General features: G+C 45.6%; 53 protein-coding genes (1 of these 53 running past the window's edge). 30 read left to right on the plus strand and 23 right to left on the minus strand.

From position 1 onward, the window contains the following. The first annotated feature begins 179 nt into the window (after positions 1-179). From VXQ11_RS13640 to VXQ11_RS13650, 3 genes are all read left to right on the plus strand, one after another. Positions 180-1,394, plus strand: a complete 1,215-nt coding sequence (locus tag VXQ11_RS13640) for an MFS transporter (RefSeq protein WP_416706277.1) — start codon at positions 180-182, stop codon at positions 1,392-1,394. A gap of 143 nt (positions 1,395-1,537) precedes the next feature. Beyond that, the gene (locus VXQ11_RS13645; RefSeq protein ID WP_416706278.1) at positions 1,538-3,946 is read left to right on the plus strand and encodes a YgiQ family radical SAM protein; all 2,409 of its coding nucleotides are present in this window, start codon (positions 1,538-1,540) and stop codon (positions 3,944-3,946) included. Between the two features lie 398 nt (positions 3,947-4,344). Continuing rightward, positions 4,345-4,893, plus strand: coding sequence for a hypothetical protein (locus VXQ11_RS13650; protein ID WP_064102331.1), 549 nt, complete (start codon positions 4,345-4,347; stop codon positions 4,891-4,893). A 51-nt stretch (positions 4,894-4,944) separates the two neighbouring features. On the opposite strand, the gene VXQ11_RS13655 is transcribed toward VXQ11_RS13650, so the two are convergent. The 6 genes from VXQ11_RS13655 to mdtD form a co-directional block, all read right to left on the minus strand. After that, positions 4,945-5,301, minus strand: coding sequence for a RidA family protein (locus VXQ11_RS13655; protein WP_064094693.1), 357 nt, complete (start codon positions 5,299-5,301; stop codon positions 4,945-4,947). Continuing rightward, a complete protein-coding gene (gene shiA / locus VXQ11_RS13660) occupies positions 5,291-6,601 on the minus strand; it encodes a shikimate transporter (RefSeq protein ID WP_416681713.1) in 1,311 nt (436 codons plus the stop codon). The genes VXQ11_RS13655 and shiA overlap by 11 nt, the downstream gene beginning before the upstream one ends. Before the next feature lie 222 nt (positions 6,602-6,823). Beyond that, on the minus strand, positions 6,824-7,879 hold the full coding sequence (gene dinB / locus VXQ11_RS13665) for a DNA polymerase IV (protein WP_064102333.1): 1,056 nt from the start codon (positions 7,877-7,879) through the stop codon (positions 6,824-6,826). 20 nt (positions 7,880-7,899) lie between these two features. Beyond that, positions 7,900-8,916 carry an MBL fold metallo-hydrolase gene (locus VXQ11_RS13670; RefSeq protein ID WP_191730898.1) on the minus strand — a complete coding sequence of 339 codons (1,017 nt, stop codon included), beginning with the start codon at positions 8,914-8,916 and terminating at the stop codon, positions 7,900-7,902. Between the two features lie 53 nt (positions 8,917-8,969). Next, on the minus strand, positions 8,970-9,749 hold the full coding sequence (locus VXQ11_RS13675) for a GH25 family lysozyme (RefSeq protein ID WP_416706279.1): 780 nt from the start codon (positions 9,747-9,749) through the stop codon (positions 8,970-8,972). Positions 9,750-9,813: 64 nt separating this feature from the next. After that, on the minus strand, positions 9,814-11,205 hold the full coding sequence (gene mdtD, locus VXQ11_RS13680; RefSeq protein ID WP_064094688.1) for a multidrug transporter subunit MdtD: 1,392 nt from the start codon (positions 11,203-11,205) through the stop codon (positions 9,814-9,816). Between the two features lie 348 nt (positions 11,206-11,553). Between mdtD and VXQ11_RS13685 the strand changes: the two genes are divergently transcribed. Beyond that, entirely contained in the window at positions 11,554-12,528 is a 975-nt protein-coding gene (locus VXQ11_RS13685; RefSeq protein WP_064094687.1) for a hypothetical protein, read from the plus strand. 66 nt (positions 12,529-12,594) lie between these two features. On the opposite strand, the gene VXQ11_RS13690 is transcribed toward VXQ11_RS13685, so the two are convergent. Continuing rightward, positions 12,595-13,215 (minus strand): TIGR00730 family Rossman fold protein, encoded by a 621-nt coding sequence (locus VXQ11_RS13690; protein WP_064094686.1) that lies wholly within the window; start codon positions 13,213-13,215, stop codon positions 12,595-12,597. A gap of 332 nt (positions 13,216-13,547) precedes the next feature. Here VXQ11_RS13690 and VXQ11_RS13695 point away from each other — a divergent pair, with 332 nt between their 5' ends. The 6 genes from VXQ11_RS13695 (at position 13,548) to VXQ11_RS13720 (ending at position 22,027) form a co-directional block, all read left to right on the plus strand. Further along, positions 13,548-15,122, plus strand: a complete 1,575-nt coding sequence (locus tag VXQ11_RS13695; protein WP_144723664.1) for a TerC family protein — start codon at positions 13,548-13,550, stop codon at positions 15,120-15,122. A 73-nt stretch (positions 15,123-15,195) separates the two neighbouring features. Then, entirely contained in the window at positions 15,196-15,660 is a 465-nt protein-coding gene (locus tag VXQ11_RS13700; protein WP_144723534.1) for a YchJ family protein, read from the plus strand. A gap of 61 nt (positions 15,661-15,721) precedes the next feature. Then, positions 15,722-16,366: a trimeric intracellular cation channel family protein gene (locus tag VXQ11_RS13705; protein ID WP_064094683.1), complete on the plus strand. Its 645-nt coding sequence runs from the start codon at positions 15,722-15,724 to the stop codon at positions 16,364-16,366. 129 nt (positions 16,367-16,495) lie between these two features. Further along, the gene (locus VXQ11_RS13710; RefSeq protein ID WP_416706280.1) at positions 16,496-17,815 is read left to right on the plus strand and encodes an MFS transporter; all 1,320 of its coding nucleotides are present in this window, start codon (positions 16,496-16,498) and stop codon (positions 17,813-17,815) included. A gap of 165 nt (positions 17,816-17,980) precedes the next feature. Beyond that, the gene (gene parC, locus VXQ11_RS13715) at positions 17,981-20,200 is read left to right on the plus strand and encodes a DNA topoisomerase IV subunit A (RefSeq protein ID WP_416681696.1); all 2,220 of its coding nucleotides are present in this window, start codon (positions 17,981-17,983) and stop codon (positions 20,198-20,200) included. Between the two features lie 150 nt (positions 20,201-20,350). Then, positions 20,351-22,027, plus strand: a complete 1,677-nt coding sequence (locus VXQ11_RS13720; RefSeq protein ID WP_064095170.1) for an AMP-binding protein — start codon at positions 20,351-20,353, stop codon at positions 22,025-22,027. 49 nt (positions 22,028-22,076) lie between these two features. On the opposite strand, the gene VXQ11_RS13725 is transcribed toward VXQ11_RS13720, so the two are convergent. Continuing rightward, positions 22,077-22,457 carry a hypothetical protein gene (locus VXQ11_RS13725; protein WP_064102341.1) on the minus strand — a complete coding sequence of 127 codons (381 nt, stop codon included), beginning with the start codon at positions 22,455-22,457 and terminating at the stop codon, positions 22,077-22,079. Positions 22,458-22,556: 99 nt separating this feature from the next. Between VXQ11_RS13725 and VXQ11_RS13730 the strand changes: the two genes are divergently transcribed. Both VXQ11_RS13730 and ppa read left to right on the plus strand, forming a co-directional pair. Then, entirely contained in the window at positions 22,557-22,955 is a 399-nt protein-coding gene (locus VXQ11_RS13730) for an MAPEG family protein (protein WP_191730902.1), read from the plus strand. Between the two features lie 116 nt (positions 22,956-23,071). Further along, positions 23,072-23,608: an inorganic diphosphatase gene (gene ppa, locus VXQ11_RS13735; protein ID WP_064094678.1), complete on the plus strand. Its 537-nt coding sequence runs from the start codon at positions 23,072-23,074 to the stop codon at positions 23,606-23,608. A gap of 95 nt (positions 23,609-23,703) precedes the next feature. On the opposite strand, the gene VXQ11_RS13740 is transcribed toward ppa, so the two are convergent. Beyond that, positions 23,704-25,020, minus strand: coding sequence for an OprD family outer membrane porin (locus VXQ11_RS13740; protein ID WP_416681693.1), 1,317 nt, complete (start codon positions 25,018-25,020; stop codon positions 23,704-23,706). A 598-nt stretch (positions 25,021-25,618) separates the two neighbouring features. Between VXQ11_RS13740 and VXQ11_RS13745 the strand changes: the two genes are divergently transcribed. Next, entirely contained in the window at positions 25,619-26,347 is a 729-nt protein-coding gene (locus tag VXQ11_RS13745; RefSeq protein WP_144723540.1) for a TorF family putative porin, read from the plus strand. 47 nt (positions 26,348-26,394) lie between these two features. On the opposite strand, the gene VXQ11_RS13750 is transcribed toward VXQ11_RS13745, so the two are convergent. Both VXQ11_RS13750 and VXQ11_RS13755 read right to left on the minus strand, forming a co-directional pair. After that, positions 26,395-27,885, minus strand: coding sequence for a YifB family Mg chelatase-like AAA ATPase (locus VXQ11_RS13750; RefSeq protein ID WP_144723542.1), 1,491 nt, complete (start codon positions 27,883-27,885; stop codon positions 26,395-26,397). Between the two features lie 66 nt (positions 27,886-27,951). After that, positions 27,952-28,179 (minus strand): accessory factor UbiK family protein, encoded by a 228-nt coding sequence (locus VXQ11_RS13755; protein WP_416706281.1) that lies wholly within the window; start codon positions 28,177-28,179, stop codon positions 27,952-27,954. Positions 28,180-28,456: 277 nt separating this feature from the next. Between VXQ11_RS13755 and glnK the strand changes: the two genes are divergently transcribed. The 7 genes from glnK (at position 28,457) to VXQ11_RS13790 (ending at position 34,588) form a co-directional block, all read left to right on the plus strand. Next, positions 28,457-28,795, plus strand: a complete 339-nt coding sequence (glnK, locus tag VXQ11_RS13760) for a P-II family nitrogen regulator (RefSeq protein ID WP_005094485.1) — start codon at positions 28,457-28,459, stop codon at positions 28,793-28,795. Positions 28,796-28,853: 58 nt separating this feature from the next. Then, the gene (locus VXQ11_RS13765) at positions 28,854-30,266 is read left to right on the plus strand and encodes an ammonium transporter (RefSeq protein ID WP_416706282.1); all 1,413 of its coding nucleotides are present in this window, start codon (positions 28,854-28,856) and stop codon (positions 30,264-30,266) included. Between the two features lie 140 nt (positions 30,267-30,406). Then, on the plus strand, positions 30,407-30,871 hold the full coding sequence (gene nrdR, locus VXQ11_RS13770; RefSeq protein WP_064094673.1) for a transcriptional regulator NrdR: 465 nt from the start codon (positions 30,407-30,409) through the stop codon (positions 30,869-30,871). Between the two features lie 2 nt (positions 30,872-30,873). Continuing rightward, positions 30,874-31,962 (plus strand): bifunctional diaminohydroxyphosphoribosylaminopyrimidine deaminase/5-amino-6-(5-phosphoribosylamino)uracil reductase RibD, encoded by a 1,089-nt coding sequence (gene ribD, locus VXQ11_RS13775; RefSeq protein WP_416706283.1) that lies wholly within the window; start codon positions 30,874-30,876, stop codon positions 31,960-31,962. Further along, positions 31,959-33,251 carry a DNA adenine methylase gene (locus tag VXQ11_RS13780; protein WP_144723546.1) on the plus strand — a complete coding sequence of 431 codons (1,293 nt, stop codon included), beginning with the start codon at positions 31,959-31,961 and terminating at the stop codon, positions 33,249-33,251. Before ribD ends, VXQ11_RS13780 begins: the two co-directional genes overlap by 4 nt. A 22-nt stretch (positions 33,252-33,273) precedes the next feature. Then, positions 33,274-33,933, plus strand: coding sequence for a riboflavin synthase (locus VXQ11_RS13785; protein ID WP_416681684.1), 660 nt, complete (start codon positions 33,274-33,276; stop codon positions 33,931-33,933). A gap of 109 nt (positions 33,934-34,042) precedes the next feature. Next, positions 34,043-34,588, plus strand: coding sequence for a VTT domain-containing protein (locus VXQ11_RS13790; RefSeq protein WP_064094669.1), 546 nt, complete (start codon positions 34,043-34,045; stop codon positions 34,586-34,588). Between the two features lie 51 nt (positions 34,589-34,639). On the opposite strand, the gene VXQ11_RS13795 is transcribed toward VXQ11_RS13790, so the two are convergent. Genes VXQ11_RS13795 through VXQ11_RS13805 form a run of 3 tightly spaced genes read right to left on the minus strand, consistent with a single transcriptional unit; the run spans position 34,640 to position 37,144 of the window. Then, positions 34,640-35,269: a hypothetical protein gene (locus VXQ11_RS13795; RefSeq protein ID WP_416681682.1), complete on the minus strand. Its 630-nt coding sequence runs from the start codon at positions 35,267-35,269 to the stop codon at positions 34,640-34,642. A gap of 26 nt (positions 35,270-35,295) precedes the next feature. Continuing rightward, positions 35,296-35,703: a DNA polymerase III subunit chi gene (locus VXQ11_RS13800; RefSeq protein ID WP_064094667.1), complete on the minus strand. Its 408-nt coding sequence runs from the start codon at positions 35,701-35,703 to the stop codon at positions 35,296-35,298. Then, on the minus strand, positions 35,696-37,144 hold the full coding sequence (locus VXQ11_RS13805) for a leucyl aminopeptidase (RefSeq protein ID WP_416681679.1): 1,449 nt from the start codon (positions 37,142-37,144) through the stop codon (positions 35,696-35,698). Before VXQ11_RS13805 ends, VXQ11_RS13800 begins: the two co-directional genes overlap by 8 nt. 156 nt (positions 37,145-37,300) lie before the next feature. Between VXQ11_RS13805 and lptF the strand changes: the two genes are divergently transcribed. From lptF to VXQ11_RS13825, 4 genes are all read left to right on the plus strand, one after another. Continuing rightward, on the plus strand, positions 37,301-38,401 hold the full coding sequence (gene lptF, locus VXQ11_RS13810; RefSeq protein ID WP_064094665.1) for an LPS export ABC transporter permease LptF: 1,101 nt from the start codon (positions 37,301-37,303) through the stop codon (positions 38,399-38,401). Positions 38,402-38,403: 2 nt separating this feature from the next. Further along, on the plus strand, positions 38,404-39,474 hold the full coding sequence (gene lptG, locus VXQ11_RS13815; RefSeq protein ID WP_064094664.1) for an LPS export ABC transporter permease LptG: 1,071 nt from the start codon (positions 38,404-38,406) through the stop codon (positions 39,472-39,474). A 124-nt stretch (positions 39,475-39,598) separates the two neighbouring features. Further along, positions 39,599-41,146 carry a 2,3-bisphosphoglycerate-independent phosphoglycerate mutase gene (gpmI, locus tag VXQ11_RS13820; protein ID WP_416681676.1) on the plus strand — a complete coding sequence of 516 codons (1,548 nt, stop codon included), beginning with the start codon at positions 39,599-39,601 and terminating at the stop codon, positions 41,144-41,146. 30 nt (positions 41,147-41,176) lie between these two features. After that, a complete protein-coding gene (locus tag VXQ11_RS13825) occupies positions 41,177-42,349 on the plus strand; it encodes a S41 family peptidase (RefSeq protein WP_416706284.1) in 1,173 nt (390 codons plus the stop codon). Here VXQ11_RS13825 and VXQ11_RS13830 read toward each other — a convergent pair whose 3' ends face one another. Genes VXQ11_RS13830 through VXQ11_RS13840 form a run of 3 tightly spaced genes read right to left on the minus strand, consistent with a single transcriptional unit; the run spans position 42,350 to position 46,012 of the window. Further along, positions 42,350-43,774, minus strand: a complete 1,425-nt coding sequence (locus tag VXQ11_RS13830) for a sigma-54-dependent transcriptional regulator (protein WP_416706285.1) — start codon at positions 43,772-43,774, stop codon at positions 42,350-42,352. 14 nt (positions 43,775-43,788) lie between these two features. Beyond that, positions 43,789-45,354 carry a sensor histidine kinase gene (locus VXQ11_RS13835; RefSeq protein WP_416706286.1) on the minus strand — a complete coding sequence of 522 codons (1,566 nt, stop codon included), beginning with the start codon at positions 45,352-45,354 and terminating at the stop codon, positions 43,789-43,791. Positions 45,355-45,376: 22 nt separating this feature from the next. Beyond that, a complete protein-coding gene (locus VXQ11_RS13840; protein WP_064094660.1) occupies positions 45,377-46,012 on the minus strand; it encodes a response regulator in 636 nt (211 codons plus the stop codon). Positions 46,013-46,231: 219 nt separating this feature from the next. Here VXQ11_RS13840 and VXQ11_RS13845 point away from each other — a divergent pair, with 219 nt between their 5' ends. Next, complete coding sequence (locus VXQ11_RS13845) at positions 46,232-47,293, plus strand: serine hydrolase (RefSeq protein ID WP_064094659.1); 1,062 nt, start codon at positions 46,232-46,234, stop codon at positions 47,291-47,293. A 56-nt stretch (positions 47,294-47,349) separates the two neighbouring features. Here the strand turns inward: VXQ11_RS13845 and thrC are convergent, their stop codons facing one another. The 4 genes from thrC to xerD form a co-directional block, all read right to left on the minus strand. Next, the gene (gene thrC, locus VXQ11_RS13850; RefSeq protein ID WP_416681665.1) at positions 47,350-48,489 is read right to left on the minus strand and encodes a threonine synthase; all 1,140 of its coding nucleotides are present in this window, start codon (positions 48,487-48,489) and stop codon (positions 47,350-47,352) included. Positions 48,490-48,546: 57 nt separating this feature from the next. Then, entirely contained in the window at positions 48,547-49,851 is a 1,305-nt protein-coding gene (locus VXQ11_RS13855) for a homoserine dehydrogenase (RefSeq protein WP_416706287.1), read from the minus strand. 126 nt (positions 49,852-49,977) lie between these two features. Next, a complete protein-coding gene (locus VXQ11_RS13860) occupies positions 49,978-50,790 on the minus strand; it encodes a DsbC family protein (RefSeq protein WP_144723558.1) in 813 nt (270 codons plus the stop codon). Between the two features lie 99 nt (positions 50,791-50,889). Beyond that, entirely contained in the window at positions 50,890-51,807 is a 918-nt protein-coding gene (xerD, locus tag VXQ11_RS13865; protein ID WP_416706288.1) for a site-specific tyrosine recombinase XerD, read from the minus strand. 175 nt (positions 51,808-51,982) lie between these two features. Between xerD and VXQ11_RS13870 the strand changes: the two genes are divergently transcribed. The 5 genes from VXQ11_RS13870 (at position 51,983) to ftsW (ending at position 57,133) form a co-directional block, all read left to right on the plus strand. Next, the gene (locus tag VXQ11_RS13870) at positions 51,983-52,243 is read left to right on the plus strand and encodes a FeoA family protein (RefSeq protein ID WP_064094654.1); all 261 of its coding nucleotides are present in this window, start codon (positions 51,983-51,985) and stop codon (positions 52,241-52,243) included. Then, positions 52,240-54,096 carry a ferrous iron transporter B gene (feoB, locus tag VXQ11_RS13875; protein WP_416706289.1) on the plus strand — a complete coding sequence of 619 codons (1,857 nt, stop codon included), beginning with the start codon at positions 52,240-52,242 and terminating at the stop codon, positions 54,094-54,096. The genes VXQ11_RS13870 and feoB overlap by 4 nt, the downstream gene beginning before the upstream one ends. 59 nt (positions 54,097-54,155) lie before the next feature. Beyond that, positions 54,156-54,407 carry a DUF6587 family protein gene (locus VXQ11_RS13880; RefSeq protein ID WP_416706290.1) on the plus strand — a complete coding sequence of 84 codons (252 nt, stop codon included), beginning with the start codon at positions 54,156-54,158 and terminating at the stop codon, positions 54,405-54,407. Positions 54,408-54,569: 162 nt separating this feature from the next. Next, entirely contained in the window at positions 54,570-55,916 is a 1,347-nt protein-coding gene (murD, locus tag VXQ11_RS13885; protein ID WP_416706291.1) for a UDP-N-acetylmuramoyl-L-alanine--D-glutamate ligase, read from the plus strand. Positions 55,917-55,936: 20 nt separating this feature from the next. Beyond that, entirely contained in the window at positions 55,937-57,133 is a 1,197-nt protein-coding gene (gene ftsW / locus VXQ11_RS13890) for a putative lipid II flippase FtsW (protein WP_064102355.1), read from the plus strand. Here ftsW and VXQ11_RS13895 read toward each other — a convergent pair. Together VXQ11_RS13895 and gluQRS are read right to left on the minus strand one after the other, a co-directional pair. After that, a complete protein-coding gene (locus VXQ11_RS13895; RefSeq protein WP_416706292.1) occupies positions 57,122-57,382 on the minus strand; it encodes a zinc ribbon domain-containing protein in 261 nt (86 codons plus the stop codon). The two genes, ftsW and VXQ11_RS13895, sit on opposite strands and share 12 nt — an antisense overlap. Positions 57,383-57,436: 54 nt before the next feature. Continuing rightward, positions 57,437-57,671, minus strand: the 3' end of a protein-coding gene (gene gluQRS / locus VXQ11_RS13900) for a tRNA glutamyl-Q(34) synthetase GluQRS (protein WP_416706301.1). The gene runs 686 nt beyond the window's last position; only the last 235 of its 921 coding nucleotides appear in the window; its start codon lies off the right edge, out of view; the stop codon is at positions 57,437-57,439.

Below are 57,671 nucleotides of genomic sequence, written 5' to 3' on the forward strand. Positions count from 1 at the left end.
ACCCATGTGAGAGTAAGTCATCGCCAGCTCATTATTCGAAACACCCCCGGTCTAAAGGCCGGGGGTGTTTTTTTATGCGGGGAATTTAGTCGAAAGCTTATAAATATTATTTTTCACATAAAACCACAGCAGAAAATCCGCAGGGTAGGCGTATACTGGAACAGGTTTCTGGAGCGGATATGTCCTCAAATTTATCTTCAAGCCATATTGAATATGGGTCCTCTGCCTTTAAAGCGGTTTTGTTTTCCTTGTTTCTGGCTGGATTTGCAATTTTTTCTTCATTGTATTGTGTTCAGCCGATGATGCCGATTCTGGCAGACTATTTTCATATCTCTCCTACGCAAAGCAGTTTTCCACTTTCATTTTCTACCATTGCATTAGCTGTTGGTCTTATTTTTACTGGACTAATCTCGGACCGTTTTGGCCGCAAGCCGATTATGGTCTGGTCTTTATTTTCAGTTTCAGTATTGTTGTTACTGAGTGCTGTATTGCCAGTTTGGTCAGTATTTCTGGCTACCCGAATATTAATTGGTTTAACCGTGAGTGGCGTGGCCGCAGTGGCGATGACCTATATTGGGGAAGAGGTGGCCGCGAAAGATATCGGTTTGGCCATGGGACTCTATATTTCTGGAACTGCGATTGGTGGTATGAGTGGCCGTTTGATTGCTGGGGTATTGGTAGACTTTATTTCCTGGCAATCAGCGACTTTAATCATTGGACTAATTAACCTCTGTATTGCGACAATCTTCTATTTTTTGTTGCCTAAATCCAGGAATTTTCAAGCTTATCCTATTAAATTAAGCCGCTTCCTTACTGCATTTCAGCATAATCTGAGTGATCCCAAACTGCGAATCTTGTTCTTGCAAGGTTTCATCCTGATGGGCTGTTTTGTTTCAGTCTTTAATTATCTCAGCTATCGCCTGATTCAGTCACCTTTTGAGCTGTCGCATGTCTGGATTGGCGTGATTTCTATTACCTATCTGGCAGGAATTTATAGTTCGCCTCGTGCGGCGGCATGGAGCCAGAAATTTGGACGTTTCCAGGTATTGGTGGCCATGCTTGCCAGCATGCTGCTAGGATTAGTGTTGATGCTAGTCAACAGCTTGGTGCTTGTTTTTATTGGTCTGCTCATTTTTACCTTTGCATTTTTTGCTGCACATTCCACGGCCAGTAGTTGGGTGTCTGTGCAATCTTTACAGTATCGTGCTGTAGGATCATCACTTTATTTATTCTGCTACTATCTTGGATCCAGTGTGCTTGGCAGCTCGAGTGGTCTGGTCTGGGAAAATACCGGATGGCGCGGCCTCAGTTTATTCATCGGCATTATTTTGATAGTCGGTTTATTGGTAGCTCAACAGTTAAAACCTAAAATAAGCAGACTAGAAACAGAATAAGCATATATTCCTGATTAAGGTCTTAAAGCCAGTATTGTATAAATTATAATCAAGCAACCTCAGCTGAATTCATGCTAAAATGCTCGGCTTTCATCTTTGATCTATTTTTTGATCTTCCATCTGCCAGCCGAGAATTGCTAGCCATGTCTACTGCTTATACCATGCAGACAGCGCCTACAGCGTTGTTTGATTACGACAAATATTGGGCGTCGTGTTTTGAACCTGCGCCATTTTTGCCGATGTCACGCGAGGAGATGGATCAACTCGGCTGGGACAGTTGTGACTTTATTTTAGTCTGTGGCGATGCCTATATTGATCATCCTTCATTCTGTTCAGGCATTATTGGGCGTACCCTAGAAGCGCAAGGCTTTCGTGTCGGGATTATTGCGCAGCCAGACTGGACCAATGTTGAAGCCTTCCGTGTATTGGGTAAACCCAATATTGCATGGGGTGTAACTGCGGGCAACATGGACTCAATGATCAACCGTTATACGGCAGATCGCAAAATCCGTTCCGACGATGCCTATTCACCAGACAACCAGCCAAACAAACGTCCTGACCGTGCAGCAACCGTGTATTGCCAGCGTGTACGCGAAGCCTATCCAGATGTGCCCGTATTGTTAGGTGGGATCGAAGCCTCACTACGTCGTATTGCGCATTATGATTACTGGTCAGATAAAGTGCGTCGTTCAGTATTGATGGACTCTAAAGCTGATCTGTTGATGTACGGTAATGGTGAGCGTTCCATTACTGAAATCATGCATCGCTTGGCGCGTGGTGAAAAAATCCAAGATATTACCGATGTTCGTGGTACAGCGTTTATTGTCAATAAACACAACCGCCCATCGAAAGCCAAATTTGTTGAAATCGCATCGAATGATGTCGATACCATTGGTCGTGTCGATCCAATTATTAACCCTTATGTCATGACTGAAGATATTGAAGGTTGTGAAATTGAGCAGGGGAAGGACTCGAGTCAGTACCAGGGTTTCCAAAAAGAACATGTAGCCAATCCAATTGTCCGTGAAGGCGATAATTTGGACGAAAATACGCAAATCGTGCAGCTACAACCGGCATCTAAAGCAATTAAACATAAATTACCGCCGCGTGAATTGGCCGTAATCCGTTTGCCTGCTTTTGAAGAAGTTGCTGCTGATCCAGTGCTTTATGCACATGCCAATCGTATTTTGCATCTTGAAACCAATCCAGGTAATGCACGTGCATTAGTTCAAAAGCATGGTGAGCGTGACGTATGGTTAAATCCACCGCCAATTCCATTAACCACGGAAGAAATGGATTATGTGTTTGATCTGCCTTATGCACGTCTGCCACATCCATCTTATGGTAAAGCACGTTTCCCAGCTTTTGACATGATTAAGTTCTCTGTAAACATCATGCGTGGTTGTTTCGGTGGTTGTACTTTCTGTTCAATCACAGAGCATGAAGGTCGTATCATTCAGAACCGTTCTGAAGAATCGATTTTGCGTGAAGTAGAAAAGATTCGTGATACAGCACCTGGCTTCACAGGCATTATTTCGGACTTAGGCGGCCCAACCGCCAACATGTACCGCTTGGCATGTAAAGATCCTGAGATTGAAAAGAACTGTCGTAAGCCATCGTGTGTATTCCCAGGCGTATGTCAAAACTTGCATACTGACCATGCACCGTTGACACAGCTTTATCGTAAAGCACGTAGCTTACCGGGTATTAAAAAAATTCTGATCGGTTCGGGTCTGCGTTATGATCTGGCGGTCTTAAACCCAGAATATGTCAAAGAATTGGTCACTCACCACGTAGGTGGTTACTTAAAAATTGCGCCTGAACATACCGAAAAAGGCCCGCTCAATAAAATGATGAAGCCGGGTATTGGTACGTATGACCGCTTCAAGCAAATGTTTGATCGTTACAGTAAAGAGGCCGGTAAGGAACAATACTTGATTCCTTATTTCATCGCGGCGCATCCGGGCACCACCGATTACGACATGATGAACTTGGCGATTTGGTTGAAGAAGAATGGCTTCCGTGCCGATCAGGTACAGACCTTCTATCCATCACCCATGGCGACTGCAACCACCATGTACTACACCGGTAAAAACCCATTGGCGAAAGTAGCGCGTTACACTGAAAATGTCGACATTGTGAAAGGTGAGAAGCGTCGTCGTCTGCACAAAGCTTTCTTACGTTATCATGATTCAAACAACTGGCCTTTACTGCGTGAAGCCCTGAAAGAAATGGGTCGTCAGGATTTAATTGGTAACTCGAAACAGCATTTGATTCCGACTTATCAGCCTGCAGGCAGCGCAGACGGTCAGTATCAATCGGCGCGTAAGAAAAATTCGACGGTTGCTGGTGATTCGCAAAAACGTACCGGCGAGCAGGGGAACCGTAGCAAGGCTGCACAAGCTCAGCCCCGTCCTTCAAATACCAAGAAGCGTCCTGAGCGTGGTCAAATTCTGACCCAGCACACGGGTTTACCACCACGTGAAACGGACGATACCAAAAAACCCTTTGGTGGGCAAAAGCCTAAAGCGAAGTCCAAATCACGTGCATAATTAAGTTAATAAAAAGACACTTCGGTGTCTTTTTTTAGCGCTGAGGTAAAGTAACGTAGCTAAGGACTATGATTAAAAAATGTAAAGGGATGTATTATTTGCATTATGTATTGCTAAAAAGTGGTATAAAAATAACACTTTGTCGGAATTGTCCTACAGTTAAGCAGATTTGTATTGCGATCAATTCTATGGATGTTTTAGAGTGCGTTATCAGTACTTTAAATCCACTTTCATTGGCATTCAAAAAGATGTCATTTTAGGTAACACAAAATCGAGTTTTGATACCGGTTGTATGGGTATTTAAGCAGATTGGTTGTTAGCTCTATTTAAAATAAAGCGTGGGTTTATACTGCACAACAATAAAACAAAAATGATTATAAGAATGCAAGGATTTAGGCATGACCACCTATATTATGATTGGGAGTTTCCTGCTCTTCTGTGTCGTGCTCATGGCATGGAAAAAGCTCGGAAATAATTCCAAACCACAAGACAGCGCGTTGAAGCAGCGTGCGATTTTCAATCTGAATGAGCAATTGACCTTCACTCGACTGAGAGAAGTTTTACCAGAATGCATCATTCTGGCTCATGTTTCCTATGATGCCTTAATGACCACCAAATTTAACCGGACTCGACACAAGTACCGTAACCTGACTGCCGATTTTGTAATTCTGGATCAGCAATATCAGATTCTGGCAGTTGTAGCGGTAGATGACCCTTTAATCCTTAAGCGTCCACAACAGACAGGGTTCCAGGATGCATTACTGACCATGGCTGGTTATCGGGTGATCCGTTACGACGATGTGCCGGAATATTATCAGTTGCGCCAAGACTTTTTGCAGGAGCAAGCGCAAATGCAGAAAATGCCCAAATATACAGTTAGCAATGATCTGAAAAAATACTATCTATATTCAGATTTAGAGCGCAGTAAAATTAAAGCAGTCGGTTAAAACAAAAAAGCATGCCAGAAGCATGCTTTTTTATGAATCGATCTAGGAAAATTATTCCGGTTTAACCGCCACGACGGTCAGTTCGACCAATACCCGTGGATCATACAGTTTTGCTTCGACACAGGTACGAGGCAGCGCTTCGATATCCGCCACCCAGGCATCCCAGACTTCATTAAAAGCCGCATAGTCATGCTCAATATCCTTGAGATAAATTGTGACTGACATGATGTGACTTTTATCAGTACCGGCATCTGCCAGAAACTGGTCAATAATATCTAAAGTCTGTTGGGTTTGCCCTTTAATATCCAGTTCGACATCTGTAGCCAGCTGGCCTGCAAGATGTACCAGATTACCGGCAATGGCAATTTCCGAAAAGCGTTTCGATACGTGTAAACGTTCAACTGTCATGTTGTTCATCCTGAGTTTTGGGCATCAGGGCTGCGACCAGTGCAGTCAGCAGACAACCCACCGCCAGATAGATCGCTACATAATGCCATGAACCGTCTGCCCAAATCACCAGTGCAGCTGCAATAAATGGGGTAAATCCACCACCAATGATACTCGCCACCTGATAGCCAACTCCGGCACCGCTGTAGCGGTATTCGGTGCCAAACAGTGAGGTGAAAATCGGTTGATGGACACTGACCACCATATCATGGGCAACGTTTGCCAGTAAAATTGCCCCGATGATAATCATCCAGGTATTTTGTGCATCGAGCGCCATAAAAAATGGAAAGGCTGAGAGTGCACCAATCAAACCACCCCAGACACACATTTTCTGATGATTGAATCTATCTGCCAGCCAGGCAAAGAAGGGAATACTGAAGCAGCTAATGGCCCCGACCATCAAGGTAATATTCAGGAAGAACTGTTTGTCCATGCCCAGATTACTGGTGGAATAGTTCAGGGCGAAATTGGTGACCAGATACATGGTCAGCAATTCGGTCAAACGTAAAGCAATGATATAGAAAAAAGCTTTAGGATGTTTACTGATGGCCTGCAAGATTGGCAGCTTTTCTGGCTGATGGTCTGCTTTTACCACCTTTTCTACAAATTCCTGAGATTCATCCTGATCACGGCGAATCCACATGGCAATGCCGATCAACACGATACTGGCTAAAAAGGGAATACGCCATGCCCACTCAGCAAAGGCGTCTTCACCCAGTGTCGCGAGTATAAGCGATACTGCACCGGTGGCCAGAACCAGACCGACGCCGTAACCGACCTGAACACCACTGCTATAAAAGGCCTTTTTTCCTTTTGGTGCATTTTCTACGGCCATGAGGGCTGCACCGCCCCATTCACCACCGACGGCAAAGCCTTGCAAGGCACGACAAAACACCAGTAGTACCGGTGCCCACCAGCCAATTGCCTCGAAATTTGGCAGCAGGCCAATCCCTACCGTGGAAATTCCCATCAGGATTACCGTAAGTACCAGCATTTTTTTACGGCCGAGTTTGTCACCAAAGTGACCAAATACTACACCACCTAAAGGACGAAACAGGAAGCCGACCCCAAAGGTGGCCAGAGCTGCCAGGGTACCCATGTTCTCGCCAATACTGGGAAAAAACTGATCTTTAAAAATTAAGGCTGCAACAATGCCGTAAAGGAGAAAATCATACCAATCGACAACAGCACCAACAAAACTAGATAGCGCAGCTTTACGTGCGCGTTGTTCTTGAATAACAGAAGAATTTACAGAAGACATGCAGGAGGGAATTCCATGAGTTACATCAGAGTTGCCCTGTAATATTCGGATTTGATCGTCACGCCAATTACAGGACAGCATGCTGAAAGTAAAGGTGATTTTCAGCATCTCAGCACATACATGGATAATGCATTGCGCAGATAGATTACTCTAAAAAATCAAAATGTAAAAACAAAGTTGCCGTCTTTTTAAACCGATGCTTAAAACATGAACAGAAACTGCTTAGAGCAGTGACAATTGGGTTTCAATCTCGGGGACGCTGAGCTGATATACGCCTACACCGATCAGCCGGAATTGCATCTGCGGGGCAATATGCAGATCGTCGAGCAGTAAGTCCAAGGCTTGGGCTAATTCCTGTGGACTACGCAGTATCTGTTTAAAACTTTTACTGTGTTGCATCACCTGAAAGTTCTTGAGTTTTAATTTGACCGTAACGCCGCGAGCCGAAAGCTGTTTCTTTTGCAGACTTTGCCAAACCTGTACCAGTAAGGGCTCCCAGTAGGGACGACATTCACTCAGATACAGGTCATCATCAAAAGTAGTTTCTTTAGAGATTTGCTGGCGTTCTCGTTCCACTTCGACCGGTCGTTCATCAATACCTTGAGCATATAAAAACAGCCGTCGTCCATATTTGCCAAAATGCTGAATCAGTAAGGCTTCATCAATCTGCTGTAAATCTCCCAAGGTGTTCAGGTTCAGGCTGCTCAGTTTTTCCTGGGTAACTTTTCCCACACCGGGAATTTTTTTTAGGGGCAGATTCTGGATAAATCCCTGAACTTGTGATGGCTTAATCACACAGATGCCATTCGGTTTGTGCCAGTCCGAAGCAATTTTAGCGAGAAACTTGTTGGGCGCTACACCAGCAGACGCGGTTAATCCGGTGGCTTGAAAAATATCCTCGCGAATCCGCATGGCGACTTCGGTAGCACTTGGAATTTGTTTTAGATTCTCTGTGACATCCAGAAAGGCTTCATCCAGAGACAGTGGCTCAATCAGGGAAGTATATTGCTGGAAGATGTGATGAATCTGTGCCGATACCTGCCGGTATTTGGCAAAATCCGGCTCAATCACGATGACCTGAGGACACAGTTTGCGCGCCTGCCCCATGGACATGGCAGAACGCAGGCCATAAACCCGTGCCGGGTATGAGGCAGCCGCGACCACCGCCCGAGGATGATGCGAAGCAATCACCATAGGTAAGTTTTTCAGTTCTGGACGTTCACGCAGCTCTACCGAGGCATAAAACGCATCCATATCGATATGAATAATTTTGCGCATGTTCGCTATCTTAAGGGGCTTTAATCGGATTGGGAAGCGACGGCTGCGTTGAGTAAATAGGGCTGTGGTCCGCTTAGCAGGACAACTTTGGTCCCTTGTCTCTCGGCAGCCTGAATCAGAAGTTGTAAACTTTTTGGGGAGTCATCGGCAAGACGGGGTAAAAATTGCAGCGGCTGGTTTAAAGGCTGAAAAAAATCATCCCAATGTACCGGGATCACCACTTTGGGCTTGAGCAGGTTCAGGGTTTCAGCCAGATATTGCTGCTGATAGGCAGCAGATTGTCTGGAGAGCTGGGCAATGCCTAAAAACAGGGTGTCGACTTCCAGATGTTGTAATTGCTCTGGAATAAATCCGGTACTGGCCTTGACCAGAATTTTATATCCCACATGCTCAATCAGGTAATCGAAACTGCCACCTTCTTTAAATTCGGAAAATTTGGCCGGAAGGGTAAAAGGCTGCAGCAACTCTTCGCCTAAATCATCATTTACCGCTGTGGGCGGGGTATGTTGTGAGGGAATGGCAGTGATCTGGAAGTTTCCCCATTGCTGTACTTGCCCAAGCTTAACCGGCTGTAATTGCTGTGGAATAACTTTAGGGTTTGCCCGGGCGATATTCAGGGTGCTAGGTGAACCGACGACAGCAGTTCCGGGAAGCATTTCCAGTAAGGCCGGTACATCCAGAACATGATCATAATGTGAGTGAGTGACCAGAATGGTTTGGGTTCGACTCAATTCATGGCGTTGCACCAGTTGTTCGAGGAGTAGCCTGTCACTTTGAATCGGGCGGCTAAGTACTTGCCACAAAGATGGCCGGCTAAAGAAACCATCGATCAGGATCTGATCGTGACCATCATCGAGTAACAGGGTGGACACACCAAAAAATTTAACGGTGAGACCGTGAACGGATGTACCGGTTTTCGGCTGCCACGCTTGAAAGTCCCTGAGTTTTCCTGAAGCTTGCAACAGATAAGCCAGTGTACCCGCGATGAGCAGGAGAAGAATTAGCAGACCGAGTAAAACGCCTTTTATCCATTTCAATCTTTGTATTTCCTTGTTGTTTTTATAAAGAACCTATTTTCAGGCGATGAACTTTATTTCGCCTGCTCTTCATATGAAGGTACTGCAATCGCATTCTTTTTGAGAAAATCCAGCCATTGCTGTTCTGAGCCATAAAAAACATTCAGGTCTACCGGTGTGGTAATACCGGGAATTTTCCCCTGACTGGTATGTTGCCAAAATAGCCACGCTGGCTGATCTTTTAAATCAGGCAGACCCTTGTATTCACGTACCCAGAGCGGTACGTCGGGAAAATTTCCTACCAGTACAATATTATAAAAAGCTTTAGAAATATAGAAAATCGGCTGCTTGCCGTAATGCTTTTTCAGGGCATCGTGCATCACCTGAATTTCGTTTAAAAGCTGCTCTTTAGAATAGGTATTGATGCATTTGCTGTCATATTCCAGATCAATCACTGGCGGTAAGGCATCCGGTTTATTGGGTACGGAGTCAATAAAATTCTGGGCTTGAATGCTGCCATCGCGGCAGAGCCGGTAAAAATGATAGGCGCCGACCAGAAAGCCGCGCTCCCGGGCCTTGAGCCAGTTTTCCTGAAAACGGGTGTCTTTAAAGTCGCCGCCTTCAGTGGCTTTCAGATAAACAAAACGATACTTTTCAGGCGGAATCTGCTGCCACTGGATCTCTTTTTGATGATGCGATACATCAAATCCTTGAATTGGATAATCGGCAGCATGGGAAGACGGGGTTTTCATCAGATAGAGATAAACCATGGCGATCGTAACCAATATGACCAGAAAGCCAAACCCTACTAAAAGCGGCTTGCTATATCTGCTCCAAATCTGATGTTTTTGCATCTTCAGTCCTTACCTGTATCTGAGCTGGTCTAAAGACCGCCTCAGTCTGAATTTTATTATCGCATTAGACAGGGGTGTTTTTCGGAATATGCCAGAAAATATAGGCCGCAATAATATTGATGCAGCCCAAACAGATCAGTGCCATATGAAAAGCAGCCACCAGATTGTCAGCGCCGTAATAGGCACCCAGCATGTTGACCAGGGTACTGGCCAGTGCCACCCCGATACTCATCGACAGCATCATGATCATTGACAGAAAGCTGTTGCCGCTACTGGCATCCTGCTGGTTTAAATCCTTTAAAGTCAGGGTGTTCATAGAAACGAATTGGAGTGAATTCAGAACCCCGAAAATAAAGAAATGCATGGTTCTTAACCAGAGCGGGGTGTCTGCTGTAGTCAGGGAAAAACTGGCAATACACAGGCCGACCAACAAGGTGTTGACCAACAAGACACGACGATAGCCGAAGCGCTGCACAATACTGCGGATAATCGGTTTGGAGGCCAGGGAACCGAGTACAGTGGGAATCATCAGCAAGCCGGTCATAAAGGGTTCAAAACCAAATGCCACCTGCAGCATTAAAGGCAATAAAAATGGAATCGAGTTACCGCCCAGACGCGCAAAAAAATTACCCAGAATTCCGATCGAATAAATTTTATTCTTAAACAGTTTGCTACGGAATAATGCATTCTGATGGGTGTGCGAATGATAGGCATAGATAAGCGAAGCTACCAATCCAGCCAGAATCAGGGCCAGACTCCACCAGAGCGGATGTTGTGGACTGGCAAAATTTTCAATACCAAGACATAGCGATACCATGGCGATGATGAGCAGGATAAAACCGCCAAAATCGAAACGTGCTACCGTAGGTTCAAGCACATTGGGCATGGCTTTAAGGGTAATCAGGGCACCCAGGATGCCAATCGGTAAATTAATCAGGAAAATCCAGCGCACGGACATATATTCGACCATCCATCCGCCTAAGGTCGGTCCAATCAGCGGACCGATCAGTCCGGCCAGGCTCATTAGGCTCATGGCAGCCAAGAACTGGGTTCGCGGAATAATCTTCAGCATCGCCAGCCGGCCAACCGGGAGTAAAAAGGCACCCCCTATGCCCTGAAATACCCGATAGATGAGTAATTCATTCAGACTTTCAGCCCAGGCGCAGCCCAACGATGCCAGAGAAAAAATGATAATGGCAGAAAAATAGATGTTTCTGACCCCAAAACGGTCCGCCAGCCAGCCACTCAAGGGGATGCAGGCTGCCACTGACAGGACATAAGCCACGACCACACCGTGCATCCGCAGCGGATCTTCCTGTAAATTCTTAGCAATTGCGGGCAGGGCCGTGTTGATAATGGTACTGTCCAGCCCCTGCATAAAAAAGCCGATCGACACCAACAAGACCAGCAGTCTGAATTCAGGATCTAGGGCTTGATGCGTAGGCGTGGCATTCATAATTATGGAAAGCTTAAAATTTTTAATAGTTTAAAGGAAACAGCCGGGTATGTCGTATATAAAGCGTGTCAACTTTTATAGCGTCGTGTGTCAAGGAACTGCAAGAAATCGGTCATGGTAAAGTCATGTTCTGGGCATAAGGGAGCAATGACATCAGGGAGTCGCCCTATGATTTATCAAGTCGATCTAGAGCCGCTAAAAGCTGCTAGATTCAGAGCACTTCGCTACTCTTTTTTGTAAGACCGGCATATATATGACAGTGTTGTCATTAAAATGAAATAAAACCGTCATAATCTTGGGCCAACTTTTCAGCAGTGCTGAAATCTCCTCGCGTATAGGTTTGTGTTTATGACAATCGAGATTTTGATGGTGATCGGCTTCTGTTTAGCCGCCTATTCTATTGTCGGAAATGATGTGCCTCAAACCTTAGGGACATTTATTTCATCAAATTCCCATCGCCCATGGTGGGTATTGTGGATTTATATCAGCTCAATTTTAATTGTCGTATTGATCTATGGTTGGTATGCATCCGGGGTAGGTGATGCCTCATACGGTCGTCTAGAAACCATTCCTTTCCCTGAAGGTGGCATTACCTGGCTGTATATTGTGCCGCCTATTCTCCTGTTAATACTGACCAGATACGGGATTCCAGTCAGTACTACCTTCCTGGTGCTTACGATCTTCTCTCCTGCCAGCCTAGGCTCGATGATGGTCAAATCGATGATGGGCTATGCCGTCGCCTTTATCGTGGCGATTGTCATCTATCGTTTTGTGGCCAAGCAGCTGGCACGCCATTTTGCCAAGACACGTCATCAGGAGCACTCCAAGGTCTGGATGGGCTTGCAGTGGGTCTCTACCGGTTTCCTGTGGAGCCAATGGCTGATTCAGGATCTGGCCAACATCTTCGTGTATGTACCACGTCAGGTGCCGTTTGAATTCCTGATGTTTGCGATTACGGTATTCGTGGTGTTGCTGGGCGTGATTCTGTATCAACGTGGCGGAGCCATCCAGAACATTGTCGACACCAAAACCGGTGTAACCGACATTCGTGCTGCAACGATTATCGACTTCATGTATGCCATTATCCTGTTAGTTTTCAAAGAGTGGAGCAACATTCCAATGAGTACCACCTGGGTATTCCTGGGCTTACTTGCAGGTCGTGAATTTGCCATGTCGATGATTCTGGATGAAGTCAACAAACATCGTACTTCACGTAATGTCAGTGCAGATGCCATGAAACTGATGTTCGGTCTGGCCATGTCGGTCATTCTGGCAACAACTTTGCCGATGTTTTATGAGTTTGTGACGAATTATGGACAATAAGTCCTAGTATTAAAAATCCGAGAAAAAAGCGAGCCAGGTGCTCGCTTTTTTATTAATTGGAACGGTTTAAACCACAAATCTTTGTGGATGGCCTAAATTGGTTAAAGTTGTATAAATTTCTTCTTCATGTTCACAAATGATCAGTTTGGCACGATGTTGCGGCGGTAAAAAACCATCTTCAACGGCACGATCCAGTTGTGCAATCAAGGCATCATAGAACCCATTGACGTTATATAGCATCATCGGTTTCTGGTGCTGGTTCAATTGGCCCCAAGTGGCAATTTCCAGAATTTCCTCAAAAGTACCTAGTCCACCTGGCAAGGCCACAAAGGCACAGGCTCGCTCAGCCATCATGGCTTTGCGTTGATGCATGCTGGTCACCACATGTAACTCTGTCAGCTGGTTATGGGCAATTTCATAGTCCAGCATAAATTCGGGAATGACGCCCACTACTTCACCACCATGCTGGATCATGGCATCCGCGACCTGTCCCATCAGGCCAATACTGGCGCCACCATAGACCAGCCCGAAACCATGTTCTGCCAGTCCTTGCGAGATTTGAAGGGCTTTTTCTAAATAAATCGGCTTGTTGCCTGCACGTGAACCACAATAGAGTGCCACTAAAGGACGAGTTGTTTTTGGGGAGTTGTCTTTAAAATAATCTGTCATTTGAATTACGCTTTGCATTTATTTTCTTCACCTTATCATTTTTCTTTCTGGTGACTCTAGCTTAATTAATAAATATGACAATTCTGTGAGCAGCTGTATTTTCACAGCATTTCAGCCAGACAAAATTCATCGATAAACAGCCATGAAAAAAGGTGAATTTCGATTTGATCTTGCTATACTAAAAATTGGTTTCACAACAATAGAACGAAAATGGGTAGTGGTAGTTGGCCGTGTAACTCTATAAATCGCCGTCAAATAATTGGTATTGTTCAATATCAAAAATATTATGCTGTTTCATTACAGTCTCGGTTCATTCAATGCAGCAGTCCTGAGTGTCAGGAGCCAAGCGTATGATCTTTGAATGGATGTCGGACCCTTCAGCCTGGGTCGGTTTACTCACATTAATTGTTCTTGAGATTGTACTCGGGATCGACAATCTGGTTTTTATTGCCATTTTGGCGGAGAAATTGCCGCCAGAACAGCGTAATGCCGCGCGGATTGTGGGCTTAATGCTGGCCCTGGTGATGCGTTTGATCTTGCTGGCTTCGATTGCCTGGGTGGTCACTCTGACTGATCCACTGTTCCACATTTTTGATCATGCTTTCTCGGGTCGTGATCTGATTCTATTGTTTGGTGGGGTGTTCCTGCTGTTTAAAGGCACCATGGAACTGCATGAGCGTCTGGAAGCCAAACCGGTCATCAAAGAAGAAAATCCGGTCCATGCGGTATTCTGGATGGTGATTGTGCAGATCGTGGTGCTGGATGCCGTTTTCTCATTGGACAGCGTGATTACTGCGGTTGGCATGGTCAAAGACCTGTCAGTCATGATGATTGCCGTGATTATTGCCATCGGGATTATGCTCTGGGCATCCAAAGCCCTGATGGATTTCGTTAACAGACATCCGACCGTGGTGATTCTGTGTCTGGGTTTCCTGATGATGATCGGCTTTTCGCTGGTAGTCGAAGGCTTCGGTTTCCATATTCCGAAAGGTTATCTGTATGCTGCAATTGGCTTCTCGGTGATTGTCGAATTTATTAACCAGACCATGAAACGCAATCAGGAAAAAATGGTGACCACCACCGACATGCGCTACCGTACTGCTTCAGCAGTGATGCGGATGCTCGGTGGCAAACCTGCTCAGGACAATGATTCTTCTGAGCCGGAAGATGTTCTGGCGACGCGTGCCTTTGCTGATGAAGTCTTTAATGATGAAAACGGCATTTATCACAGTGTCATGGTGCAGGGGGTACTGGGTCTGTCGGAACGGCCGGTCAAGTCGGTGATGACGCCACGTCCTGAACTGGAATGGATTGATCTGGACAATGAGCCCGACAGTATCAAAGAACAGTTATTGCAAATGAGCCATTCACGTCTGATCGTTGCGCGTGGTGAACTGGATAATATTGCCGGGGTGGTACTGACTCATAAAGTCCTGAACGAATACATTGAAACCGGGGTGCTGGATTTTGAAAAGCACTTACGTGAACCGGTGATCGTGCATGAAAATGCCCAGGTCCTGATGGTGATGGAGCAATTGCGTCAGGCTCCATTGCAAATGGCGATTGTCCTGAATGAATATGGTTCGATTGAAGGGATTGTCACGCCAATTGATATCCTTGAAGCAATTGCCGGTGAATTCCCGGATGAAGATGAGCTGCAAGCTGCTGCAGAAAGTCTGGAAGATGGCAGCCTGATTTTGGATGGTTCCACCGATATCCGTCATGTTTCCTTATTGCTGGATCGTGATCTGGTCAATGAAACTGAAGAATATTCCACCCTGTCCGGTTATGTATTATTCCATATGGCACGTTTACCGCATAGTGGTGAAAAATTTGAAGCAGATGGACATATCTTTGAAGTGGTCACCATGGACGGCCATAAGATCGATAAAGTACATATCATTCCGCTTCCTGCGCAGGAATAGACTATAGCAAAGGTTCGGACGCAAAAATTTGCTAAAATAGCCCGCATTGTCGGGCTATTTTTATGGAACTGAAATGTCAGAAGCATGTCCATGTGGACAAGGTGAATATCACAGCTGTTGTCAGCCCTTACATGCAGGACAACGGGTCGCAGAGACTGCGCAGCAACTCATGCGTTCCCGTTACAGTGCCTTCGCGAAGCATGAAATCGATTACATCAAAACCACCACCGCGCTGGGTCAGCAACAGGCCTTGGACTTGCAGGCAATTAGCGATTGGAGCAAAGCCAATCAGTGGTTAAAGCTTGAGATTGTTCAAGCCGATGAAAAATTGGATAAAAATCATGCATTGGTTGAGTTCAATGCTTATTATCATGATGGCAAGCAGGCACAGATACATCATGAAGTTTCACATTTTGTGAAGCTTGAAGATCGCTGGTATTTCCTGGATCCGACCACGGATCACACCCTCGGCATGAAACAGCCCTGTATTTGTGGTTCAGGTAAAAAATTTAAGCAATGTTGTGCCGGATTCTTATAACTTTCACATAGATTTAGCTTAGAATAGCCGCCATCTCAAAGCCTCAGGTGGAAGCAGGGCGATGTTACTGACCGTTATCTATATTGTTGCAATTACCGCTGAAGCCATGACCGGGGCACTGTCTGCTGGCCGGCGCAGTATGGACTGGTTTGGCGTCATGATTATTGCCTGTGTCACGGCACTGGGTGGTGGTTCGGTTCGCGATGTCCTGCTTGGGCATTATCCCTTGACCTGGGTCAAGCATCCCGAATATCTGATATTGACCTGTTGTGCAGCTTTCGTGACGATCCTGATTGCCAAATGGATGCGGCATTTGCGCAATATCTTCCTGGTGCTGGATGCCTTAGGCCTTATCGGCTTTACCATTATTGGTTGTCAGATTTCTCTGGAAATGGGACATGGCTTTGTGGTCAGTTCAGTTGCCGGGGTTTTGACTGGGGTATCTGGCGGGATTTTGCGTGACATTTTATGTAATGATGTGCCGCTGGTATTCCGTCGTGAACTGTATGCCAGTATTGCTTTTGTGTCAGTAATCTTTTACTGGTTGTGTAGTTATTATGGTTTGTCACAAGACGTCACCATTCTTTCTACCCTGATCTTTGGTTTTAGCTTACGTCTGATCGCCATTTATTTTGGTCTGGAAATGCCAAAATTTATTTATAAAGATGATGATGAGCAATCTGCATCCTCCAAAGATGAATCTTGATTTTTTCATTGACATGAATGCGGTAATAAAATCACCGCATTGTGCTTAATTCGTAGTATAAAAAATATAAAGCAGCCCACCTGTTGAGAAAGCAGCATCTCCCGTTCCACCTGATCAGAGATTTTTGTTATGGATCTAGTTTCTCGCATACAACGCTTACCAATTGGTAAGTTTCATTACACCTTGCTGGTGGTGATTGGACTGGGCTGGATGTTTGATGCGATGGATACCGGATTAATTTCCTTTATTCTGGCAAAAATGGCTGAAGACTGGCAGATGACTGCAGATCAGAAAAGCTGGGTGGTGTCGATCGGTTTTGTTGGCATGGCGATTGGGGCGATTTGTTCCGGGGGACTGGCCGACCGGTTTGGGCGTAAAACAGTCTTTGCTGCAACGCTGGTCATTTATAGCCTGGCCACGGCAGCCTGCGCTTTTGCACCGAATCTGACCTGGCTGCTGGTCTTCCGTTTTATTGTCGGTTTGGGCCTAGGTGGTCAGTTACCCGTGGCTGTGACGCTGGTCAGCGAATATATTCCTGCGCATGTGCGAGGCCGCTTTATTGTCCTGCTGGAAAGCTTCTGGGGGCTGGGCTGGTTAGTTGCAGCTTTAGTATCGCGCTTTGTCATTCCTGATTTTGGCTGGCAAACCGCTTTTCTGATTGGTGGCCTGCCTGCGCTGTATGCAATTGTGATCTGGAAAATGATACCGGAATCTATTCCTTTCCTGATTAACCGTGGCCGTATAGACGAAGCCTCGGCACTGGTCAAAAAGATTGAGCGTCAATGTGGCGTTCAAGTCTATGAAATTTTTGAAGTGAAACCGGTCGCAGAGAAGCAGAATATTTCATTTTCCCAGTTATGGTCGGGTATCTTTGCGCGCCGTACGCTTATGCTCTGGCTGATCTGGTTCGGTATTATTTTTTCCTATTATGGCATCTTTACCTGGTTGCCAAGCTTACTGGTCAAAGAAGGCTATAGCATCGTCCAGTCATTTGAGTATGTACTGATTATGATTCTGGCGCAGTTGCCGGGTTATCTGGTGGCAGCCTGGCTGGTCGAAAAGCTGGGTCGTAAGCCTACTCTAGCCGGTTTTATTGGCATGTGTGCGATCTCGGCCTATTTCTTTGGCCAGTCGGGTAGTGTTGCTGAAATCGTGATTTGGGGCTGTCTGATGTCCTTCTTTAATCTGGGTGCCTGGGGCGTGCTCTATACTTATACGCCGGAACAATATCCGACCAATATCCGTGCCTTTGGTTCAGGCTGGGCCGGTGCAGTGGGCCGGATTGGCGGTATTGCAGCGCCTTTTGCCGTAACCCATTTGATGGGCATGCCGAATGGCTTTAGCTATGTCTTCACCATGTTTACTGGAGTTCTGGTCGCTGTTGCCCTTGTGATTCTGGTTTTGGGTGAAGAAACCAAAGGCAAGACCCTGGAATCGATGGGCTTATAAAGTGAATGATTTTTTAGTTGCTTGAGGCCTATAAAGTGGATATTTTTAGGCCATAAGACACAAATTGTCGCGCTGAGCTATTTGATGCCCTTGTGTCATCCCCAGCCGCGACATAGCATAAGAAACATTGATACAAAAACGAATTATTTAGGACTATAGGTTGTTATGACAAGCCTTGCGCATCATGCGACAGAAAACCGCTCCGTAGCAGAATTTACCGAACAAGCTTATCTGAATTACGCCATGTACGTGATTATGGATCGGGCACTCCCTCATATTAGCGATGGCCTGAAACCGGTACAGCGCCGCATTGTCTATGCCATGAGTGAGCTGGGGCTGAAATGGACCAGCAAACCAAAGAAATCGGCACGTACGGTCGGTGACGTACTCGGTAAATATCATCCGCATGGTGACTCGGCCTGCTATGAAGCTATGGTGCTGATGGCGCAGCCATTCAGTTACCGTTATCCGTTTATTGAAGGACAGGGCAACTGGGGTTCTCCGGATGATCCGAAGTCTTTCGCAGCCATGCGTTATACCGAAGCCAAGCTGTCTCAATACAGCGAACTGTTGTTATCTGAACTGGGTCAGGGCACCTGTGAATGGCAGGACAACTTTGACGGTTCGATGAAAGAACCGGTGAACTTGCCAGCACGTGTACCGAATATCCTGCTGAATGGTACGACCGGTATCGCAGTGGGTATGGCTACTGACATTCCGCCGCATAATTTGCGTGAAGTAGTCAAAGGTACCATTGCCCTGATTCGTAATCCGAACCTGACCGATGAAAAAATCGCAGACTATATTCCTGCACCGGATTTGCCGACCAAAGCTGAAATTATTACTCCTCCTGCTGAACTGTTAAAAATTCAGACTACAGGTCGTGGCAGTTATCGCATGCGTGCGGTATATACCATCGATAAAAACGAAATTATTATTACCGAACTTCCATATCAGGTCTCAGGTTCCAAAATCATCACCCAGATTGCCGACCAGATGCAGGCTAAAAAGCTACCACTAGTCAGTGATGTACGGGATGAATCGGATCATGTCAATCCAACCCGTTTAGTGATTGTCCTGCGTTCCAACCGTATTGATGCAGAAGCAGTCATGAGCCATCTGTTTGCGACCACAGATCTGGAATCCAGCTATCGTGTCAATATGAACATGATTGGTGCCGATGGCCGTCCACAGGTAAAATCGATTCGTCGTATTCTGCTGGAATGGATTGAAATCCGTAAAACCACGGTAACACGTCGTCTGCAATACCATCTGAACAAGATCGAAAAACGCCTGCATATCTTGGGTGGTCTGATTATTGCATATTTGAATATTGATGAAGTGATTCGGATTATTCGTGAAGAAGATCAGCCAAAATTGGTATTGATGGCGCGTTTTGGCATTGACGAGATTCAGGCTGAAGCCATTTTGGAACTCAAGTTACGTCATCTGGCCAAGCTTGAGGAAATGCAACTGCGCCGTGAACAGGAAGAACTGGAAGCGAAAGCTGCGGTGATTCGTGAACAGCTGGCCAATCCGGAATCCTTGAAGACCCTGATCATTTCTGAACTAAAAGAAGATGCCAAGAAATTTGGTGATGATCGCCGTTCGCCAATCGTACAGCGTGCCGAAGCTGCTGCGATCAATGAAACTGAAATGTTGCCTGCCGATCCGGTGACGGTAGTGTTATCTGAAGCTGGCTGGATTCGCTGTGCCAAAGGTCATGAAGTGGAGGCTGAAAATCTGAATTTCCGTGCCGGTGACCAGTACTTGAGTCATGCTCAAGGCAAGTCCAACCAGCGGGTCTATGTGATTGATGATACCGGCCGTAGCTATGCCTTACCAATCAATAGCCTGCCATCGGCACGTGGTCTCGGTGAACCACTCAGTTCAAAACTTTCTCCTGCCAGCGGAGTGGGTTTTAAACAGGTTCTGGTGGCTGATGACGAAGCTGAAATTCTGGCCATCAGTAGTAAAGGGTATGGCTTTAAAACCCAGGCCAAGCAGCTGGATACCAGTGCCAAAGCCGGGAAAGCTTTCCTGAATTTATCTGAAGGAGCTGAAGTGATGAACCTGCAGCTACTCAAAGATGCCACGCATGTTGCACTGCTCAGTTCGGCAGGGCGCCTGTTAATTGTCGATTTAGCAGAGTTGCCGGTGTTGAATAAAGGCAAAGGAAATAAATTGATACAACTTGAGGCTAGTGATCAAATTTTGTCCATGACACTATTGAAGCTTGATGAAACAATTCAAGTGCTTGCAGGACAGCAGCAGTTAAAATTAAAAGGGGATGATTTGCAAAAATATCTCGGCAAACGTGGTGCAAAAGGTCAGCTTTTACCACGCGGATACCAAAAAGCAAATAAACTGTTGATTCAAAGATAAGACTAGCATCCATCCTGTAAAATACGTTATATATGAACAACGATTCGACAAGATGGATGCAATATTGCACATATACAAGTCTAAAAACGGCGTGTGATATTGAAAAAAACAGTTGAAATACTAAGGATTATGATTGGAGAGATGGCCATTATGGAAAAAATTTGGTTTGCTGAATACCAAAAAACAGGGATTCCAGAAACAGTAGAATTACCACCAGAAAATACTTCTCTAGTAGATATTTTTGAACGTAATTTCCAAAAATTCGGCTCGCGTGATGCCTTTATCTTTATGGATAAGGCCATGACTTTCAATGAATTGGAAGAGGCGAGTCGCAAGTTTGCAACTTATTTACAAAGCTTGGGGTTGGCAAAAGGTTCACGTGTTGCCGTGATGATGCCAAACGTGCTTCAGTATCCGGTCGTGGCACTTGGGGTGTTCCGCGCAGGTTTGGTACTGGTCAACGTGAATCCACTCTATACATCACGTGAACTTGAGCATCAATTGAATGACTCAGGTGCTGAAGTTCTGGTGATTATTGAGAACTTTGCATCTGTTTACCAAGCGATTATTGGTAAAACACCGGTGAAGCATGTTGTAGTGGCTTCTGTCGGTGACATGCTGGGTGCCTTGAAAGGAACACTGGTAAACTTTGTACTGCGTTCTGTGCGCAAGCAGATTCCAGCATGGGATATTCCAGGCCACGTCAAGTTCAATACTGCTTTAAATAAAGTTAGCCCGAACAATTACAAGCGTCCTGAACTGGGCCTAAGCGATACAGCTGTACTGCAATATACGGGCGGTACCACAGGCGTATCTAAAGGTGCTGAACTGACGCACCGTAACCTAGTCGCGAACCTGTTACAGTGTGACGGTATTTTCCAGAGTAAATTTGGTGCGCAAGATGGTCAGCCAGATGACCGTATTTTCTGTGCCTTGCCGCTATATCATATCTTTGCGTTTATGGTGTGCGCACTGTATGGCATGTATAAAGGCCAGGCGAATGTCCTGATTCCGAACCCGCGTGATCTGCCTGCAGTGATGAAAGAATTACGTAAATACCAGCCGACTTTCTTCCCGGCAGTGAATACACTATTCAATGCGCTGGTGAACAATGAAGAGTTCAAGCAACTTGATCATAGCAAGTTAAAAATGGCAATGGGCGGTGGTATGGCGGTACTTCCTTCTACTGCAGCAGCATGGAAGAAAGTCACCGGAACCAACATTGTTGAAGGTTATGGCTTGTCTGAAACCTCTCCAGTCGCTACGGCAAACCCACCTGCATCTGAAGAATTTAGTGGCACCATTGGTATCCCGTTACCATCAACCGAAGTTGCTATTCTGGATGATGAAGGCAATGAAGTTCCATTGGGCGAGCAAGGTGAAATTTCAATCCGTGGTCCTCAGGTGATGAAGGGCTACTGGAACCGACCAGATGAAACTGACAAAGTGATGGTTAATGGCTTCTTCCGTACCGGTGATATCGGTGTGATGGATTCACGTGGTTATGTAAAAATCGTAGACCGTAAAAAAGACATGATTCTAGTGTCTGGTTTTAACGTTTATCCATCTGAGATTGAAGAAGTTTTGGCAACCCATCCAAAAGTGCTGGAAGTGGCTGCGATTGGCGTACCAGATGAAAAATCAGGCGAAGTGCCGAAACTGTTTGTGGTGAAAAAAGATCCATCTCTAACCACAGAAGAGGTTTTGGCATTTGCTAAAGAAAACCTCACCGGTTATAAACGTCCACGTTATGTCGAGTTTATGGATGAATTGCCAAAATCGAATGTAGGTAAAATCCTGCGCAAAGATTTACGTAAATCTGCCTAAATTCTGTAAAAAAAAAGCGCCGTCAGGCGCTTTTTTTAATTTGGACTTTTTATTTTTTCATTAACCAGCGGTCAAAATAAGGGCGGCCTACTCCGACTACTCCCAAGAAAATAAACATGGTACCGAACTGGCGGGTAAATCCGGTTTGATTAAAGCTGCCATAACTTAGAATATTATCTAGCAAGCAATAAACCAGGATTGCGATCAACCAGTGCCAGAGAGGCAGGCGCTTGATCCCTACAGCATAAAAAGAAATCCATAGAAGAGCAAAGGTGAAGATCGGTGACCAGATGTTCATATTGGCACAAATGACGGCGATCAGAAATGCCACAATCGGCAGCACAATTTTTAATACGCGATCCACTTGACGTTGATGCTGGCGTTGTTTCTCGAGGACATCGAACATTTCATTTTGATCAGGTGTGACCATAGTGAATCCTTAACAAGTAATAAAAAGCACTCTATTTAACAAAATTTATTCACGAAATGCCATGCTATGATAGGGATAAAATTTTATGAGAAAAAACAGATGCACAGCATTAGTGGGATTATCTATCTCATTTTAGCCGCTTGTCTTTTGCCCTATGTATTCACATTGATTGCAAAAAAAACTGCAGGCTTTAGCGCCAAAGACAATCAGCATCCACGGGAATTTTTAGAAAAGTCTTCAGGACTGGCTAGTCGTGCCAATGCTGTCCAGCAGAACAGTTTTGAAAGTTTACCACTCTTTATTGCTGCGATCTTGATGGCAGAATATATGGTGGTGCCCCAAGAGTTGGTCATGACGTTCGGTATTGCCTATCTGGTTTTTCGTACCTTGTACGGAATTTGCTATCTGGCCAACTGGGCAACTCTACGTTCTATTGTATGGTTGCTCTCGATGTTATGCCCGGTGGCTTTATTGCTGCTGATCATCAAGATCGTTTAAGTCAGCAAGTCAACGGACATATTTACAGTTCGAGATTTAAAGTCTAAAAATTTCTTTAAAACCCGTTATAATTGTCGCGGTTTTTTAAAAGATATAACTTGTTAAAGAGTGATGCTATGAGCTACAGCAATATCCCAGCGGGTAAAGATGCGCCAAACGATATCTATGTGATCATCGAAATTCCTGCAAATGCAGCACCAATCAAATACGAAATCGATAAAGATTCTGATGCGTTATTTGTAGACCGTTTTATGGGTACAGCAATGTTCTACCCAGCAAACTACGGTTATGTACCAAACACCCTGTCACTTGACGGTGACCCATTAGACGTACTGGTGGTAACTCCGCATCCGGTCGAACCAGGTTCTGTGATTCGTTGCCGTCCTGTGGGTAAGTTGAACATGGAAGATGACGGTGGTATTGATGCGAAACTGGTTGCAGTTCCACATGATAAACTGACGCCAATCTACAAAGATGTTCAGGAATATACGGATCTTCCTCCATTACTGATCAGCCAGATCGAACATTTCTTCCAGCACTACAAAGACCTTGAACCAGGTAAATGGGTTAAGCTTAGTGGTTGGGACGGGGCTGATGTTGCAAAACAGGAAGTCATGAGTTCAATTGAAGCTTATGCAGAAGCAAATAAATAATTGCTTTTTGTTCATTGGGCTTTAAATTTTTAAAGCTTGGTATAAAAAAACCTGCACATGATGCAGGTTTTTTTATGGCTTGAATTTCGCGTGAATTAGAATAATTTCACAGGAATGTCTAGCCAGATACGCCATTCGTTGGTGTCACCAATATAGCTAGATTGGTAGTCATCACTCGCCCGGTAATAAGAGTGACGTAAGCGTAAGCTTGCATCTTTCAGGTGACCAGATTGAACGGTATATTTAACCTGGTTAAAAAATTCATGTTCCTGAGCATTGCTGGTGATTAATTCAGCGCGGTTATCCGGATTCGCAACATGGATATCCCAGCCATAAACAAAAGCCGTGGTCCAGTTTAAACCTGGAATGCCATGATTTTTGAAGTTATAGCTGTACTGTAGCTGAGCAGATTTTTCCTTATTGCCAATAAAGTCAGAAAGGTAAGAGTTGGGAAGATACATGCTCTGACCGCCATCAGCATTTTCACCATAATCGTAACCAACATTGCCTGAGTTTTGTTGGTAAGCCAGCATGATATTGTGCACGTCTTTGTTATAGGCACTTGAAACCGCCCAGATTGTATTATGACGGTCTGCCAGATCAGTCGTGGTCTGAGAGTAGGTATTGGCATCCTTGTCAAACTTAGTATGATATCCACTCAAATCTAAAGTTAAAGATGAATCATCTTTCAGGTCATGGGTAGAGTTGACACTCGCATAATGACGTTCCAGTTTATCTTTAACATCAACTCCATAATAAGAGGAGTTAAGGTGGTCATTGAAGTCGTATTTTGCTCCCCAAACTACTGCACTTTTCAGATGACGGCCATCAGTACTAAGTTGGTCTGAATATTGGTCTTTGGTGAATTTACCTGCTGTAAGCTTCAGCTTGTCTATTTCGTTACTTGTGACCAGTACCCCGGTAAAATACTCGGGAACCAGACGTGCGGTATTACTTGCGAGTACAGGAATATCAAGAACCTGAGTACCATAAGTAGCTGTCGTACTAGAAACACGAGCTTTCACATATGCCCCACCACGTGCCCAGGTACTATAAGGATCCACCCGGCCTTGGGCATCTTTGGCACCATTATTATGCAGGGGAATCATGTTATTCCCCGCGTGTGCATTTTTGCCTATCTTGAAAGATGCATCACCGATAATACCTGCACCAAAACCAACTACACCTTTAGTAAAGCCAGAGTCCAGTTTAACTATCGCCGTTTGAGCAGATGAGCGTGTATCCGCTACACCATTCTTTTTGTCACGGCTTAGAAAACCGGTGCGGAATAAAACCGTACCGTCAGCACCTTTAACAAAACCTTTAGCTTCAGCTTGTTCATTGGCATACACAGATGACACCAAAGCAGCTTGAATCATAACGATCAATGTTAATTTTTTTATATTTTGCATTGGGAGATGACCTTATACAAACTAGTAGAGAATTTTTAAGAATTGTATAAGAATTGATGGAAAAAATGTCATTTTTTATTGCAGATCTTCTATTAAAGTCTAATTTTTTTAACTCAAATTAAAAAATAGCGAAACTTAACGAAAATGGATTTATAACCATTTGGTAAAAAATTAATATAAACAAAAACCTGTTAGAAGGTAAAACTTATCTTTTTAAGAATGCAAAATAAGAAGAAATGGCTTTTATACTGAATAATGTGTAAAAAAATATGATCAAAAAATATGCACGGTTTTTTGGCATAAATTTTAGTTCTTCTAAAAGAAGAATCAAAATAGGGCAAGTTGTAAATAATTATGTATAAGCCTTAAAAAACGGAGGAATGGTGCTCAAATCTTTTGAGTCAAGAAATCACCTAGCACATACTTTTTAGAATAATTTAAATTTTAATTTAAAAACAGAAACTTATATATTAATCATTTTGTAGGTTTTATTGTTTCGAGTTTCCTTTATCCAGATTGGCATAGCTCTTGCAGTTTCGAGCTTGAGTTTAATCAATGACCATAAAAAACGTCTCAGACGATCTGGGGGAGTCACACAATGAAATCAACATTAAAAGTATTATCTCTTGCTTTATTGGGCGCTGCATCTTCTTTTACTTTTGCTGAGGAACCGGCTGCTGAACATACGGTATCTGGAAATATCAGCGTACTTTCAAGCTATAACCTGCGTGGTATTACCAATACGCCAGAAAATAAGGGCGCTACTTTACAGGGGGGGCTGGACTACAATCATGCTTCTGGTTTCTATGCAGGCTGGTGGGGTTCGACATTAGACTATGGTGATGATTTGCCCAATGCCTTTGAAAATGATTTTTATGCGGGCTATAACGGTTCAATCAATGAAGACTGGGGTTATACAGCGGGTTTAACTTATTATTACTATTATGATATTGGCAATACAGGCTCAAATGGTTTTGAAACCATGCTGGGTCTGACGTACAAAGATTTTGGTGTGACTGCTCAAACATTGCTTGAAGATCTTGATTGGGGTAATGCAGGGGATACCTATCTAAAAGGCACCTATAGCTATGCACTGCCAAAAGATTTTAGTCTGGATACTGCACTTGGCCTATATATTTATGCCAAAGATGGCGACATAAAAGGAACAGAAAACAGTTTCGGTTTCCGTCATTTCGATATCGGTCTAAGCAAGCCACTTGCTGATACAGGCATCACCGCCAGCATGAATTATATTTTTGGTGGTTATAACCGTTTTGAAGATAAACAGAAAAATAAAGTGGTATTAGGACTAGGCTACAGCTTCTAATCTTTGGTGTTTAAAAAAGGCGATCTCAGGTCGCCTTTTTTAATATTCTAAATCTGCTGCTGCCCGCGATAAGATAAAGCCTCCGACAGATGCTGGCTTTGGATATCGGGACTTTGATGCAAATCGGCAATGGTACGTGCGACACGCAAGACCCGATGATAGCCTCGGGCTGACAAATTTAATTTTTGCTGCGCCAGTTCAAGCATATTCTGAGCAGACTGATCTAATGCGGCATATTGCTCTAGCTGCTTCGGACTCAGACTCATATTCAAGGTGTTTTGCCGTTGCATCTGAATTTCATAAGCTGCAATGACGCGTTGTCTGACCGTTTCCGAGTTTTCTGTAGGTCTATTGTCCTGTAACTCATGCGCCTGTAATGGCGGTACATCAATATGCAAATCAATCCGGTCCAGCAGGGGGCCTGAGATCCGGTTCTGATAACGCTTAATACTTTCAGGCGAACATTGACAGCGGATATCCTGATTAAAGGCATAGCCACATGGGCATGGATTCATAGCAGCCACCAACTGGAAATTGGCGGGAAAAGTAATCTGGCGTGATGCCCGGGAAATGACAATTTCCTTTGCCTCCAAAGGCTGCCGTAAGACTTCCAGAACCTTGCGGTCGAATTCAGGGAGTTCGTCCAGAAATAAAACCCCTAAATGCGCCAGGGTGATTTCTCCTGGCTTGGGATGTGAACCACCACCGACCAGTGCCACGGCAGAAGCAGTATGATGCGGTGCCCGAAACGGGCGTTGCCCAAAAGGATGATTGGCATTCGCCACTGAATAGATACTGGCGACTTCCAGATTTTCCTGGGTCTTTAAAGGCGGTAAAATACTGGCCAATCGGGAGGCCAGCAAAGTCTTGCCTGTTCCAGGCGGACCACGAAACAGCAGGGAATGACCACCTGCTGCAGCAATTTCTAAAGCACGTCGTGGTCGTAATTGTCCTTTTACATCCGCAAGATCAAACTTATAAAAATGGTCTGTAGCAAGTGAACCGGATTCTATCTGCTGCAAGGACTGTGTCTGGGAAAGATGTTCACACACCTCTTTCAGATGATTGGCTGCGAAGACTTTAAAATCAGGGAGCTGACAGGCTTCCTGGGCATTTGGGCCAGGCAGGATCAGTTGATGCTGATCACTCTGACAGGCAATCGCAATACTCAGGGTTCCACTGACCGGACGTAATTGACCATCAAGGGCCAATTCTCCAATAAATTCAAGATGCTCGGTGCAATCTTCTGGGAGCTGGCCTGAAGCCACTAAAATGCCTAAAGCAATCGGTAAGTCCAGACGTGAGCCATCTTTTGGCAGATCTGCTGGCGCCAGATTAATGGTGAGACGTTTGGTGGGGAATTGAAAGCCGCTATTTAAAATAGCCGACCGTACCCGGTCTTTACTTTCCCGTACTGCTGCTTCTGGAAGCCCCACAATAGTGAGTGAAGGCATGCCCGAACTGACATGAACCTCGACTTCTATTAAAGGTGCATGCAGGCCAAGCAAGCCTCGCGTATAAATTTTGGCAAAAGACATTATTGTTGTTCCAATTTGGTGCGTTATTTTTATAAGTCTGGTGTCTTTTGTGCACTGTACTTGTGCTTATTTTTTGTTCGAAATCTTTTCTTCTAGTGCCTCAACCTGTTTGAGCAATTCATCCAGACGATAATTGGCTTTATTTAGGGCAGTGCGTTGACGTTCAATTTCTTCTTTAGACACCAGATCCATTTTAGCCACAGCTTCATTTAACAGGGCACGGAGATTATGTTCCAAATCTTTCTTAGGTTGTTCGACTTGCTGCATAATTGCTTGTAATAAGGTTTCCATCATCGTCTGATCCATTGCCATAGAAAGGAGCGCACAGTTTAGCATTGCTAAAATGCAGACTATAGTATTTCAGATAAAATATAGACTTATTCGGGCAGAGATATTGTAAAAATCCACATAAAAAATGTCTATTTTTTGAAGATTCAAGGACTTTATAAGTATAAAATAAGGTATAAATAGACCACATGCCGAGCTTTCTAATTTCCCCCGACCTTAGGGATCTTGGCATGAAATTTGAACGTAAAACCTTACTGGTGAAATAAGCCGAAGGAAAACAAACATGAAGCTCGTAACTGCAATTGTAAAACCTTTTAAATTAGATGATGTGCGCGAAGCATTGTCTGAAATTGGTGTTCAAGGCATCACTGTAACTGAAGTGAAAGGCTTTGGTCGTCAAAAAGGCCATACTGAACTCTATCGTGGTGCTGAATACGTTGTAGATTTCCTACCGAAAGTCAAAATTGAAATTGCCATCAGCGATGACATGGTTGACTCAGTAATTGAATCTATCACCCGTGTGGCTAGCACTGGAAAAATCGGTGACGGAAAAATTTTCGTAACTAACTTGGAACAAGTCATCCGTATTCGTACAGGTGAAACAGGGGCAGACGCTGTCTAACTTGGCACGAAGTTTGCTGAGTACCTAATAACTCACAAAAACTTGGTTGGGGGATACGATGAAAAAAATGCTACTCGCGTTCGGCATGGCCGGCGCTCTTTTTGGTGGTTCTGTTGCATGGGCTGAAGAAGCTGCAACAGCAACAACACCAACAGAAGAAATTGTGCTTGTTGAAGAAGCAGGCGATACAACACTAAATACAACAGAGACTACAGCAGTCATTGCTGAAGCAGCGCCAGTCGAAGCCGTAATACCTGCAGAAGAAGAACCAACGCTAGATACTGGTGATACCGCCTGGATTTTAACCTCGACCGCTCTGGTTTTATTGATGACCATTCCTGGTTTGGCGCTATTTTATGGCGGTATGGTCCGCAAGAAAAATGTCCTGGCGACCATGGCACATAGCTTTGTTGCTGCTGCAGTGGTCAGTATTGCCTGGGTCATTATTGGTTATACCCTCGCTTTCGGGGAAGGCAATGCCTTTATAGGTAGCCTGGATAAATTCATGTTAGCGGGAATCACCACAGAAGCACTTTCGGGCACGATTCCTGAAATCCTATTCGTGATTTTCCAAATGACTTTTGCCATTATTACGGTTGCCATCATTAGCGGTTCGATTGCAGAACGTATGAAATTTGGTGCTTTCGTTGCTTTCATCGCACTTTGGGTGGTGATTGTCTATGCCCCAATTACCCACTGGGTGTGGGGTGGCGGCTGGTTAGGTAACGATGGCGCGCTTGATTTTGCCGGTGGTACAGTCGTACATATCAACTCAGGTGTTGCTGGTCTGGTAGCGGCATATATGCTGGGCAAACGTATGGGCTTGGGCCGTGAATCTATGGCACCACATAACTTGACCCTTACAGTGATCGGTGCATCTTTGCTCTGGGTAGGCTGGTTCGGTTTCAATGGTGGTTCTGCACTAGGTGCAAACGGTTCTGCAGGTTATGCCTTGATCGTGACTCAAGTGGCAGCAGCAGCAGCAGCTATCTCTTGGTTAATTACTGAAAAACTGGTGCGTGGTAAAGCTTCTGTACTGGGTGGTGTATCAGGTGCAGTTGCAGGTCTGGTCGTAATTACTCCTGCTGCAGGTTTTGTGACCGTAGGCGGTGCGCTGGCGATGGGTCTGATCGGTGGTGTGGTGTGTTTCTGGGGGATTACGGCACTGAAACGCGCATTGAAAGCCGATGATTCTTTGGATGCTTTTGGCCTGCATGGCGTAGGTGGTATTGTAGGTGCGATTTTAACAGCCTTCTTTGCCAGCGAATTCATCATGGGTGACAATGCCCCTGCCAATGTTATGCATCAGCTGTGGGTGCAAGTGGAAGGTGTACTGGCGACAATCGCTTATTCTGCAATCATGACCTTCATTATCCTGAAAGTCATCGACTTGATCATTGGAATCCGTGTGACATCTGATGATGAGCGTATGGGACTGGATTTGAGCCAACATGGCGAACGTGTCGAATAATAATAACTATCTCATAATCAATATATAGTGTAAAACAGCCCGAATGGGCTGTTTTTTTTCTATATGTTGCGTAAAGCTCTACAAAGTTTGTAATTTTTGCTACACTCGGAAATCATCTGGATTTGCTCAATTAAACCGCTATGCATTGCCCATTTTGCAATACTGCAGACAGTAAAGTGATTGATTCACGCCTGGCAGCTGAAGGCTGTCAGATTCGTCGTCGTCGTGAATGTGTCAGTTGTAATGAACGCTTCACTACCTTTGAAAGTTATGAAGTGGTGATGCCACGTGTCATCAAGTCAGATGGCAAGAATGAGCCTTTCGATGAAGCCAAACTACGTCGCTCCCTGATGCATGCCTTGCAAAAACGCCCGGTGACCCAGGAACAGATTGAAACCGTGCTAAGTGATATCCAGCTACAGATTCGCCGTCTGGGTGAGCGTGACGTGAAATCACGTACCATCGGTGAAATCGTGATGCAGTCTTTATTTGCTCTGGATCATGTTGCCTATGTACGTTTTGCCTCGGTCTATCAGGATTTTCAGGATGTCGAAGCTTTTCGTCATCAGATTGAACAGATGCAACAACGAGAATTACACGAATAAACATGGCTGAATTGAATCAAGATCGAGTCTGGATGCAGCGTGCCATTGAATTGGCTCGTCAAGGGCAATATTCCACCAAACCGAATCCGAATGTCGGCTGTGTCATTGTTAAAGATGGCATCGTGATTGGTGAAGGCTTTCATCCCCAAGCCGGTCAGCCACATGCTGAAGTCTTTGCGCTGCGTCAGGCCGGTGAACAGGCACGTGGTGCAACCGCTTATGTGACTTTAGAACCTTGTGCGCATTATGGCCGGACCCCGCCTTGTGCCAAGGGTCTGGTTGAAGCAGGTGTGGCTAAAGTTGTTGTGGCCTGTCCTGATCCCAATCCGCTGGTGGCCGGCAAGGGCGTACAGATCCTGAAAGATGCGGGCATTGAGATAGACGTTGGCATTTGTGAGGATGAAGCGCATCAGCTGAATCAAGGTTTCCTGAAGGCTATGGCAACCGGCCAACCTTATGTGCGTTTAAAAATTGCTTCAAGCCTGGATGGCCGTACCGCGATGGCATCGGGTGAATCAAAATGGATTACTGGTGCAGCAGCACGTCAGGATGTACAGCACTGGCGTGCGATTTCAGGCGCGATGATTACCGGGATTGATACGGTCCTTGCGGATGACTGTGAACTGAATGTGCGTCAACTGGATGGCGTTGAAGATATCAAGACCGTGGTGCAACCGAAACGGATTATTCTGGACCGTCAGGGGCGTTTACCACTTAACGCAAAAATTTTAGCGCAAGTCGACACCGTGATGGTGATGGGGCCATTTCGTCAGGAGCTTGCAGATATGGGTGTGCTACACTTGCCGGTACAGCCTTTAGCAGAATTATTAAAGCAACTGGTTCAGCAACATCAGATTTATGATGTGTTGGTGGAAGCAGGAGCCACTTTATCTACGGCATTTTTACAACAAAAATTGGTTGATGAACTGATCAGTTACGTTGCACCAACCTTATTAGGCCAGTCTGCGCGTACCATGTTTAATGCAGAATTCAGCCTTATGGCCGAACAACTCCGATTTAAGCTGCGCGATGTGACTCGCTTGGGTGATGACGTGCGCTTCAGGCTAATTCCTTTTCAAGAGACACTATGAGTTCAGAGCCTACGGTTTATCATAAACGTCGCCATGCGGCGCGTACCACCGATGAATATCTTTTCCATCAACTGGTTCCTTATCTGGGCAATAAGCGCCGTTTACTGCATTTGATTCTGGAAGCTCTAGAGAGTACAGGAACCCTGAAACGTAGCGATGGCCGTGCGCCGATCTTTGCTGATTTTTTTGCCGGTTCAGGTGTGGTTTCACGTTTGGCCCGCCAGAATGGTTATCGCGTGATTGCCAATGACTGGGAACCGTATAGCCATGCACTGAATCATGCGGTACTGGCCTGTACGGAAGCACCGGCTTTTAAAGAACTTGGGGGCTATCAGAAAGCCATTGACTACCTGAACCGTCTGCCTGAAGTCAAAGGCTGGGTCACGCACAACCTCTGTCCACGTAATGATGAAATCTATGATCCAGCCCGTGACCGTTTGTTCTTCAAACGCCGTAACGGCATGCGTATTGATGCGATTCGCCAGCAGATTGCCGCCTGGCAGGCCCAAGGTGCAATTGATGATGTGGAAATGTCTGCCTTGCTGGCCCCTTTGCTGTATTCAGCCAGTTTTGTCAGCAATACGTCTGGTGTTTTCAAAAGCTTCCACCATGGCTGGGGCGGGAAAACCCAAACTGCGCTGGAACGGATTGAATCATTGCTGTGGCTGACCCCAAGCCGTTTTTGCGAGTCGGATCAGAAAAAGGGAATGGCCGCAGAAATGTGGTGTGTCGATGCCCAGCATCTGGCCAACCAGATGAGCGGCTTTGAAGTAGACGTGGCTTATCTGGATCCACCGTATAATCAGCATGCGTATAGCAGTAATTATCATGTGCTGAATGCGCTGACCTTATGGGATCAAGCCGATTTACCGACTCCGGATACCAAGGGCTTTAAGAGTGGGATTGACCGGGCATGGCGCAAAGAGCGTCCGAGCCAGTACAACTCCTCTAAATATGCCAAAGAAGCCTATGAGAGCCTGCTGGCCACCATCAATGCGCGCTTTATTCTGACCAGTTATTCAACCGACGGGAATATCAGCGCCACCGATTTATTACAGGCCAACCTGAAACGTGGCCGGGTCAGCTTGCTGACCCAGGATGTACCGCGTTATCGTGTTAGTAAACAGCGTCAGTCCGAACGTGCCCGCGTACTGGAATTTATTGTGATTACCGATACCCACGCCAAGTCGGGTCCGCCAATCCGCCAGTTACTCAGCCAGCTGCATCATTATGCAGAATTGGGCGGTGTGGATACGACCGGCGTTAGTACCCAGTTGGCACTCTGGTAAAAGAATTGAAAAGGAAATAAAAATGTTTACAGGTATTATCGAAAGCCTCGGCAAAGTTGAAAGTCTGCAAAGCGTTGGCGGTGATGTACGTTTGCGGATTCAGACTGATCTGGACATGTCCGATGTACATCTGGGTGATTCTATTGCGACCAACGGTATTTGCCTTACAGTCATTGACTGGGGCGAGAACTGGTATGCGGCTGATGTTTCCCGTGAAAGCCTGAACCGGACTACACTGGGTAACTGGAAAGCAGGCCAGCCTGTCAATGTCGAAAAAGCCATGTTGCCGACTACGCGTTTTGGCGGTCATATTGTGTCAGGTCATGTGGATGCAGTCGGCGAAATCACGCTGGTTCGTGAAGACGCCCGCTCGATTTATTATGAAGTGACGGCACCGGCCGAAATTGCCAAATACCTGGCAGAAAAAGGCTCGGTTACAGTCGATGGCATCAGTCTGACGATTAATCATTTGCGTGGCAGTGTCATTAGTCTCAACCTGATTCCGCATACAGCGGAGCGGACCAATATCGGTACCTGGAAGGTGGGAACCAAGGTCAACCTGGAAGTTGATGTACTGGCACGTTATATCGAACGTTTATTGCTGGGTGATAAAGCAGCTGAAACCACTGAACAATCGAAAATCAGCATGGATTTTCTGGCTGAAAACGGTTTCTTAAAATAAGAAAAATGCTGATTTACTAAACAGTCTGATTGAAAAATTAGACTGTTTTTTTATTTTTCGGGATAATCAGCAGTTCAACTTGCAAATATTGCCTGGGTGGACGGGTCGAATGCTCGATTTTTTACTTAACTTGGAACAGTCATTGCCGCTATTGCTCGATCAATACGGGGTATGGATTTATGCAATTCTGTTTCTGGTGATTTTTGCAGAAACCGGTTCTGTATTTTTCTTTTTTCTGCCGGGTGACAGCTTGTTACTGGCTGTGGGAGCGTTATGCGCCAGCAGTGATATCGTGACCTTGCATTCCATGGGGTTGTTGCTATTTACTGCTACAGTGCTGGGTTATAGCGTGAATTATTACACTGGGAAAGTTCTCGGTTTAAAATATTTCAATCAGCATTCACGTTTTTTTAAGCCAGAATATATGGTGAAAACCAATCACTATTTTATGAAACATGGTGGTAAAACTATCGTGATTGCGCGCTTTATTCCCTTTGTTCGCTCATTTGGCCCTTTTGCTGCAGGATCGGCCCATATGAGTTTTGCCACATTCAGCTTCTATAATATTGTGGGGGGTATACTCTGGATTGGCACTTTATTAAGTATTGGTTATCTGCTCGGAAATGCCGCCTTTATGCTGGCCGACTTTTTCTAGGATAAAACTAAAAAAGCCCGAATGTTCGGGCTTTTTATGTGAAAGGATGATCTAACTATTGCGTGGCTGCTCAGAAAATTCAGAGTTTTGAATGATATACTCAATTTCTTCTTTGGCTGCAGCACGCATTTTCTCTCTGAGTGCATTGACAGTTTGTTCAATCACCGCTTCTGCCTCAAGTTCCAGACGTAAACGCACACTTTCTAATTCGGATAAAATGTTCTGGTCCTCAATCTGGCTGTGGCCTTTGGCAAAGTCAAAAGTATGCTCAGGGTTTTTCCGAAAGCGGTCAACATAGTGCTGCACTTCAGTCTTTAGATGCATATTCATTTCAGCAAGCATTTGGTTCTGTTCGCTCAATTTTCGCTGTTCTTCAAGACGTAGCTGTTCTAGATAGGCTTGTTCTTCGGCACGCTTTTCGGCCAGAGCTTTTTCGAGCGCGAGCTGTTTGCGAATACGGGCTTCTTCAATCAATTCGGCCTTGCGCTGCGCATAGGCTGCTTCAATCTTGCGTTCAGATTCCTGCTGCAAGCGCTGCTCACGACTCTGCCATTCTTCCAAAGACGTTTCAGGTTTTAAAATATCGCAGATACGAGAGAGGTCATCGATAAAGGTCTGACGTACAGCTTCCGGCACATTTAACCAGCGCTGTTTAAAATCGGGACCTACATTTAATGCCACGTGCCTCTCCTTATGAATAATATCGGTTAAAGCTTATGGGTGTTTGGCTCAATGCCTAAACGACGATACTGTTTGAATTTTTCACGGCCCTGCTGTTTAGCCGTTTCTTGGTTTTCAATAATCTCAATAATGTGACTAAATTTCGCGTAAGGTTCAAGTGCTTCCGGATTAAAATTGAAAATAATCCAGTCAGACTCTTCAGGTAGCCTTGCCGAAATACAGACCGTGGCCTGAGGCTGGTCAATGCCATGGGGAATAAAACTGCCTGGATCAAAGCTCCACAGGCGTTCATCCAGCTGTTGCTGCAATTCGGCATTAGCACACAGTAACCAGATCCGCGCCGGCTGGCGCAGAATCTTGCGGCATAAACGGCAAGCGCTGTCCACTTGCCGTTCAGGGCTTTTTTCAAATAAATAAAAGCTGACTTTAGCCATTCGACTGAACGCGGTTGGCTAGGAATTGCATCAATAGTGGGACAGGACGGCCGGTTGCACCTTTATTGGTACCTGAGTTCCATGCCGTACCTGCAACATCCAGATGTGCCCAGCGATATTCACGGGTAAAACGTTGTAAGAAGCAGGCAGCAGTCACAGAACCGGCTTTTGGACCACCGATATTGCCAATATCTGCAAATGGTGAGTCAAGCTGTTCCTGATAGTCTTCCAGTACCGGCATACGCCATACCCGGTCAAACGAATCTTGACCGGCAGTTTCCAGCTCTGCTGCCAGTTTATCATCTGGTGTGAACATACCGGTTAGCACTGAACCTAAGGCGACCACACAAGCACCAGTTAAAGTTGCAATATCAATCACTAAAGCAGGATTGAAACGTTTTACATAAGTCAGGGTGTCGCACAGCACCAGACGGCCTTCGGCATCGGTATTCAGGATTTCGACGGTCTGACCACTCATGGTGGTCACGATATCGCCAGGACGGGTGGCTTTGCCTGAAGGCATATTCTCTGCTGCAGCAATGGTACCTACGACATGCAATGGTAAGCGGGACTCACACAATGCACGCATCGTGCCGAGCACAGAGGCTGCACCGCACATGTCGTATTTCATTTCGTCCATGCCTGCGCCTGGTTTGAGAGAAATACCGCCGGTATCAAACGTAATGCCTTTACCTACCAGCACGACCGGTGCTTCGCTACGCTCTGACTGATACTCTATGCTGATAATACGGCCCGGACGCTCTGAACCCTTACTTACTGCAAGGAAGGCACCCATGCCTAAATCTGCCATCTGCTGTTCGTCCAGCACCGTGACTTTAAGCAGGTCTGGATATTCAGCGGCCAAAGCCACCGCCTGTTCTGCAAGATATTCAGGGAAACAGATATTGCCTGGACGGTTACCTAGGTCACGTGCCAAGTTTTGTCCGTTCTGCACTGCTTGTACCAGTTGCAACTGTTCGGTAGTTAATACGCTATGGGTGGCAATCAGGTCGATCTGCTCAAGTACAAATTCATTTTTCTTGGATTTGTATTCATCATAACCATAGCTGGCCTGAGTTAGAAACAGGGCAAACAGATAATGGAATTCTTGTGGAAGCTGGTTCAGGTCTACAGAAATCTGTTTGAATTTTTTTTGAGTGGCCTGAATAATAGTCTGTGCGATTTTTGCAAGTTTGGCCGGTTGCAGTTCAGCAACTTTGCCCAAGCCGATCAGTGCGGCATGGCTAGACTGACTTACCTGACCAATTAGGCTCAGGCTTTCGGCCAATGCTGCCTTGAATTGAGAGGCTTCAATTAATGTGTCTAAATTATTGATTTGATAGGTTGCTGTTGTATTCTGAAGCTGTTCTGAGTCAACTAAAATCAACAAAGATTGACTTGATCCATTCTCTGGGAATGACGTATTAATTGTAAGTTTCATATTCTGTTTTCACGCCTGTCTAGATTGGTAAATCATTCAGTCATTGAAACATTTATCTGAATAGATTTTCAATGGGCTGAGCGGCTTAGGTTTTATATTTTTGCTATTCGGGTAAACTAGCACTCGTTTTATAGACCTTATTTTGGAAGAATTAATTTGATTATTCGGCGTTATCTGGTCAAGCAAGTTATCTCGACATCCTTGGTGGTGATTGCCTTATTGACTTTGATCATGATGGGTGGTCGACTGATCAAGTATTTTGGGGTCGCTGCACAAGGCCGTCTGGATGCAGGCATTCTATTTAGCATTATTGGCTACCGGCTGCCTGAATTCTTGACCCTGATTCTTCCACTCGGTTTCTTTATTGGACTGATGCTGGTTTTTGGCCGTTTATATGTCGATCATGAAATGGCCGTCCTGAATGGTAGTGGTGTCAGCCGGCATCAACTGGCGCGCTTGCTAGTGCCGATGACCCTGGTATTTTTGATTGCTCAGGCGGGACTCATGCTCTGGGCTGCACCTTGGGGAATACGCCAGTTTGAAGCCCTGACCACCAGTCAGGCGGTACGTACCGGTTTTGATCTGGTACGACCCAAAGAATTTATCTCTTCCGGACCCTATACCATTTATGCGGGTGACCTGTCTGAAGACCGTAAAAACTTAAAAGATATATTCTTCTATCAGCGTGCGCAAAAAGAAGGCAAGCCGGATGTGATGATTCTGGCACAGGAAGCGACCCGAATCGAAATACCAAATGATGCTGCCAATGTGGTAGATCTGGTCCAGGGGCGCCGTTATGAGATTTATCCGGGTACACCGCAGTATACTCAAGCTGAATTTGAAAGTTATCGTCTGCGCCTGGAAAGTAATGAAGAAGTAGAGTTTGCCAGTACTGACGTTGAAGCCTTGCCGACTTCGCAATTATGGAAGAACCGTCAGGATCCTGTGGTGGCCAGTGAACTGGGCTGGCGGGTGTTTGTGCCTTTTGCCATTTTGATTGCCCTGATCTTGGCTGTGGCCTTATCTGAGGTAAGTCCACGACAGGGTCGTTATCTTAAGTTATTTCCTGCCCTCATGATCTTTGCCAGTCTGATTGTGGCCCTGATGGCAGTAAAGACCCGGATCAGTAAACAGGAAATGGGAATCTGGGCCTATCCATTGATCCTGATTGCCTATGCAATTGCAGGTGCCTTGTTCTCACGTAAACAGAAATTGGGTCCGAAAATCAAGAAACAGATTCAGCGAGTGAGGTCTTAACAATGTTGGCACGTCGTATAGTTGCAAAACATGTGACCCAAACCACTGCGCTGGCCATGCTGGGTGCAACCGCGGTATTGGCGGGTTTACAGGTTTTATTTACTTATCTGGGTGAGCTGGGCTCACTCAAAGAAGGGTATGGCGCCTGGGATGCCTTGAAATATGTACTCTGGGAAGCGCCGAAATATTTGTATGAAATCCTGCCGATTTCTGCACTGATTGGTGCAGTATTGGGACTGGGCACATTAGCTTCGAATAGTGAGCTGATCGTGATGCGTTCGGTGGGTGTAAGCTTATGGCGTATAGTCGGCTGGGTCATCCGTTCAGCCCTGTTGCTGGTGGTGTTGTCTTTTGCCTTAAGTGAGTGGGTGATTCCGTATACCACTGAACAGGCCAAAAGCGTCAAGAGTGCCAGTAAAGCCGCTCAACTCGGTGAAGTCCGTGGTTACTGGACCCGCGAAGGTCAGCGCTTTATTTATATCGATTATGCCAACTCCAAAGGTCAGCTGAAAAATGTGCAGATGCTGGATTTCGATGACAATTACCGTTTACGTGGCACTTTAGAGGCTAAAGAGGGTGAGTTTGTCAAAGACGGAGCCTGGAAATTAAACAGTACCGAGCAGTTTGATATTTTAAAAGATGGCAATGCGACTCTGGTGCAACATGCTGAACAGCCACTGGCTCTAGCCTTGCAACCGAAATATGTGCATATGGTGACGATTGATCCAGAAGATTTATCGCCAAGCCAGCTAGTGAGCTTTATGAGCTATATGCATGAATACAGCCAGGTGCCTAAAACCTATCAGTTGGCTTTCTGGCAGAAAGTCGGTTCCCCATTTGCCCTGATCGCCTTGGTAGTGATTGCCTGTTCGTTTATTTTCGGGCCGTTGCGTCAGCAATCCATGGGTTTTCGTCTGGTGATCGCCTTATTTGCCGGACTGGGTTTCTTCTATCTGCAGGATTTCCTCGGCTATGCCAGTCTGATTTATGCACCCTCACCAGCCTGGTTCGTATTTATTCCCATTCTGATCATGTTTGGTATCGGGGGATATCTGCTGCATCGGGCACGCTAAACCACAGGGAAATAGAACAAATCAATCATCATGAGAGGCCTAAACCATACCCGGGTCATGGCCTCTTTTTATAAACTTCGCTAAAATAGAGCGATTAATTCGTAGACGAACAGAGTATTTCATTATGACGGATGCAACTGCTGGCAAAATCCCTCACGTTTTGGTGATTATGGATGGTGTGGGTCATCGCGAAGCGGTCGAAGACAATGCGTTTTTAGCAGCTAAACGACCAAATTTAACTGCAATGCAGAACAAGCATCCACATGGTTTGATCTCGGGTTCAGGTGAAGATGTTGGCCTGCCGGATGGCCAGATGGGTAACTCGGAAGTCGGACATATGAACCTCGGTGCAGGCCGTGTGCTGTATCAGGACTTTACCCGAATTACCAAAGACATTCGTACAGGTGACTTCTTTGAACATGAAGTGCTGGTCGATGCAGTAGAGAAAGCCAAAGCTGCAGGTGGGGCAGTACATTTGCTTGGCCTTTTGTCTGAAGGCGGTGTGCACTCACATGAAGATCATATCGTGGCGATGGCAGAGCTCGCACTGAAACGTGGTGCCAAAGTCTATTTACATGCATTTTTAGATGGTCGTGATACACCGCCTAAAAGCGCACAGCCTTCATTAGAAAAACTCGATGCACTATTTGCGCAATATCCAGGTCAAGGTCGTATTGCGACCATGATCGGCCGTTATTTTGCCATGGACCGTGACAATCGCTGGGATCGTGTTGAACAGGCCTATCGTTTGCTGACTGAAGGTGAAGCGGTTCGTAACACAGCAACTGCAGTCGAAGGTCTGGAACAGGCCTATGCAGCTGGTGAGTCGGATGAGTTTGTCAAAGCGACCCGTATTGGCGAGCTGGCAAAAATTCAGGATGGCGATAGCGTGGTGTTCATGAACTTCCGTGCTGACCGTGCCCGTGAATTGACCCGCGCATTTGTGGAAAAAGACTTTGCCGGTTTTGAACGTAAAGTGGTGCCAAATCTGGCGAAGTTTGTCATGCTGACGCGTTATCAAGCCACGATTGATGCACCTGTGGCGTATATGCCTGAAGCATTGGTCAACTCGATTGGCGAATACCTGTCAAACCTGGGCAAAACCCAGCTGCGTATTGCGGAAACAGAAAAGTATGCCCATGTGACTTTCTTCTTCAGTGGCGGTCGTGAAGACGAATATCCGGGTGAGAAACGTATCCTGATTCCATCGCCAAACGTAGCCACTTATGACCTTAAACCGGAAATGAGTGCTTATGAAGTGACTGATGAACTGGTTGCTGCGATCAATTCAGGTGAATTTGACCTGCTGGTGGTGAACTATGCCAATGGGGATATGGTCGGCCATACTGGCGTATTCGATGCTGCGGTAAAAGCAGTTGAAGCGGTTGATACCTGTTTGGGTCGGGTTTACGAAGCCGTGATGGCGCAAAAAGGTCATATGATTGTGACTGCCGATCATGGTAACGTTGAGCAGATGCAGGACTACCACAGTGGTCAGGTACATACCCAGCATACGACTGAATTGGTTCCATTTATTTATGTCGGCCCAACTCAGGCCACAATCGTGGAAGGTGGGGTGCTGGCAGATGTCGCACCGACTTTATTAAGCCTGATGCAAGTTCCGGTACCGGCTGAAATGCAGGGCCGTAACCTGATTCAGCTTGATGCATAATCTTTAATAAAATTCTGAAAAGGTAAAAGAATGACAAGAACACGCTGGAAGTCTGTCGTAATACTATGCTTACTGATGTGTTTGAGTCATTCAGCCTGGAGTGCCGGCTCCGACGAGCCGGCATTCGATGATATGGAAATGAATGGACAGGTGTATTCTGAAATTCCTGTGGCTTCCATTCAGGAATTCGTACAAATTTATGGCATTGTAAAAGACAATTATATTCAAGATAAAAATGACGATGCCTTGTTTCAGCAGGCCATTCAGGGCTTGGTCAGTGGCCTGGACCGCTATTCCCGTTATTTGTCTCCTGAAGATTATAAACAGCTGCGTGAATATACCGAAGGAGAGCTGGCCAGCATTGATTTCGACCTGCAGTTTGATCCACGACTGAAGCAATGGGTGATTCGAGGTCTGAGTGACGACGCCGATTCAGCCAAACAGGGTCTGCGAAATGGTGTCACCGTTTATAAAATTGACGATCAGGTATTAAGCAGCCTAAATCAGGCGCAGGTCCGGCAATTACTCAGTGGAGCAGTCGGTTCTACGCTCACGGTTCAGCTTTCTCCCCAAAGTCCGGCCTTTCGTCTGGTACGCAATACCAAACTGGATACCGAAATTAAATCGAGCTTGCACAATAATCAGGTCCTGGTTTTACAGGTGAAAGTTTTTCAGCAAGATACTGCCAATGAAATCAAACGTCTGATTGAAAGTTATTCGGATAAACGCTTAAAAGCCGTGTTATTTGATCTGCGCAATAACCCGGGGGGCTTACTCTCTGCAGCAGTAGAGTCTGCCGATTTATTTTTGAATCAGGGCGTGATTGTATCGACCAAAAGCCGGGCTGAAGGTAACCAGCAATTTCAGGCCTTGCCGAGTTTTGAGTTTCAGAATCTGAAAGTTGGGGTTCTGATTAATAACCGCTCGGCTTCTGCAGCAGAAGTCTTTACTGCCGCCTTAAAAGAGCATAACCGTGCTTGGGTAGTGGGTGAAAAAAGCTATGGCAAAGGGGTGGTACAAAAACTCTTTCCTTTAAGCAACGGTTCGGCTCTACAGATGACCGTATCGCAGTACTTTAGCCCGAGCGGGCAGATGATTGAAGGGCGGGGAATACAGCCGCATTTCAATTATCCATTCAAGCAGGAGATGCGTGAGGAGAGCTATCTGGACCATGTCACAGACTTGCTGCTCCAGCAAAAATAATTATTCGTCTTCTTCAGTATCGAGTCCGAACTTTTTTAAACGATAGCGCAGGGAACGGAACGACATGCCGAGTTTCTTGGCGGCCAGTGTCCGGTTCCAGTGGGTCATATTCAGCGCATTCAGTAAAATTTCTTTTTCCACCTTTTCCAGATATAGCTCCAATCCTTCTTCAGGCAGCTTTCTAGGGGCAATCAGGGTTTCAGTCGCAATGATTTCGCTCGTAAATGTATTTATTTCCTGAGAGCTGTTTAGTGCCTGACGTAGGGGTGCACTCTGCAGATGCTGAAGATCAATCCGTTCTTCATCACTCAAGGTAATTGCACGTTCCATAATATTACGCAATTCACGTACATTACCGGGGTAATATTGCCCCAATAAAAACTCTTTACTGCGTTCAGTCAGTTTTTTATTGGGAATTCCCCATTCCTGACAAATTTTCTGAATAAAGTGTTCAGCCAGTAACAGAATATCTTGGCCGCGTTCACGCAGCGGCGGTAAAGTCAGATCCATGACATGAATACGGAAATATAAATCCTGACGGAATTTCCCCTGTTGCACCAGGGCTTCCAGATCCTGATGGGTAGCACTGATCACGCGGAAATCCACATCAATTTCGGTATCTGAACCGAGTGGACGAATACGTTTTTCCTGTACGGCACGTAACAGTTTGACCTGCATGGAAAGTGGCAGTTCTGCAATTTCATCCAGAAACAGACTGCCGCCATGGGCAGATTGAATCAGGCCCTGTTTGTCCTGTGCAGCGCCGGTAAAGCTGCCTTTTTTATGTCCAAACAGTTCGCTTTCCATCAGTTCAGTCGGAATGGCACCACAGTTGATTGCAATAAAAGGCCCTTCATTACGGTTGCTCAGGCGGTGGACCAGATTGGCCACCACTTCCTTGCCAGTGCCGGATTCACCCGTAATAAAAACCGGTGCCTGGGATCGGGCAATTTTTTGTAAGGTAATACGTAATTGCTGAATCGGCAGGGATTGTCCAATCAGCATTTTATGTTCGAGCGCTTCATTCGGATTATTATGCGAATAATCTACCGGTTTATTCAGGGCCTTTTGGAGTAGCTGTTCCAGGTGTTTCTGGTTAACCGGTTTACTGACAAAATCAAAAGCCCCTGCTTTGAGTGCAGCAATGGCAATTTCCATGTTGCCATAGGCAGTCAGGACCGCGACCGGAACTGCGGGATAGAGCTTACCAATCCAGTCCACTAATTCCAGACCATTGCCGTCGGGCAGGTTCAGGTCAGTCAGGCAGGCATCATATTGATGATTGGCAAGATATTTTTTAGCATCTTCTAGTCGATGGGTAATGTGGGTACGAATTCCCATACGCAGTAGTGACATTTGCATGAGGGTACATAAATCTTCCTCATCATCCACCAAGAGTACTAGTGGTTGTTGTTCCCCATTCATCTTCCTTGACCCCTTTATAGCGTGATACGTTGACAGCTGATGCGAAAGCATGCGCCCTGTTCTTGTTGTATATAGTTTAATTGTGCCTGATTTGCTTCACAAAAACTATGTGATAAATACAGTCCTAATCCGGTGCCGCTAATTGAAGTGCTAAAAAAGGGTTTAAACAGTAAGGCCTGGTCATGTACAGCCACGCCCGAGCCAAAATCTCGTATGTCAATCCAGACCCGATGTTCATAGGGATGCACATTCAGCTGAATATAGGCTGCATCTGCTGCATTGTGGCGAATGGCATTACGAATCAGGTTAATCAGGATTTGCCGGAACTGTGCTTCATCAAATTGAATCATGAGGGGGATATCAATATTAAATTGAATCTGATCGCGAATATCAGCCAGATCTTCCTGGATAAATAACGGGATAAATTCATTAAGATTAATTGGCACCGGATGGGTTTCTTTATTTTTGACCATATTCAGTGTGTCCTGAATAATCCGGTCAATCCGGGTGGCCTGTCGGCCAATCATCTGCTGGAGTAGCTGTTGCTGTTCAGTTTCCGAGTCCAGATATAAATCATTGGCCTGCACAATGGCTGCCAGGGGATTGCGAATTTCATGCGCAATACTGGCAGAGAGCTGACCTAAAGCAGCAAGTTTGAGCTGTTGCACCTGCTGATTCAGCTTTTTGGCATCCTGCAATACAAGCAGCATGAGGGTCTGGTGCGGTACAATCAGCTTTTGTACCTGCACATGAATGTTATAGCGACTTTGCTGGGAATCAAACTGAAAACGCTCACCATTTTCCAGCGTTTCAAACTGGATCAGTTCAAATAAATCAGGTTGTGAGTGGTATAAGGTGAACTTTTCATGGCCATATTTCGATTCAATTCCCAGAAGATTGCAGGCGGCAGGATTGCTGAGTACCACATGATAGTTTTCATCCAGTACCAGATAGCCGGTTTCGATCTGTTCCAGAATATAGCGGTTGATATTCTGTAAGCGATACAGTTCTAGAGATTGAGAAAAGTTTAGATTTTCCAGAATCTGAAAACGGCGTACGGCAATTTGTCCGGTGCCATAAACCATAAAGAATAAAAAAGCCAGTAAGGCACTATTACTGATATTACTCAGCGAAGAAAATGCAAAAATGCTGCCGATAAAATGCTGGTAAATTACGCTGATAACCGCAACCAGCGTGACCACCAAGGCTTTTTTTGCATCCAACAATAAGGATGCAGAAAAGATGGTGATTACAAACAGCAGTCCGATCTGCAAATTAGGACCATCACTGGCCAAGGTCAGCAAACTTAAAATGCAGACATCGCTAAAGAAAATCATGATCAGCTGCGGCTGGATCAGATGTCTGATCCATTTCAATGCAAACAGCTGTACAGTATTGATCGCTACCCCGATTCCCAGCGCATAATAATACAGCTGAGGATATTGGTAATCTATATTTACTTCGGGATAGGTCAGCAGAAAAATCAGCAGCAGACCGGTACTGATCAGCAGGCGATAAGCGCTATACCAGATACCTAGATGATATTGATTCAGTTCAGCATAGTTTTTTTGTTGTGCCATATGCACCATGATTCACCAAAGGCTAAGGTTTAATCAGCCCATAGCGCATGGCCAGATGAGTCAGTTTGACATCACTGTCAATATTCAGTTTTTCAAAAATACGGTAACGATAGGTATTCACGGTTTTAACGCTGACAAAGAGTTTGTCGGCAATTTCCTGGGCGCTGATACAGTTCACCACCATCATGGCCACTTGCATTTCCCGTTCTGAAAGTGCATCAAAAGGCGACTGCTGTGTATCGGAAAGGTAAGAACTGGCGAGCTGCTCGGCAATGTCGGCACTAAAATATTTGCCGCCTTGCATGACTTTATTAATCGCCCGTACCATTTCCGTAATGGGTGCTCCCTTGGTGATATAGCCTTTGGCACCTGCTTTAAGAAGTAAAGAGGGATAAGGTTCTTCTGCCAGGCCACTGACCGCTAGTACTTTGGTTTCAGGCGCCGTCTGTAGCAGGCGGCGCGTAGTTTCTACGCCGCCAATACCCGGCATGTTGACATCTAATAGCACTACATTCGGATGATGTTGACGAACCAGAGAGATTGCTTCTTCACCAGATTCAGCCTGGCCAATTACCTGAACCTCCGCATGGTCTTCCAGCATTCTGCAAATTCCAGTACGTACTAATTCATGGTCGTCCACAACTAAAACTGTGATCACCTATACTCTCCCTCTATTAAAAAAATCATTTTTTTGTTACATAAAGCAAAATAAGCTTGCAATGAAAGTACAAAATTAGCAATCCTATTCGCAAGATTAAATCTGAAACCTAGCACACAGTGTCAAGAACAAAAAATGTTCAGGATTGTGTTTAAATGTAAGGCATATTAGAGGTAATACGCAAATCAATCTTACCTCTGTTAGTTGAGTGAAGGAATAATGAAGAAAATAAACAAGTCTCTAAGGCATCTACTCGGCCTGTCCGTGTTAATCAGCATGAGCACGACAAGTTTTGCCGAGATCATTATGAATTCTGGCACAGCAGAGGGCGGATCCAGTATCAGCTGGTCTTCTGAAGAAGTTAACCAGTTAATGAGCGATGATTTTAATGCATCTGCCAACGAACCTTCGCCACCTGGTTCAGCTACAGTGATGACTACTTTGCGTCCGGCCGGAACAGTAGCGCCAGCAGCAGTCAAGCCAGCCTATACCGCACCACAGATTATTGATACTAATCATTTTAGTAATCAACCTTCTGTAAATGCACGGGCTGCACTGGTCATGGATGCACAAACCGGTGAAGTGCTGTTTAGTAAAAATACCAATACTGCCTATCCGATTGCATCCATTACCAAATTAATGACAGCCGTGGTCATTTCAGATGCACGGTTGAATATGTCAGAAAAAATCACCTTGCAACAGGCTGATTTTTCCTGCTCAGGGTGCAAGAGCTCAAGCTCGACTTTAAGAGCAGGGGATAGTATGAACCGTGCTGAAGCATTGTTATTTGCCCTGATGAAGTCTGAAAATCCGGCTGCGGCAGCTTTAGCACGTACTTATCCTGGTGGTCGCTCAGCGTTTATTGCCAAAATGAATGCAAAAGCCAAAGAACTCGGGATGAATTCTACTCACTTTATGGAATCAACAGGTTTGCATCCAGGTAATGTGGCCTCCGCCCGTGACTTGGGGATTTTGGTGAATACTGCTTCTCAATATGGCCTGATTCGCCAGTTCTCAACAACACCAAGCTATGACTTTAACTTGGGCTACCGCGTGCTGAAATCCAATAATACCAATGCACTGGTACGCAATGGCGGCTGGAATATCAATATTTCTAAAACCGGTTTTATTAATGAAGCAGGGCGCTGTGTTGTAATGCACACGACCCTGAATAACCGTCCGGTGGCAGTGGTATTATTGGGGGCTAACAGTTCGCAGGCACGCACGAATGATGCCACCCGTTTAATGACTTGGGTAACTCAGCAACCAAAACGAATCTAATTTATTGGTTCATAAAAAAACCCTGCAATCGCAGGGTTTTTTTATGCTGACAGAAATTACATATTTGACAGAATTGAGTCTTTTACCTGAGCCATAGTTGCATCAATCGACAACATTACGGCATCAGCACATTGTTTAATTGCGGTGTCAGGATCTTTCAGACCATTACCCGTTACGGTACATACGATCACTGAGCCTTCTGCAATTTTACCCGCTTTAATATCACGGATGGCACCGCCTACAGATGCAGCAGATGCTGGCTCTACGAATACACCTTCATACATAGAAAGCAGACGTTGAGCTTCAAGAATCTCCGCATCAGTCAGTTCATCAAACCAGCCGTTCGAATCACGAACAACCGCTTTAGCATGATTGAAGCTTTGCGGATTACCGATACGAATCGCAGTTGCAACAGTTTCCGGGTTTTCTACTGGACCGCCACGAAGGAACGGTGCAGCACCAGAGGCTTGGTAACCTGCCATGATTGGCAAACCTGCCGGTTTAGGACCCGTGAAAGCATCATTTTCAGCATCGTAAACGACTTGCTCAAATTCTTCTTTCGACTGGTTGGCAACCGCTTCGGTATAGCCCATCCAGTGTGCAGTGATGTTACCCGCGTTACCGACTGGCAAGCAGTGGTAATCCGGAGCACGACCTAAAGCTTCAACGATCTCGTAAGCAATGGTTTTTTGACCTTGCAAACGGTAAGGGTTAATTGAGTTTACAATCGTTACCGGTGCCTGATCTGCAACTTCTTTAACCAGACGCATACCATCATCGAAGTTACCGCGAATTTGCATGGTGATCGCACCATACATCATCGCCTGTGCCATTTTACCCATAGCAATTTTGCCTTCCGGGATTAAAACGAAGGCTTTGATGCCTGCACGTGCCGCATAGGCAGCAGCAGCAGCTGAGGTATTCCCGGTAGAAGCACAGATGATGGCTTTAGAACCATCTTCAACCGCCTTGGTTACTGCCATGGTCATACCACGGTCTTTAAATGAACCAGTCGGGTTTAAGCCTTCGTACTTCACATAGATTTCAACGTCTTTACCAATGATGCGTGGAATATTCTCAAGCTTGATCAGCGGAGTATTACCTTCACCCAAAGAGATCGCACGAGTAGTTGCAGACACTGGTAAACGGTCGCGATAGCGGTCAACTAAACCAGTATAACGATTGGCATTCGACATGATGATGTTCCAATTGTGTGTAGAGCTTGGCGAGGGAAGAGTGTCCCCTCGACCCGATTAATTATCAAGCGATTCTAAACGAATTCGTACAATTTCGCCATGAATGACGGGTAATGCTTGAATTTGTTGAAGGGCTTCATCCATTTTTGATTCCTTGACTGGATCAGTCAGAATCACGATAGGAATAAGGTCTTTTAAGCGTGGTTGCTGCATGATAGCATCGATACTGATCCCGGCACGGCTTAAAATCGTGGTGACATCGGCAAGCACGCCCATTTGATCTTCGGCATTAATACGGATGTAATAGCCGGTCGTCATTTGTTCACGAGTTAAGATCGGTAAATCGGTCAGGGCTTCAAAGGCCAGTTGTGGAATGGTTCCTGCACCGTCTTCGGTGTAAATAATATCACGGACAATATCCACAACGTCTGCGACTACTGCAGAAGCTGTTGGACCAGCACCTGCACCAGCCCCGTAATACAGTGTTGGACCGACCGCGTTGGCTTGAACAAGCACGGCATTTTTCACGCCATTCACATTGGCAATTAGCTGGTCATCTGGAATTAAAGTAGGATGAACGCGTAATTCGATTCCGGCATCTGTGCGGCGTGCAATACCCAAGTGTTTGATACGGAAGCCCAAGTCTTCTGCATATTTCACGTCTTGCGCAGTCACTTTGCTGATGCCTTCAGTAAATACTTTATCGAACTGGAGCGGTATACCAAATGCACATGAAGCTAGAATCGTCAGTTTATGCGCAGCATCAATGCCTTCAACATCAAAGGTTGGATCGGCTTCAGCATAACCGAGTTCCTGTGCTTCTTTCAGCACATCGTCAAAAGCACGACCTTTTTCACGCATTTCACTGAGAATGAAGTTACCAGTACCGTTAATAATCCCTGCCAGCCATTCAATCTTGTTGGCTGCCAGACCTTCACGAATCACTTTAATAATGGGAATACCACCTGCAACTGCCGCCTCATAGGCAATTTGCACGGCATTGTCTTCAGCCGCCTTAAACAGTTCATTACCATGTTCAGCCAAGAGTGCTTTATTGGCTGTCACGATATGTTTGCCATGTTTCATGGCTTCCATAATAATTTCGAAAGCAGGATGAATTCCACCCATGACTTCCACCACCACATCTACATCAGGTTGACGTACGATGTCCATCAAGTCTGCACTCTGTTTGACTGATGCCGATAGATTCAGATCAGGACGTGGACGACGGGTGCCTACATAGGTAATTTCAATTTCACGACCGGTGCGACGTTTAATCTCAGCAGCATTTTCTTTTAATAGTTTCAAGGCACCACCACCTACAGTACCAAGACCGAGGATTGCCAGACGAACTGGTTTCACGTCACACTCCAAATTACACAGTTTTTTACAAGAACCTAGATCATAGCTAAAAAAACTGCCTGACTCTAGGGTCATTTCAGAATATCTTTATTTATAAATTAAAGTTAAATAACGTATTAAAATGAGTTATTTAAGCCGGTTCAATAACTCAGCGGCAGACAGGTAACCCCCCAGATAAATTCCTTCTGAACTATAAATTGCAGGGGTACCATTTACACCTATATTCAGACCCATTTGATATTGATCCTGAACAGGATTTTTACATTTGGCTGCACTGATCTGTGCACCCGCAATCGCCTGGTCAAATGCACTTCGGCGGTCGGCACTGCACCAGATCGCTTCCATGGCCGGCATATGCTGTTCACCACGTGGCCAGGCGATATAACGCACTTCAATGCCTTTGGCATTCATCTCGTCCATTTGCTCATGAAATTTATGGCAATACGGACAGCTGACATCGGTAAATACATAGACCACATGCTTGGCTTTGCCTTTGGCTGGATAAATCAATAGATCTTCAGCTTTCAGTCCATCAAACAGTTTTTTGTTGATCCCGGCTTGCAGACTTTCACTGACGTTATGTAGCTGTTTGTCTCCCAGGCGGATCACATCACCCTGAATCAGATATTTGCCATCACTGGTTACATAGACCGCAGACATGCCTTCTAGGCTGACCCAGTACAGGTTCGGCACTTCGGTTGCTTTAATATCGGTGATCTTGGCATTGATACCGGCAGTTTTGAAATGCTTTTCCAGAGTAGAAACCAAACGCTGTTGTGCATTACGTTCGGTGAGGGTAGATGCTTCGCCCGTTGCGGGTGCGCTTGCAGTCAGTGTATCTTGCTTTTTAGCTTCGTTATTGGAGTTGGAACATGCAGCAAGACCCAAACCAGCAGCAAGTGTGCAAGCCATAAAAATTTTTGAGCGGGCAAATGTCATAAATAACCCTTTTCTTCTTGGACTGAAAACAGAGCATTAGCATAACAAAAAAAAATGCAAACACGTCAAACTTCTCAGTTTATTCGGTCTGGATCTGATTTAAGCACGTGGATGATGGGTTGCATGCAGCTGCTGCATTCGGACCTGTGCCACATGGGTATAAATCTGGGTGGTAGACAGGTCACTGTGTCCAAGCAACATCTGTACCACGCGTAAGTCTGCGCCATGATTGAGTAAATGAGTGGCAAAGGCATGGCGCAAGGTATGTGGGGACAGTTCGGCCTGGATTCCGGCCTGCAGTGCATAACGCTTAATGGCATACCAGAAATTCTGTCGGCTCATGATGCCGCCATGCTGGGTCAGAAACAGATAATCGGTCGAAGTTTTATATAATTGTGGACGGGCTTCGGTTAAATATTTTTCTACCCATTCACAGGCCATTTGGCCCATCGGTACCAGACGTTCTTTATTGCTCTTACCGACAATGCGTAAATATCCCTGTTTTAAGTTGATCAGTTCCAGACGCAAGTTAATCAGTTCGGTCACCCGGAGTCCGCAGGCATACAGTACTTCAAACATGGCGCGATCACGCAGTCCTAATGCCGTGTTGATATTCGGGGCATGAATCAGGGCTTCTACATCTGTTTCGGAGAGATCTTTGGGTAAGGCCCGGCCCAGTTTCGGGGTTTTATGTGCAGCAACCGGATTGTCACTACGCAGTTTTTGCTCACGCAGAAATTTATAAAATGAACGCAAAGCAGACAGGCAGCGGGCAATCGAACGCGGACTTTTTTGCTGTTTGGTCAGTGCAATCAGCACATCGGAAATATCATCATGACTCCATTGTGGCAAGGGTTTGCTCAGGCATTCTGCACATTGCATCAGATCGGACAGATAGGCGTTGCGGGTATGCGGGCTGACCGTTTGCGCAATCAGATAGTCACGAAAACCCTGTAAATAGCTGAATACTTCAGGAATTTGGACAGGGGCGGGAATACGAGGTTTTTTATTCAGCATAGAGTGAAAAGATCTGATCTGAAAAAGCGATGAATTTAATAGATATTCTCCACTGTAGTTTAATTTCACCAAACTGTCGATGTGATATGAAACTAATTCAGCATGTAATCAATCTTATTTGTTAATTATTCTCATTTGTTTGTATACTGTCCAAAATAGTTCAGGAATTTTCACGGTGCGTTTGTCTGATTTAAAAGCAAAACAAACAGCCATCATCCGAAAAGTAAGTCGAACGGCTGATGGTGAAGGTGCTCTCAACGATGTTGTAGCGAGTCGCCTGGAAACTCTAGGCTTTGTGCCCGGTACGAAGGTACAGGTGATTACTAAAGGTATTTTTGGTGGAGATCCCATTTTGATTCAAGTTGGATTTACACGTTTTGCTTTGCGTAAATCAGAAGCAGCCAAAATTGAAATCGAGCAGGCGGTGTCGGCATGAGTGATACATTACGTATTGTCCTTGTCGGTAACCCTAACTGCGGTAAAACTTCATTATTCAACCATTTAACCGGAACTCGCCAGAAAGTCGGCAACTATGCAGGTGTCACGGTTGAGCGTAAAGTCGGTACATTTCAGCTTGCTTCAGGCAAAGCGGTACGGGTACTGGATTTGCCCGGAACTTATAGTCTGGATGCGACCAGTCCGGATGAAGAGATTACCCGTAATGTCGTACAAGGTAAAATTGCTGAAGAGCAGGAACAGAATGCATTTTTATGTGTGGTGGATGCCACTAATCTAAAATTGCATCTGGGTCTGGTACTGGAAATGATTGAGCTGGGCCGTCCGGTGCTGGTTGTGCTGAACATGATGGATGAAGCACGCCGACGTGGCATGCAGATCAACACCCAGAAGCTGTCCGAACGACTGGGCGTGCCTGTGGTAGAAACGGTGGCTGTACGTAATTCAGGCATAGAAAATCTGAAAAATGCGCTAGATCAGGGCAAGTATTCTGTACCGCAGACCGAACTCAGTGGCTTGAAAGGTAACAGTCACCAGCGCGTGGAAAACATTCTGAATGACGTGGTCAATTTCGTCGATCAGGAAGATAAACGTACCGATTTCCTTGACAGGATTTTTCTGCATCCGGTAATGGGCTTAATTAGTCTGGCCGTCATGATGTTTGTGATTTTCCAGGCTGTATTTGCCTGGGCTGCTCCGTTTATGGATGGCATTGAAACCTTCTTCGGCTGGCTTGGTGAGTTCCTCGGCGAATATATTTCCCATCCCTTACTGAATAGTCTGGTGGTGGACGGGATTATTGCCGGTGCCGGTGGCGTGGTGGTGTTCCTGCCGCAGATTCTGATTCTGTTCTTCTTTATTCTGGTACTGGAAGAATCAGGTTATTTACCGCGTGCTGCTTTTCTATTAGATAAGCTGATGTTTAAAGCCGGTTTATCAGGACGTGCCTTTATTCCATTATTGTCCAGCTTTGCCTGTGCCATTCCCGGGATTATGGCTTCGCGTACCATTAGTGATCCACGAGATCGTTTAACCACGATTTTCGTTGCCCCCTTAATGACCTGTTCGGCGCGCTTGCCAGTCTATGCCTTGCTGATTGCAGCATTCATACCGGCACAAACTGTGTGGGGTTTCCTCAATCTGCAAGGTCTGGTGCTGTTTGGTCTTTATATGGCGGGTATCGTGAGTGCCTTGCTGGTGTCTTTTGTGTTGAAATTCTTCCACAAAGATAAATCACAGCACATGCTGCTGATGGAACTGCCAAGCTACCGTTTTCCGGACTTGAAGAACGTTTGGATCGGCTTATTGGATCGCGGCAAAATCTTCTTGAAACGTGTCGGTGGCATCATCTTCGCATTATCGATTGTACTGTGGTTCTTGTGTACTTTCCCACAGCCCCCAGAAGGGGCAACCTTGCCGGCCATTGATTATTCATTGGCAGGGATGCTCGGTCATCTGATGCAGCCGATCTTTGCACCGCTCGGTTTTAACTGGCAGATCTGTATTGCCCTGATTCCAGCGATGGCAGCGCGTGAAGTGGTCGTTGCAGCACTGGGCACAGTCTATGCGATGTCGGCAGTTGATGAAGATGCAATGTCTGAAGGTCTGGCTGCACTGATCAGCGGTGGAGGTGATCTGGGCTGGTCAGTTGCGACAGGTTTATCTTTGCTGGTGTGGTTTATTTATGCACCACACTGTCTGGCGACCCTGGCAACGGTTAAACGTGAAACCGGTTCCTGGAAAACTGTCAGTATCATGACTGTTTATCTGTTTGGTCTGGCATATTTCATGTCATTCCTGACTTATCAAATTGCTTCATATTATTTGGGCTAAATCTCAGCTTGGCCTTTGCCAATTGAATTTGCTGCAATGTATATGTATGGGAGATTGAGATGATTGAAATTCTAATTGTGACAGCACTGGTGCTTTGGAGCATGCTGGTCGTATTCAAAAAGGTGTTTCCGAACACCTCTAACTCAGTCTTCCAGAAGCTGTCTGATGTCTGTGCGGCCAAGGGTTGGCAGCGTCTGGCCAAATGGCTGCAACCGGGTGTGGCGGCAGGCTGCGGTGGCAACTGTGCCTGTCCGGTTTCAGAAAAAGGTTCAGATGTAAAGCCGGCTCAACAAGCGGTAAAATGGAAATAATTTCCTGTTCTGGCTGAATTTTAAAAACCGTCATGATCATGACGGTTTTTTTACGCATGGACACAAAAAAAATGTGCAGAAGAGCCAATCAGAAAAGGCATTCAAAACAGCAAAGTGCTACCATTTCGTCAGTTTCAAAATAGACCAAAATATGGGGCGAAAATGTTAATACAACGTGGTGGGTTAAAAGTCGTTGCAGGACTCGGAATATCAGGTGTTGCAGCAGTCAATTTCTTGCATAGTCAGGGCTACCGCGTTGCAGTAACAGATTCTAGAGCTAACCCGCCAGGACATGACCAGATTCCGGCTGAGGTTCAGACCAGTTTTGGTCAGTTTGATGCAGAGTTATTGCTGTCTGCAGAAGAAATCGTGATTAGCCCCGGGCTTGACCCTAAACTTCCTGAAATTCAGGCAGCGATTAACAAGGGTATTCCCGTAGTCAGTGAAATCCAGATTTTACGCCGTGCTACGGATAAGCCCATTGTGGCGATTACCGGTTCTAATGCCAAAAGTACCGTGACTACCTTGATTGGCCTGATGGCAGCGGATGCGGGTAAAAAAGTTGCCGTCGGTGGTAACTTAGGCCGTCCTGCGCTAGACCTGACCAAAGATGATCCTGAGCTGTATATACTCGAGCTGTCCAGTTTTCAGCTGGAAACCACCTCAAATCTGGCAGCTGAAGTCGCGGTGGTCTTGAACATGAGTGAAGATCATCTGGATCGTCATGGCGATATGATGGGTTATCACACGGCGAAACACCGGATTTTCCAGGGTGTGAAAAAAGTCGTCTATAACCGTGATGACTCTTTGACCCGTCCTTTGGTCCCAGATGTGACCCCGATGCAAAGTTTCGGTTTGAATGCACCGGATATGAACCAGTACGGTATTCTTAAGGATACCGATGGCAGCATCTGGCTGGCGCGTGGTCGTGAGCGTCTGCTGAAAAGTAGCGAGATGTATATGCAGGGCACGCATAATGTTGCCAATGCCTTGGCCTGTCTGGCACTGGGTGAAGCGATTGGTTTGCCACTAGAAAGTATGCTGAACACTTTAAAGACTTTTAAAGGTCTGGAACATCGCTGTGAATTCGTCAAGGAAGTACAGGGCGTACGCTATTATAACGACTCCAAAGGTACCAATATCGGTGCAACTTTAGCTGCGTTAGATGGTCTGGGCATGGCGATTGAAGCTCAAGGCGGTAAGGTCACGATTATTCTCGGTGGGCAGGGCAAAGGGCAGGACTTTAAGGCCTTGCGTGAATCATTAAGCAAATATGCCAAAGTAGCGGTATTGATCGGTGAAGATCGTCCTGTCATTGAAGCGGCAATTGCGGGCACGACTGAACTGATCCATGCGGACAGCCTGCAGCAGGCGGTAGAAATCTGCCAAAAGCACACCCAGGCACATGATGTCGTGCTATTGTCTCCTGCATGCGCAAGTTTTGATATGTTCTCGGGTTATCCTGAGCGTGGTCGCAAGTTTGTTGCGTATGTGAATGAACTCAATTAAGAATAACAAGGATTCGTGATATGGCTGGGTTTGCTCAGACTACGATCAATAAATTAAATCAATTTTATACGCAGTGGGTGCCTCGATTACCTGCTGAGCTGAATCCACGAAATGTGCTGATTTTCTGTGTATTGGCTTTGCTCTGTATCGGTTCGATCATGGTGGCGTCTGCCTCGATGCCCTATGCAGAACGTATGCATGAAAATCCGTTTCACTATATTAGCCGGCACGGTATTTCGATTTTTGTCGCTGCCGTAGCAGCTTTTCTGGCTTATAAAATCCCCTTAAAAGTCTGGTTTAATAACACTTTCTTTTTGTGGATTATTACCATCGTACTTTTGGTGGCCGTGCTATTTGTCGGGACGGAAGTCAATGGTTCCAAGCGCTGGATCCGGGTCGCTGGTTTTACCTTGCAGGCTTCGGAAGTCGCTAAAGTGATGATGGCAATTTTTACCGCAGACTACGTGGTACGCCGTGCGGAAGAAGTACGCAATAATATCAAGGGTCTGGTCCGTTTAAGTGCCATCATGGGTGCTACCGTCGGTTTGATTATTCTCGAGCCAGACCTGGGTGCAACTGTGGTAATTACCTTAACCATGCTTGGCGTGTTCTTTCTGGCAGGCGCACCTTGGATTCAGTTCGGTGTGGCCTTCATGACCCTGGTCGGAGCTTTTGCTGCCGCGATTCTGTTGGAACCGTATCGTCTGCAACGTCTGCTGTCTTTCTCGAATCCTTGGGAAGATCCACTAGGCACTGGTTATCAGCTCTCCAATGCCCTGATGGCCTTTGGCCGTGGCGAATGGGCAGGGGTAGGCTTGGGGCATAGTATCCAGAAAATGTCTTATTTGCCTGAGGCGCATACCGATTTCATGCTGGCAATTTTGGGTGAGGAATTTGGCTTTTTAGGCATTTCGACCATCCTGATCTTGTCCTTTACCATGCTGGTCTGTTGTATCCGTATCGGGCATCGCGCCTTGCAGCATCAATATTTGCGTGCCGGCTATCTGGCCTATGGCATCAGTATCATTTTCCTGTTACAGATTCTGGTAAATGCCGGCATGAATATGGGCATGTTACCGACCAAGGGTTTGACGCTGCCATTTATCAGTTATGGCGGTTCATCCCTGATTATCTGTGCAGTCATGATCAGTCTGATCCTGAAGATTGATTCAACCACACGCCAGGTCAATCCAAGCCGGGAAGAGTCAAGCTTCTAGATTGGAATTTCGTCCCGGCTCTGGCTGAGCATGGTCAAGCACTGTGCTCGGCATTGTGGTTCCACAATTGGAACAGGTCACAAAAGCAGTTTTAGGCTTGGAAAGTGGAATCAAAGGTATAAAAAATAAAGAAAAATAATGACGTTGCTGTTTGAGTTCATAAGCGGAACGGGTCCGGCAGACTGGACACAGAAACTGGCTTTTTTCAATTGTTTTGGTTTTAGGGCCAATACCAAAAATAAAAAACATTTTTAATCCTCTCTCGCTTTCGTTGTTATTTTTAGCTTAAGTGAAAAGCTGTTTTTATAAATAGTGACCTTGTAGCTCAGTTGTATGTGGAATCCGGTCGATATCCCATTGCGCCACTGCCTGTTGCAGCATCCTCTGTGGAGCATCTAAATCAACTTCAGCCTGATGCAAAGCCTGAAGTGCCTGTTTTAATAATTGTGGCGCCTGAGTCAAATCCAGTGCCTGGGCCAGATTCTGTTTTGACAGTTTTTGCCCCTGATCATTCATTGCCAGCGGCAGATGCATATAG

Origin of the sequence: Acinetobacter sp. 197 (assembly GCF_048148385.1) — a bacterium.
In the GTDB taxonomy this organism is placed as follows: Bacteria; Pseudomonadota; Gammaproteobacteria; order Pseudomonadales; family Moraxellaceae; genus Acinetobacter; species Acinetobacter pecorum.

Bases quoted from the DNA above. Each gene is read 5' to 3' on its own strand.
- VXQ11_RS13640 (WP_416706277.1), top strand. From the start codon at position 180: ATGTCCTCAAATTTATCTTCAAGCCATATTGAATATGGGTCCTCTGCC.
- VXQ11_RS13645 (WP_416706278.1), top strand. From the start codon at position 1,538: ATGTCTACTGCTTATACCATGCAGACAGCGCCTACAGCGTTGTTTGAT.
- VXQ11_RS13650 (WP_064102331.1), top strand. From the start codon at position 4,345: ATGACCACCTATATTATGATTGGGAGTTTCCTGCTCTTCTGTGTCGTG.
- VXQ11_RS13655 (WP_064094693.1), bottom strand. From the start codon at position 5,301: ATGACAGTTGAACGTTTACACGTATCGAAACGCTTTTCGGAAATTGCC.
- shiA (WP_416681713.1), bottom strand. From the start codon at position 6,601: ATGTCTTCTGTAAATTCTTCTGTTATTCAAGAACAACGCGCACGTAAA.
- dinB (WP_064102333.1), bottom strand. From the start codon at position 7,879: ATGCGCAAAATTATTCATATCGATATGGATGCGTTTTATGCCTCGGTA.
- VXQ11_RS13675 (WP_416706279.1), bottom strand. From the start codon at position 9,749: ATGCAAAAACATCAGATTTGGAGCAGATATAGCAAGCCGCTTTTAGTA.
- mdtD (WP_064094688.1), bottom strand. From the start codon at position 11,205: ATGAATGCCACGCCTACGCATCAAGCCCTAGATCCTGAATTCAGACTG.
- VXQ11_RS13685 (WP_064094687.1), top strand. From the start codon at position 11,554: ATGACAATCGAGATTTTGATGGTGATCGGCTTCTGTTTAGCCGCCTAT.
- VXQ11_RS13690 (WP_064094686.1), bottom strand. From the start codon at position 13,215: ATGCAAAGCGTAATTCAAATGACAGATTATTTTAAAGACAACTCCCCA.
- VXQ11_RS13695 (WP_144723664.1), top strand. From the start codon at position 13,548: ATGATCTTTGAATGGATGTCGGACCCTTCAGCCTGGGTCGGTTTACTC.
- VXQ11_RS13700 (WP_144723534.1), top strand. From the start codon at position 15,196: ATGTCAGAAGCATGTCCATGTGGACAAGGTGAATATCACAGCTGTTGT.
- VXQ11_RS13705 (WP_064094683.1), top strand. From the start codon at position 15,722: ATGTTACTGACCGTTATCTATATTGTTGCAATTACCGCTGAAGCCATG.
- VXQ11_RS13710 (WP_416706280.1), top strand. From the start codon at position 16,496: ATGGATCTAGTTTCTCGCATACAACGCTTACCAATTGGTAAGTTTCAT.
- parC (WP_416681696.1), top strand. From the start codon at position 17,981: ATGACAAGCCTTGCGCATCATGCGACAGAAAACCGCTCCGTAGCAGAA.
- VXQ11_RS13720 (WP_064095170.1), top strand. From the start codon at position 20,351: ATGGAAAAAATTTGGTTTGCTGAATACCAAAAAACAGGGATTCCAGAA.
- VXQ11_RS13725 (WP_064102341.1), bottom strand. From the start codon at position 22,457: ATGGTCACACCTGATCAAAATGAAATGTTCGATGTCCTCGAGAAACAA.
- VXQ11_RS13730 (WP_191730902.1), top strand. From the start codon at position 22,557: ATGCACAGCATTAGTGGGATTATCTATCTCATTTTAGCCGCTTGTCTT.
- ppa (WP_064094678.1), top strand. From the start codon at position 23,072: ATGAGCTACAGCAATATCCCAGCGGGTAAAGATGCGCCAAACGATATC.
- VXQ11_RS13740 (WP_416681693.1), bottom strand. From the start codon at position 25,020: ATGCAAAATATAAAAAAATTAACATTGATCGTTATGATTCAAGCTGCT.
- VXQ11_RS13745 (WP_144723540.1), top strand. From the start codon at position 25,619: ATGAAATCAACATTAAAAGTATTATCTCTTGCTTTATTGGGCGCTGCA.
- VXQ11_RS13750 (WP_144723542.1), bottom strand. From the start codon at position 27,885: ATGTCTTTTGCCAAAATTTATACGCGAGGCTTGCTTGGCCTGCATGCA.
- VXQ11_RS13755 (WP_416706281.1), bottom strand. From the start codon at position 28,179: ATGATGGAAACCTTATTACAAGCAATTATGCAGCAAGTCGAACAACCT.
- glnK (WP_005094485.1), top strand. From the start codon at position 28,457: ATGAAGCTCGTAACTGCAATTGTAAAACCTTTTAAATTAGATGATGTG.
- VXQ11_RS13765 (WP_416706282.1), top strand. From the start codon at position 28,854: ATGAAAAAAATGCTACTCGCGTTCGGCATGGCCGGCGCTCTTTTTGGT.
- nrdR (WP_064094673.1), top strand. From the start codon at position 30,407: ATGCATTGCCCATTTTGCAATACTGCAGACAGTAAAGTGATTGATTCA.
- ribD (WP_416706283.1), top strand. From the start codon at position 30,874: ATGGCTGAATTGAATCAAGATCGAGTCTGGATGCAGCGTGCCATTGAA.
- VXQ11_RS13780 (WP_144723546.1), top strand. From the start codon at position 31,959: ATGAGTTCAGAGCCTACGGTTTATCATAAACGTCGCCATGCGGCGCGT.
- VXQ11_RS13785 (WP_416681684.1), top strand. From the start codon at position 33,274: ATGTTTACAGGTATTATCGAAAGCCTCGGCAAAGTTGAAAGTCTGCAA.
- VXQ11_RS13790 (WP_064094669.1), top strand. From the start codon at position 34,043: ATGCTCGATTTTTTACTTAACTTGGAACAGTCATTGCCGCTATTGCTC.
- VXQ11_RS13800 (WP_064094667.1), bottom strand. From the start codon at position 35,703: ATGGCTAAAGTCAGCTTTTATTTATTTGAAAAAAGCCCTGAACGGCAA.
- VXQ11_RS13805 (WP_416681679.1), bottom strand. From the start codon at position 37,144: ATGAAACTTACAATTAATACGTCATTCCCAGAGAATGGATCAAGTCAA.
- lptG (WP_064094664.1), top strand. From the start codon at position 38,404: ATGTTGGCACGTCGTATAGTTGCAAAACATGTGACCCAAACCACTGCG.
- gpmI (WP_416681676.1), top strand. From the start codon at position 39,599: ATGACGGATGCAACTGCTGGCAAAATCCCTCACGTTTTGGTGATTATG.
- VXQ11_RS13825 (WP_416706284.1), top strand. From the start codon at position 41,177: ATGACAAGAACACGCTGGAAGTCTGTCGTAATACTATGCTTACTGATG.
- VXQ11_RS13830 (WP_416706285.1), bottom strand. From the start codon at position 43,774: ATGAATGGGGAACAACAACCACTAGTACTCTTGGTGGATGATGAGGAA.
- VXQ11_RS13835 (WP_416706286.1), bottom strand. From the start codon at position 45,354: ATGGCACAACAAAAAAACTATGCTGAACTGAATCAATATCATCTAGGT.
- VXQ11_RS13845 (WP_064094659.1), top strand. From the start codon at position 46,232: ATGAAGAAAATAAACAAGTCTCTAAGGCATCTACTCGGCCTGTCCGTG.
- thrC (WP_416681665.1), bottom strand. From the start codon at position 48,489: ATGTCGAATGCCAATCGTTATACTGGTTTAGTTGACCGCTATCGCGAC.
- VXQ11_RS13860 (WP_144723558.1), bottom strand. From the start codon at position 50,790: ATGACATTTGCCCGCTCAAAAATTTTTATGGCTTGCACACTTGCTGCT.
- xerD (WP_416706288.1), bottom strand. From the start codon at position 51,807: ATGCTGAATAAAAAACCTCGTATTCCCGCCCCTGTCCAAATTCCTGAA.
- feoB (WP_416706289.1), top strand. From the start codon at position 52,240: ATGAGTGATACATTACGTATTGTCCTTGTCGGTAACCCTAACTGCGGT.
- VXQ11_RS13880 (WP_416706290.1), top strand. From the start codon at position 54,156: ATGATTGAAATTCTAATTGTGACAGCACTGGTGCTTTGGAGCATGCTG.
- murD (WP_416706291.1), top strand. From the start codon at position 54,570: ATGTTAATACAACGTGGTGGGTTAAAAGTCGTTGCAGGACTCGGAATA.
- ftsW (WP_064102355.1), top strand. From the start codon at position 55,937: ATGGCTGGGTTTGCTCAGACTACGATCAATAAATTAAATCAATTTTAT.
- VXQ11_RS13895 (WP_416706292.1), bottom strand. From the start codon at position 57,382: ATGTTTTTTATTTTTGGTATTGGCCCTAAAACCAAAACAATTGAAAAA.